This is a genomic window from Rahnella sp. PD4, from assembly GCF_049199325.1.
GTDB lineage: Bacteria > Pseudomonadota > Gammaproteobacteria > Enterobacterales > Enterobacteriaceae > Rahnella > Rahnella perminowiae.
The window spans coordinates 1-57,671 of record NZ_JBLZQF010000003.1; the positions used below are offsets into that span (position 1 = coordinate 1).

Consider the following 57,671-nt stretch of genomic DNA (forward strand, 5'->3'; position numbering starts at 1 on the left):
GGGCAAACCGGAAATCCAGCCGGTCCATGTAGTAACGCAGGAAGGTGTTTTCGGTCATGCTGATGACGCTGTCGTTCTGGTAAATCGCGTTATTGCTGCCCTGATTTAACCGGGTGACGCGGTGTTCGAGCGTGGCGACGTAGCGGGTTTCATCGGCGGAGGTGCCGCACTGGCGGAACTGGGTGATGACGCCGGGGATAATGCGTGGTTTAACCGGCTCCCACGGCTTACCGTCGGGGTACATCAGGAGCAGGGCGGAATAGTTGATGATGTGCTGAGCGGGAATGTCTTTCACCGAGCTGGTAAACGCAATCTCATAGCGCAGGATATCGCTGATGGCCTCGCTGCCGCTGAACCTGAGCACCGAAATATCAACGCCGGGCTGCCGGGATTCCAGCCGTTTAAGTCTTAACTGGTAATGGTTGTGGACCGGTAATTTACTGCCAGCAAGAATGTATTCCTGAATGCTCATCGTTTAAGTCCTTTTAACGCTCATGGGCGTGAATACCCCAAAACCGATATGTGCTGACTGGGCTAATTAATAATATATTGATGGTGTGAATATATTAATGTACTGACTTTCGCTGGAAAAATAGCAGTCCAACAGTATGTCGGCGAGTTCCGCTCCGGAAATGAAAGTTAGCATAAATCAGTAGATCACTAAAACAAACTATGTCACGGAAAAATACATCTCAGTTATTAAATAAAGAAAGTTGCCAGTTAATCAGGATGTTTTCCGAAAACTTACGGACGTTTTTGCGAAAGCGCCAGGTGATGAGATGCTGAATAATGATTAATGAGAAGGCATTAATGTCACTAAATCCAATTCCCCCGCTATCTTAATATCACTAAAGCCATTAACTGTTTCAAATAAAAAGTACAACGCAATATGAGATGTAAATGTGCTTTTCAATCCTGCCTTATAGAAAGGCAAGGATAACCAGAGTGTAAGGAGGAAAGATAATCGATTGCATAGATCAGTAACTAAGAACAAATCGTTAATACCGATCGACTTGATGTAGTTAATTATCGTAGCCTGTCATCATCCTGGCGACACCTAAATACGCAAATAAGGAAAAAATCCTCATGGCACTGGAACCCGCAATTGCTGAACTTGTTAACGACTTCATTACTGCAGGCCGTCCCTCTTCCCGCAGTCAGACGTTCGCTGAGCGCCGTGCCGGCTATATTGCCAGCACGGTGTTAGCGGGCGATCTTGAGCAACGTGTAAATGTTGATGATGTGGTCATCGACGGTATGTTGTTACGCGTCTACTCTCCGCTGGAAGCGCATGGCGCATTACCTGCCGTTATCTATTATCACGGCGGCTGTTTTGTCAGTGGCGGTTTTGCGACTCATGATAATCAGCTACGTCAGCTTGCCTTTTACAGCGGTTGCCGGGTGATTGCGGTGCAATATCGTTTAGCACCTGAACACACCTATCCCGCCGCACATGACGATGCAGAACAGGCGTCAAACCTCATCTGGCAGCATGCTGAAAGGCTTGGCATAGAGCGCGGCCGGATAACACTGATGGGGGACAGCGCAGGCGGACATCTTGCCCTTATCACGGCTCTGCGCCTGCGAAATACCGGACACTGGCTGCCGCACCTGCTGGTGCTGATTTACCCGATGCTGGATGCAACAGCGTCCTCTGAAAGCCATAGGCGCAATGGCGATGATTTTGTGCTGACCAGCGATACGTTGCTCAGTGGATTCGAAGCTTATTTCCCGCAAATTGATTTCATGCACCCTGAAGTCAGTCCGTTATGGCGTGATGATTTTTCAGGGCTGCCGCCGGTTCATATCATTACGGCGGAATACGATCCGTTATGCGATGAAGGCGAGGCGCTGTTCTCCCGCATGACAGAGCAGGGCGTGAACTGCACGGCCCAGCGCTATCTGGGAGTCATACACGGTTTCTTCCAGCTTGGCGGAATCAGCCAGAGTGCGCGCAATGTGATGCGGGATATTGCTGTACGTGTCAGTTCATCGGATACACCGTAAACTTTTTGTTTTTTGCGAGCTCGCTGCTGGCCTGTTCGCATAATTCAAAAAGAACAGGGATCAGGTGAGCGGAAGCTTTCAGATAATCGCTGACCTGTGCAATCCCCTCCGGGAGCAATATCTCGCTGTTCTCAAGTCCTTCGCTTAAGCACAACAGCCCCTGACATAACCCGCTGGCAGATTCTGACGCCAGCGCATTAAGATCATATAACTGTGCATCATCAAAGTGACTGAAATCCAGCCCGGCGATAAGCGAGCGAAAAACGGAGATAGAGTTAGTCGTAAACGCGGTGTGGTTATCAGAATCAGTCATACAAGTCATTCCATTGTCAGTGAGTCGAGGCCTCCGGTACTGGCGAGGTGATTGCCGCTGCCAGAGAACTGTATGCCTGTTGGTGCACCAAAGAAATAGACTGGTTATATTTACAGTGGTTTGTTGTCAAATCTGGAAGATGCCTCGCAAAATCCTCTCAGTGAATCAGGAATATTAACCACCAGTGTGATTTTTATGAGATAAAAATTGAAATTGGTTAATTAATAACAGCCTCTTCCGAATATTATCCTGATGGAACTGAAAATAACGCAAATTAAAGATAATGAAAATGGGTGGTTGTCACGGAATGTTATTATCACACTGGCGTAATTTGCTGATTAATGCTAATTTGCCGGTATAATTGTTATTAAATATTTCCAATCAAAAGTTTTGATAATTTACAGGTGATGTATTTTTAATCATATTGATAATTATTTAACCCATAATACAGATATTGTTTCTTTTATTTACATTTAAACATTTTATTGCTTAGTATCTGTGCTAAACATATTTTTATCTTATAGGGAACTTTCTGAATTTTCACTTTGACCCCCGTCATACCTATGTTAATTATTTATACGCGGCGCAAGACCGCACACACATCACATAAATAATAAAGACAGGGTAATAATGAGCAAATTAAAAACGTCAATGCTAATTGGCGGCGTCGTGCTGTCGGCATTATCTGCCAGCGCGCAAGCCGAGATTACTGTTTTAGATAAAAATCCTCAAAGTAATGCTTTGCTGGCACCGCTGAGTTTGCAGGTTGGCGGGAGTATTCGTCCTGAGTGGATTTTCAATAACGGCCCGGAGCCGGGTTATTATAAAAATGGTCACGATGGCGGTACCCGCTTCCGCTTCCGCGGCGATTATAAACTGACGCAGGATACCTCTGTCATTGCTTACTATGAGCTGGGCGTGGACATGGCGCACCTGCTGGGTATGGATGATCACTATGCCGAAGGCTCACGCCGTGACACTCAGCGTCAGTTATATGCGGGTTTTAAAGATGACCGTTACGGGACATTAACCTACGGCCACCAGTACGGCATTTATTATTCCGTCGTCGGGATTAAAAGTGATGTCTGGGATAACGATGGTCATGCAGGCGGCACGGGTATTGGGATTAACGGTAGCTACGATGGTGCGAATAAGCCAAAAAGCAGCCTGAAATATACCAACGACTTTGGTCCTGTGACGTTATATGCCAACTACTTATTGCCGGAAGATGAAATTCAGGCGGGCGAGAATCAGCATTATCGCCGTAATAATGGTGGCGGTTTAGGTTTCGATTACAAACTCACCAAAGATTTAGTCTGGAGTGCGGCTTACAGCCTGACTGATGCGACGGTCAAAGATAATCAATATAACGAAAAAGATTATCATCAGCAGCTGTCTGGTACGGCATTAACCTGGCAGCCTAATAACTGGTATATCGTCGGGACCGGCAGCTATTACAAAGATTTCGTGCCAAGCACCCGTGAAAATCCTGTCGATCATTACTTTGCAGGCAGCGGTTACGGCGTGGAAGGCTTTGTCGGTTATACCTTTAATATCGACAAACCGTTCCTGAAATCTATCCAGCCATACGTTGCAGCGGATTCTCTGCAACTGAAAGGCGGCGAAGAATATCACGCGAACCACGTTTATCTGGGCGCGGGTACCACTATCGGTTACGGCTTGTCTGTCTATGTGGAACGCACACTGGCGCACTCTACCGACAACGAACCGGATCAGACCTGGGTGACCGTTTTCTACGATTTCTAATCCGCACGCCTCGTGGATCATCAGGCCAGCGCATATGCGCTGGCTTTTTTACGTCTGCAGATCGGCTTAGTGCGGCAGTGCTTCCGCGATGTCTGTCACCACTATATCATCCTCGCTAAATGGCATTTCCAGCGTCTGATACAGCACTTCCAGCCGTTCACAAAGAATATAGCTCAGCAGATCTTTCGCCTGCGGATTATCCAGCGACACAATGGCATAAGATAACGCACGGCAATGATCGACGATCTCTTCCAGTTCCAGCGGGGTATTGTCGTAAAGGTTAGGCATTTTGAGTGCTCCAGAAAATAGTGAATTTACTACCACTGGAGACGCTAACCTCGTGGTGGTAGCTCAAACAGCGTTAGCGTTACCGGTTTTCTGGATCCGGTGCTTCGTGAGAAGCCACTGTCTGAGCCACCATAATTTGGGTGAGGACAGACCGTACCACATTCCCCATTTTTTCATAGGGTTGTCGGTACCAGAAAATGACAGAACGCTAATTCTGACTACGGATTTTGCCGCAGCGAAGAGAGTCTAATACGTGGGGATTTGTACAGTAAGAGGTATTTTTAAGCAGTTTTCGTTTTTGGGAGATGTCTTGGAAAAGGGATGACATTGAGATGAAAACCTCCTGCTCAATGCACTTATTGGTCTATAAAAGGGGGCGAAACATTCAAAAATTCAATGCATCAGTTGTATGCAATTAAGAACGGCTTATACTTCCAACTTATTGATTCAACTTACAGGTATCGATAGATGTTGGATGAAGAGATGTGCGTTGTACTTGCCGAAAATGATGTGTCTAATTGGGATGATAAGACTGGGGAAAGATATCACTTCCCTAAACAGTACCAGAAGTCACTCAATTCGGGCATGCGTTTTGTATATTATAAGGGCAGGTTAAAGCCAGAGAATAAGCAGTATTCCTCACAGCGTTTATCAAATGAACCACACTATTTTGGTGTTGGGCGCATAAGCGAAATTAAACCCGATGAAGCCGGCCATCTTTATGCTGTGCTGACAGATTTTCAGCCGTTTGAGCATGCCGTTCTGGCTAAAAAAGACGGCCATTATTACGAAGATATCCCTGACCAGCAGAAGTCTAATTATTGGCGTTTTAGTGTCCGTCCAATTACAAAAGAAGTTTTTGCTGATATAGCCGTAGCCGCTGCACTAACTGAACCTCACCATATTTTCGGTGATATAAAAAATGAAGTTGTGCATATTGAAAATGAAGCTGATGAAGAGTCTTTGGTTTCTTACCAAGAAGGGAAAAAGTCTTCTAAGTTTGTGACTATTTATGAGAGGGATCAAAGGCTAAAGAAACTCGCTAAAAGTTATCATGGCACTACTTGTTATGCCTGTGGCTTTAATTTCGAGGATTTCTATGGGGAATATGCGAAAGACTTTATCCATATTCATCATGTGGTGCCAGTATCAGAGTTTGGCCAATCGAAAGCCGTGGATTATAAAACCGAACTTGTTCCCGTCTGTGCCAACTGCCACGGGATCATTCATCGAAAAAAAGACCGTACACTCTCGATTGATGAACTAAAAGATATGATCGCTGCGAGTAAGAAAACGCCCTAATTAGGGCGTTTAACTCCTTGCAATCCACCCCCCTCAAAAAATCCTTCCCATCTCCAGTTGTCCCATCAATAACGCATTATCACTGTAATCCACCGGGACGGCGACGACGGCGGGGCCTTGTACGTCCATGGCGGCGCGCAGGGTGCTTTCCAGGGTTTCGGCGGAGGTGACGGCAAAACCTTTGGCGCCGAAGGCGTCGGCGTAGGCTTTGAAATCAATCGGGCCGAACTGGATACCGGAGGTGCGCTGGTATTTTTTCTGTTCCTGGATTGCCACCATGTTATAGGCCTCATCAACCCAGATGATGTGCAGCAGATTGACGCCGAGGCGGACGGCGGTTTCCAGTTCCATGCTTGACTGCATAAAGCCGCCGTCGCCGGAAACAGACACCACTTTGCGACCAGGATCGACCAGCGCGGCGCCTATCGCCCACGGCAGCGCGACGCCCATGGTTTGCTGGCCGTTGGAAATCAGCACCTGACGCGCGCGGAAGCTGTAAAGATAACGGGCGATCCAGATATGGAAACTCCCCATGTCGACGCACAGCGTGACGTCGCTGTTGACGATATCCTGCATCGCGCGTACCAGACGCAGCGGATGGATCGCAAACTGATGCAGGCTGCGGCCTTTTTGATCCAGCAGTGCACGTTGCTGGCGGCGATCTTCGAGAATGGCGACGGAAGAGGCGCTCAGGTTGATGCGTTGCTGAATCTGTTCTGTCAGCAGATCCAGCGTGTCGGCAATATCGCCCACCAGTTCGACGTCCGGCAGATAGTCGCTGTCGGTTTCGGCGGGTATCACGTCGATATGCACCAGTTCAGCGTTGCCGTTGCTCCATTGCGCCGGTTCATACTCGACCGGACTGTAACCGATGGTGATGACCAGATCCGCGTTGCGCAGCAGGCGGTCCCCGGCCTGATTGTTGAACAAACCGACGCGACCAGCGAAGCGGTGGAACGAAGCCTGATCGATAACGCCTGCCGCCTGATAGGTGCTGGTCACCGGCAGATCGCTTTTATGCAGCAGACGGCGGATCGCCTCAGCGTTGCGTGGCTGGCTGGCCATCAGGCCGAGCAGCAGCACCGGATTTTTGGCCTGTTTCAGTAATCGCGCGACCTGCAATATTGCGTCGTGCGGTGCGCTGCCGAGCACCGGCGGTTGCGAGGTCAGGAGTTTACCGCTGGCCGGTTCGTTGACGATATCCATTGGCAGACTGATAAATGCTGCGCCCGGACGCCCGAACTCGGCGGCGCGAAAACCGTTTGCCAGCACTTCGGCCAGGGCGGAAGACGAGGTGACTTCGGCGGAATACTTGGTGACCGGACGGAACATCGCGACGGTGTCCATGGTCTGGTGCACCTGCTTGACATGATCGGCGCGTTTCACCGCACCGCCAAGCGCCACCAGCGGATCGCCTTCGGAGGTTGCGGTGGCCACACCGGTGATCAGATTCGAGCAGCCGGGGCCGGAAGTGACCAGTGCAACGCCTGCTTTACCGGTCAGACGGCCCACGGCACCGGCCATAAAGGCGGCATTGGCCTCGTGGCGTACCGGAATCGTTTTGATAGGGGAATCGACCAGCGAATCGAATACCCGGTCGATTTTTGCGCCGGGAATACCGAATATGTGTTTTACGCCCTGTGCTTCAAGCTGTGCGACGACCAGATCTGCACCGCATTTCCATTCGCTTTGGCTGTCTGAATTTTTCATGGTTTTGTTCCTTCTTTCTGCGGGCTGTTAACTTTCAACGGACTGAATCGCATCATTTAAATCGTCAGGACATAAGTTGGCATGCAGGAAATCGCTGTCCTGCGGGAAGTCGATCAATAGCTTTTCGACCGTGCCGAAGGTCAGCACGCCGCACTCCACCTGATAATCCAGTACATGGCCGCCACTGCTGCGTGTCTGATTGATGAAATGTTCGTGATAGCCCGCGACGTTAATGCCTTGCATATACGCAGGTGTCAGAAAGCCAATCAGCACACCCTGGCTGTTTTCGATATGAAACGTTGGCTGCGCTTCGATGGCTTCCAGCATCGGTTTATAAGGGCGGTGTTGTTCCGGCACGGTGCGGGTCTCGACGCGGCTGAACTCGCCATCAATGCGCAATGCACAAAAGGTGTTCTGACTGGCAACGGCGTTGTCGATAACCGCGTGAATTTGTTCGCGGCTGTGCGGGCGATCAATGACGTATTCATTCGTAGGATTAAAGAATGTCATGACGGCGAAGGGTGTTTTTTGTTCCGGTTTTGCCCGTCGGGCGCTGCCGTCGCCACGTAACTGGAAGATATTGCTGTTGAATGCAATCAGTTCACCGTCGAGACGATTAAAGGTACCGAGGCCAAAATCGCCGTGTTTCAACAGCTCTGCCATTGTGGTATCGCCTTCATAAACGCCGCTCAGCAAGGCGCTCATCAGTGATGACTGATAGAGCACGCGGTCAGGATGCTGCTGTTTAAACGCCGTCGCCGTGCGGGCAATATCGGCGACGCAGGAACAGGACTCAGAATGGCTTTTCATGCAGGAACTCCGTTCGAATAGTTAACTTTGCTAACTAAAGGTTGACGCCATTCCGTTCTGAGTTCCAATATGAGGAGGTGTTTACTTTGAGACGTTTTTGATATGGAACTTCGTCATCTGCGCTATTTTGTCGCGGTAGCAGAGACGGGCCACTTCACCCGTGCTGCCGAACTCCTGGGAATATCCCAGCCTCCTCTGAGCCAGCAAATTCAGCGGCTCGAACATGAAATCGGAACCCCTTTACTCAAACGTCTTACCCGTGGCGTCGAACTGACCGAAGCCGGAAAAGTGCTGTACGACGATGCACAAACCATTATCAAGCTGACCGATGCTGCCTTTGAACGTACCCGTGCAGTGGCGCGTGGCTTGAATGGTACGCTGCGCATCGGCTTTGCCACTTCAACGGCTTTCAACCCGCAGGTATTTGAACTACTGCACCGTTTTCGCGACAAATATCCGGGCATGGTGCTGGAGCCTCAGGAAAAAGATATGGCCGGGCTGATGACGGCGATGGGCGAGGGCGCACTGGATGCAGCGTTTATTCGTCTGCCTTGTGAACGCAGCAAGGAGTTTAGTTTTAAGGTGCTGGATATCGAGGAAATGGTGGTGGCGCTACCGAAGAAGCATCCGCTCAGTCAGGGGAAAGAAGTCCGGCTGGCGGCGCTGCGCCACGATATGCTGATCACCTTTCCCCGCGATTTATCGCCTGGGCTTTATGATGCCGTGACTCAGGCGTGCAAAGAGGCGGGATTTTCGCCGCGCTACGGGCAACAATGTCCGCAAATTACCTCAGCGCTGAGTATGGTGGCGACAGGTTTTGGTTACGCGCTGGTGCCGGCGTCGCTGAGTAAAATTGATGAAACCAATGTGCGCTGTCTGCCCCTGGCAGGGCAGACATTAACGACGCAAATCGCGCTCGCCTGGCGCAGAACGGATAACTGCAAGGCGGCGCTGCATATGGTGGGGTTATTGTAATTTACACCACAATAATGACAGACACGCGGCGGTTCTGGGCACGTCCGGCCTGGGTTTTATTGCTGGCAACGGGCTGGCTCTGACCTAATCCGCGGGTATGGATATTGGTACGCGGCATTCCCGCATCGGCAAAGGCGGCGGCTACCGTGTTGGCGCGATGCAGTGACAGATCGTTATTGTAACCGGCGTCACCGTAGTTGTCGGTATGGCCGTCGAGATTGACTTTATTCAGGCCGACATGCAGCAGTTCACCGGCCAGTTTTTCTACCGACTGCTTACTTTCTGGCGAAAGCGTCGCCTGATTATTGCCAAACAGCACTTTGGCATCCAGCCCCAGTTCCCAGCCATCTGCCGTCTGTGAGAAACCATTTTTTTGCAGTACGGCGATTTGTTCTGGCGTTAATCCCGCCGGTTTGCTCTGACAGGCGACCAGCAGCAAAATGCACAGCCCCGTAGCGGCGAAATGACACCAGGTCTTGAAAGTATTGCAGATCTTCATATTCAGTAATTCCTTTTAGTCTTTCATCACGGCAGGAAGCGGCATACCAGAAGAGACATGCCAGCAATTGCCGGAAATTTTTTTCGAGCGGTACATGGCCTCATCGGCCTTATCCAGTAACTCTTTCGCGCTGGTGGCCTGAGAAGGCGACAGCGCAATACCGATACTGAGAGAAACATCCAGCGTCTTGTTATTGAGCAGGATGACGGGGGTTTTCATGATTTCAACAATCCGTTCGGCAAAAGCCACGGCCTCTGCGGTGGAAACCATCGGTTCAAGCAAAATGGCAAATTCATCGCCGCCCAGACGCGCCAGCACATCGCCTTTACGCAGTGTTTTCGCCATCCGTTCGCCTATCACCATCAGCACGCGGTCTCCGGCGGCATGACCGAGTGAGTCATTGATCTCTTTAAAGTTATCGACATCAATAAACAACAAGGCCAGTGAAAGCGCCGGGCGCATCGGGTTAAAGCATTGGTTGAGCGTATCAATGAAAAACGCGCGATTATGCAGACCGGTCAGTCCGTCATGCAATGCTTTTTGGGTCAGTGAGACGTTCTCGTTGCGCATATGGTTTTCCCAGGCTTCCAGCTCAGTCAGCAGGCTGTTGAAGTCCTGGCTCAGGGTGTGTAGCTCGACAATCGGCGCGGAAGGTACGCGCAAATTGAACGACCGGTTGGCCGTGACGTCATGAGTGACGCGCGTAATGTGACCGAGGGCATCGACAATGCCTTTTTGCATCCTGCGGGAAAAATACAGCGCGACCAGTGCCGTCAGTACCAGACAGCCGATCAGGCTAAGCACCGTTTCCAGCAGGAAGCCCGTCAGGCTGCCGCCGTTACCGGCGAGCCAGACGGTACCGATGAGCGAACCTGAATGATTCACTGGCATCGTGATGGGTTCCGGGAAAGCCAGGTGGCCGACGAACTGGCCGAGCTTGTCCCAGTTGCTGTTTACCGGTCTTTGCCATTCGGTGAACGTCGCACCGGCAGGCGTCAGAATTTTAGCCTGGGTGAAATCGCCTCTTTTGGCGATGAACTCCAGCGAATCATGCGCGGCAGCAGGGTCGTTAAACACCAGCGCAGCTTCGGTGGTGTAGCTGATGGCACGCGCGGTCAGTTGCAGATTATTTTCGGCATGCGAACGCAGGGCGATCAGGGCCAGCAAAATCAGTAAAAAACCGGCAAGGCCAATCGCGGTCAGAATCACAATCATATGGATTCTGTTCAGTGCGGCGCTTAGCGTCGGGCGCTGGCGCGGCTGTTCTTTGTCAGGAACAGGAATTTGATTTTCCATAGTTACTCCTTTTCCCTGGCAAGTTGTAATACGGCGGGATTAACCCGCACACCGCTGCGGGACAGCGTGTCCAGATTCAGTTTGAATCCGGTATGAAGGGGCGTGATCACCAGACAAAATGCGTTCAGTAATGCGCAGGCATCGTCCTGCTCACTGAGGGTCAAAATGGCGTGGCCTTCCAGACGCAGATGCAAATCGTTTTGCTGCTCTGCCGTTGTACTGCCGGAATAAATCGCATCGCATTGCGTCGTCAGCAGCGGACTCTCAAAAGGCAACGTCATCACTTTGAGCGGCCTGCCGGTAAAAGCGCTGCCATCGGGCGTGAGTAATGCGGCGTATTTGACTGGCGGAATGATGCACAGCGTTAAAGAAGAAGAGGCCGTTTTGTCGGGCCAGCGCGAATAACTGAGGATTCCGTTAACGGTCTGGGCGACGGCGGCATCAGGTGACGTCTCGCTGGTTTCGGCGATAACCGGTTTTAACGGCGCGATCAGAAGCACCGTCAGTAGCGCAAAGCCATACGCGGCCTTAAACAAATGGCCGGCAGGTATCCTCCCTGACAGGTAAAAAGGTGATCGGGCTTTTTCCATTGCGTCGCTCTGCGTTTCTTCCGGTTGAAAGTGTTTCACCGGAATAAGAATAACTTTATCGGCATAACTTCGGAAAGCGTCAATAAAAAATTTTCGCCCTGAAAACGCATGCCTTTTGTGTCGATTTTTTTACAGGAAACAGAAAAGTTGCGAATACTAAAGGAAAACTAATGGATTGTGTAATTTCTGCGAGATTTTTTTTGAGCAGAGGCAGGCGAGGGGCGCTGATAAATAACCCACATTGTCGGTATTTCAACCGTTATATAAATAATAGTCACGGTGATAACAAAATATGACAAAAAATAAATGTTATCGTAATCACTATTTGATGAATTTAAATTACAGGAAATGTTAATAGATTGGAATTTAAAGGAATAATAGTCGCCATTTTATCAATATTCGTGACCATGATCTCAAAGCCACACCGTTAGGCAGATTTTTATGCTGCTGATAGGTATCATGCCCGCATTAATGGTATGTTTTAACCGTCAGGATGGTTTTTTCGATGACGGGTGCAGTAAAAAAACATCAACCATTCCTGGGGAAAACGGAATTATTTTTATAATTAGGTACTGAGGAATCATGGATAATACAACAATCGGGACACTGTCTAAAAAATCAGTAAGTTCCTGGCGTAAAACTGACACCATGTGGATGTTAGGTTTATATGGAACGGCAATTGGTGCAGGCGTTCTTTTTCTTCCTATTAATGCGGGGATTGGCGGATTAATACCGTTAATTATTATGGCCATCCTCGCTTTCCCAATGACTTTCTTCGCTCACCGCGGCTTAACCCGTTTTGTTTTATCGGGTAAAAATGCCGGTGAAGATATTACGGAAGTGGTGGAAGAACATTTTGGTATTACAGCCGGTAAATTAATTACACTGTTATATTTCTTCGCCATTTATCCTATTTTACTGGTTTACAGCGTGGCGATCACGAATACGGTTGAGAGTTTTATTACTCATCAGATGCATATGAATGCGCCGCCGCGTGCGTTGCTGTCTCTGATCCTGATCCTCGGATTAATGACGCTGGTGCATTTTGGTCAGGATATCATTGTGAAGGCGATGAGCATTCTGGTGTTCCCGTTTGTGGCGGTGTTGATGGCGCTGGCGCTTTACCTTATTCCTAACTGGAATACGTCAGTGTTTGAAAACGTCTCGCTGTCCGGGAACGGCGTGGGTCACGGTATGCTGATGACGCTGTGGCTGGTGATCCCGGTCATGGTGTTCTCGTTCAACCACTCGCCAATTATCTCCTCTTTTGCTGTAGCAAAACGCAAAGAATATGGTGATGACGCGGAGAAGAAATGCTCGCGCATTCTGGCCTTTAGCCACATCATGATGGTACTCACGGTGATGTTCTTTGTCTTCAGCTGTGTCCTGAGCCTGTCTCCGGCCAACCTGATGGAAGCCAAAGCGCAAAACGTGTCTATTCTGTCTTATTTAGCTAATCACTTCTCTAATCCGGTGATTGAATATATCGCGCCGTTTATTGCCTTTATCGCCATTACCAAATCTTTCCTCGGCCATTATCTGGGGGCGCGTGAAGGTTTTAATGGCATGGTGATTAAATCTCTGCGCGGCAAAGGCAAAACAATTTCCCTGCCAACGCTGAACCGTTATACCGGTATCTTTATGTTATTAACCACCTGGTTAGTCGCAACCCTGAATCCAAGTATTCTGGGTATGATCGAAACGCTGGGTGGTCCGATTATTGCGATGCTGTTATTCCTGATGCCAATGTATGCCATCCGTAAAGTCCCTGCGATGAAAAAATACAGCGGCCATATCAGCAACGTCTTCATTGTTATTATGGGTTTGATTGCGATGTCAGCCATTGTATTCAGCCTGATGGGCTAATTATTAACGTTATCTGAAATAAAGTGAGCGGGAATATCCCGCTCCTTTCTCTCCCGTTTCCCTTTTTATTCTGCCCGTAAATAATTTCACATGGAGTGCCCACCGTGATCAGCGTCTTCGATATTTTCAAAATTGGTATTGGTCCATCCAGTTCGCATACTGTTGGTCCGATGAAAGCCGGGAAAATATTCACTGATGAGCTTATCTCTTCAGGTTATATAACCCAAACGACCCGCGTAGCGGTTGATGTTTACGGGTCATTATCATTGACCGGTAAAGGACACCATACTGATCTGGCTATCATTATGGGGCTGGCGGGTAATATGCCGGATGACGTAGACATCGATGCGATCCCGACGTTTATCCGTCAGGTAGAAAATACCGGGCGTCTGATGCTGGGCAAGGGCGCGAAAGAAGTGGATTTTCCGGCCGGTTCAGGCATGAATTTCCATTCCGGCAATCTGCCGTTGCATGAAAATGGTATGACAATCAGCGCATTCAGCGGTGATGAACTGCTGTATACGCAAACTTATTATTCTGTCGGCGGTGGCTTTATTGTCGAAGCCAGCAAGTTTGGTGTGCAGGATGAAAATCCGGTGCTGCGTCCGTATCCGTTCCGCTCGGCCAGCGATTTGCAGAAACATTGCACGGACACCGGTCTGTCATTGTCGGCACTGATGCTGCAAAACGAACTGGCGGAGCATACACGCACAGAAATCAGCGATCACTTTGCGGCCATCTGGAATGTGATGAGCGAAGGCATTACGCGCGGTATCCATACAGAAGGTTTGCTGCCGGGGCCGATGAAAATCAACCGCCGTGCTGCCGCGCTGCGCCGCATCCTGGTAACGCAGGATAAAAACAATGTCGATCCGATGGGCGTCGTGGACTGGATCAATATGTACGCGATGGCGGTTAACGAAGAAAATGCGGCGGGCGGCCGTGTGGTTACTGCTCCCACCAACGGCGCGTGCGGCATCATCCCTGCCGTGCTGACATATTATGATCAGTTTATCCGCCCGGTCAGTCCTGACTCTTACAGCCGTTTCTTCCTGGCTTCCGGCGCGGTCGGCATTCTGTTCAAAATGAATGCGTCGATTTCCGGTGCGGAGGTGGGCTGTCAGGGTGAGGTCGGCGTGGCCTGTTCGATGGCGGCGGCAGGCCTGACAGAACTGCTGGGCGGCAGCACCGCGCAGGTATTTATGGCGGCAGAAATCGCGATGGAACATCACCTCGGGCTGACCTGCGATCCGCTGGCCGGGCAGGTTCAGGTGCCATGCATCGAGCGCAACGCCATTTCGGCCGTGAAAGCGGTCAATGCATCACGTATGGCATTACGCCGCACCAGCGAACCGCGTGTGTGTCTCGATAAAGTCATCGAAACCATGTACGAAACCGGCAAGGACATGAACTCGAAATACCGTGAAACCTCGACAGGAGGTCTGGCGATTAAAGTTCTCGCCTGCAATTGATTTCTTTTCTCATCCTTTCCTAAAAGGCGGGAAACCGCCTTTCTCGTCTCCTTCCTGATTTTTGTCCTGTGCTATGTTTTCAGATACCTGCATTACGCAGAGGTATGTTTTTTCTGCCTCACAACACCTGGAAAACAGTTAAAAGGAAAGGCTCGGTATGTCTAAATTCTTCATGAATGACCGCAAGACTCTGATTAACGATGTTATCGAAGGGGTGATCCTGACCTCTCCCTATAAAAACCTGGCAAAACTGGATATCGATCCGGCCATCCGTGTGGTCGTACGGCGTGACTGGGATAAGAAAAAGGTTGCACTGATTTCAGGGGGTGGCTCGGGTCATGAACCGGCGCATGTGGGGTTTGTTGGCAAAGGCATGCTCACGGCGGCAGTGTGCGGCGAAGTGTTTGCTTCCCCGAGCGTGGACGCCGTGCTGAATGCGATTGTGGCGGTCACCGGTAAAGCCGGCTGTTTGCTGATCGTCAAAAATTATACCGGCGACCGTCTGAACTTTGGTCTGGCTGCTGAGAAAGCGAAAGGCATGGGCTATGACGTTGAGCTGGTGATGGTCTCCGACGACATTTCCCTGCCGGACAACAAGCAGCCGCGCGGCATCGCCGGGACGGCGCTGGTGCATAAAATTGCCGGTTACGCGGCTGAGCAGGGCAAATCTCTGAAAGAGGTCGCCAAAATTGCTCAGCAGGCGATTGATGCCACTGCCAGTATCGGTGTTGCGGCGGCGGGGTGCAGCCTGCCGGCTGGCGGTGAAGATGAAGAAGAACAACGTATCGAATCCGGCCACGTTGAGCTGGGCTTAGGCATTCACGGCGAACCGGGTGTGTCGACCCTGAAAACCCAGAACAGCAAAAAAGTGGTGGATACGCTGGTTGGTAAGCTTGCGGAACACGTGAAAAAAAGCGACAAGCTGGCGGTACTGATCAATAACCTCGGTGGCGTTTCTCCGCTCGAGATGAATCAGATCACCAAAGAACTGGTGCATTCGGCGCTGGGCAGTTCGATCCGTTATCTTATTGGCCCGGCATCGCTGGTCAGTGCGCTGGATATGAAAGGTTTCTCGCTGTCGGTAATTGCCCTTAAAGGCGGTATTGAAGAAGCCCTGCTGGCAGAAGTGGAAGCGTCAGGCTGGCAGCCTCTGGTGAAGCTGGAAAAACTGGCGACCAAAAAAGGCAAGAAAATCAGCGATAAGAAAGCGGTGAAAGCGTCTTCGAACGCGCAGGTCGGCAAAATCGTTGAAACCATTACTCAGACACTGTCTGATCTGGAAGATGAGCTGAATAAACTTGATGCCAAAGTCGGTGACGGTGATACCGGTTCGACCTTTGCCACCGGCGCGCGTGATATTCAGAAAGAAAACAAAAGCAAAAAATTACCGCTGAACAATGTGGCCGATCTTCTGAGCGTAGTCGGTGATCGTCTGGCGACCGTGATGGGAGGATCCAGCGGTGTGCTGATGTCGATCTTCTTTACCGCCGCCGGTAAGAAAGTCGGCGAGGGTGAAAAATTACCGAAAGCGCTGTTGTTCGGCCTCGAACGCATGAAGCATTACGGCGGGGCTGATCTCGGCGATCGCACGATGATCGACGCACTGCAACCGGCGCTGGAAGCCCTTGGCAAAAAAGATGCGCTGAAAGGGGCGGCTAAAGCGGCAGCCAAAGGGGCCAAAGACACGGCCAGCATGAAGAAAGCCAATGCCGGGCGTTCTTCTTATCTCAGCAGCAACAGCCTGAAAGGGGTGAAAGATCCCGGCGCGGTGGCCGTTGAAAAAGTGTTTGAGGCGCTGGCGAAGAAATAAGATTTACGCCAGCAAAAGAAGAAAGGCCTGCGGGAAACCGGCAGGCCTTTTTATTATTCTCAGCCCTTTGAAATCAATGTCCGACCGGCCAGCGATCCAGCGTGATATTGCGCTCCGGTGCTTTCGCCACGAAATCTGACAGCACCGCTTTCACATCGGGGTCGATATAACCGACATTCTCACGTTCGACACGGACCACGCTGTTATCGGGGATTTCCGCCAGCAGGCTCTGTAAACGCGGGTTATGCAGGAACGTCAGGTTTTGGTGAAAACGCATCACATAATGATTTTCGTCGCGTGTAAGCTGCATCGCATTGTGATGGCTTTTGTAGGTGCTCGACAGCAACTGCGCGAGCAACCCGATGCCGATCCCGGCCAGCATACCGAAGAGCAAAATACCCGCCAGCGTGGCGATAAACGGCAAAAACTGCGGCAGGCCAAGCCGCCACTGGGTCAGGAAAAGTGCCGGTGAGGCCAGTTTATAGCCGGTATACAGCAGCACCGCTGCCAGACAGGCCAGCGGAATGGTGTTAAGCATATCGCTGAAAAACATGCCGCACAAAAGCAATAACACACCGTGAAGCAGGATCGATACCTTACTGCGCGCGCCGGTATTCACATTCACCGAACTGCGTACGATCACAGCGGTGATCGGCATGCCGCCGAGAAATCCGCTGATCAGATTCCCGATCCCTTGCGCACGCATTTCTTTATCGGGCGAAGGCGCGGGTGTTTGCTCTTTCAGCTTCTTCAGCGCTTCCTGGCTAAGCAGCGTTTCCAGGCTGGCGACCAGCGCCAATGTCGCGGCAATCACATAAATCTGCGGATTGTTCCACGCGCTCCAGTTCGGTTTTTCCAGCTGCGAGGTCACTTCATCTACGCTGTCGAATTTCGGCAGCGCAATACGCGGCATGGCCTGTATCGAATCCGGTACGATACGGTCACCGAAAATCACCGCCAGGCTTCCCCACAATACCGCCACCAGCGGGCCGGGCACATAAGTCATCAGCTTGATGCGCTTAAACGGCGGCGTCGTCCATAGCCACAAAATCAGCAATGCCACAGCCGGGACGATCAACGCTGTGGGCGACAAACTGAAGGCCGGATCGCTGAAAATGCCGCGTAATCCCTCTTCTCCCTGATAGCCCAGTGCGACCGGGATCTGCTGCATGATCAGTAAAATACCGATCGCTGCCAGCATGCCCTGGATCACCGAACCAGGGATCAGCGAGACAAAGCGTCCGGCTTTAATGATCCCAAAGACGATTTGCAGAACGCCCGCCAGCATCAGCGCCAGCAACAGAGAGGAAAAGGATCCGAGTGTTTCCATCGCGCCAACCACAATCGTCACCAGCCCGGCAGCCGGTCCGCTGACTGCAAAACGCGACGGACTGAGCAGGGTGACGATCACGCCGCCGATAACGCCGGTCAGCAGGCCGACAAAAGGTGGCAATCCGCTGGCCTGAGCAATGCCAAGACTCAGCGGCAGCGCAACCAGAAACACGACAATCCCGGCCGGGATATCGTAACGCAGAAAATTCATGTTCAGATTTTCAGGGGATTTCATCGTCATGAAGCGGTCTCCACTGCGTATGAGGGGGTGAGGACGGGGCGTGGGAATAATGCGGTCACAATAGGCTTCTCTCTGTCAGGGGGCGGCGAAAATGCGCGATGGCCCGGTGGCGGTCAACGTCTAAAGTTAGAAATTCTTTAGTTACGATTTGAAGCTTTCTGATGCACTTTCTAACATGGTAGTCGGCAATTCCGCATAAGGAAAATCTTAGAGTGTTGCGGTGGTGATCACGGAAAATGGGATTTACGGCCTGAAAAGCTTGATCTGACGCATGACAAACCCACTTGTCGCAGCAGCCGTTTTTTCGCCCAAGTATAATCTCCGGCCTTGATTTTCTGGCTGCGAAATCACGATGTATTAGCCGTGCTTAAGCAAAATTCCTCTTTTTTCAGCGAAAACTCTTTATGCCAATCAGCCTGATCCAACCCGAACGCACCCTGTTTTCTTATCCGCGCTACTGGGCCGAATGCTACGGCACGGCACCGTTTTTCCCGATGAGCCGGGCGGAAATGGATGAACTTGGCTGGGACAGCTGTGACGTGATCGTGGTAACCGGCGATGCGTATGTCGATCATCCGAGTTTCGGCATGGCGATCATTGGCCGCATGCTGGAAGCGCAAGGTTTTCGTGTCGGGATCATTGCGCAGCCGGACTGGAGCAACAAAGAGGATTTCATGCGGCTCGGGAAGCCGAATCTGTTTTACGGCGTGACCGCCGGCAATATGGATTCGATGATCAACCGCTATACCGCCGACCGGAAATTGCGTCATGACGATGCCTATACGCCAGGTAACGTGGGCGGTAAACGTCCCGATCGCGCAACGCTGGTCTACACCCAGCGCTGTAAAGAAGCCTACAGCGATGTCCCGGTTTTACTCGGCGGTATCGAAGCCAGCCTGCGTCGTATCGCACATTACGATTACTGGTCCGATACCGTGCGCCGCTCGGTGCTGGTGGATTCCAAAGCGGACATGCTGATTTACGGCAATGGTGAAAGGCCGCTGGTGGAAGTGGCGCACCGCCTGGCGGCGGGGGAATCCATCAGTGACATTCATGATGTGCGTAACACCGCCGTGATGCGCAAAACGGCGCTGACCGGCTGGAGCGGTGTCGATTCCACACGCCTTGATAAACCGGGGCGCATTGAGCCGATCATGAACCCGTACGGTGAGGATCTGCCGTGTTCAGAAGGGGAATTACCTGCGCCGGATGCCCCGCAGCCGGTAACGGTGCGCGCGCCAAAGCCGAAACCGTGGGAGAAAACCTACGTTCTGCTGCCGTCATTTGAAAAAGTGAAGGGCGATAAAGTGTTGTACGCGCATACTTCGCGCATTCTGCATCACGAAACCAACCCCGGCTGTGCGCGTGCGCTGATGCAAAAACACGGCGACCGCTATGTGTGGATCAATCCACCGGCTATCCCGCTGTCTACCGAAGAAATGGACGATGTATTTGGCCTGCCGTTCCAGCGCGTACCCCATCCGTCTTACGGCAAGGCGAAAATTCCGGCATATGACATGATCCGTTTCTCGATCAATATTATGCGTGGCTGTTACGGCGGTTGTGCGTTTTGTTCGATCACCGAACATGAAGGGCGGATCATTCAGAGCCGCTCTGAAGCGTCGATCGTCCGGGAAATAGAAGAGATCCGCGACAATGTTCCGGGATTCACCGGTGTGATTTCCGATCTGGGTGGCCCGACCGCCAACATGTATATGCTGCGCTGTCAGTCGCCGAAAGCGGAGCAAAGTTGTCGCCGCGCGTCCTGTGTGTATCCGGAAATTTGTACACACATGGACACTAACCATGAGCCGACGATCAACCTTTACCGCCGTACGCGCAGTCTGAAGGGGATCAAGAAAATCCTGATCGCGTCAGGCGTACGTTATGATCTGGCGGTGGAAGATCCGCGCTATATCAAAGAACTGGCCGAGCATCACGTGGGCGGGTATCTGAAGATCGCGCCGGAACATACCGAAACCGGGCCGTTGTCCAAAATGATGAAACCGGGGATGGGCAGTTATTACCGGTTCAAAGAGCTGTTCGACAGTTATTCGAAACAGGCCGGGAAAGAGCAGTATCTGATCCCGTATTTCATTTCTGCGCATCCGGGCACACGCACTGAAGACATGATCAATCTGGCGCTGTGGCTGAAGAAAAATCGTTTCCGGCTGGATCAGGTGCAGAATTTTTATCCGTCGCCGCTCGCCAGTGCCACCACTATGTATTACAGCGGTAAGAATCCGCTCGGCAAAGTGGATTATAAAAGTGAAGATGTGGTCGTGCCGAAAGGCGATCGTCAGCGGCGGTTGCATAAAGCCTTACTGCGCTATCACGATCCGGTGAACTGGCCGGTGATCCGTGAGGCACTGACTGCGATGGGTATGCGCCGCCTGATAGGGATTCGCCCTGATTGTCTGGTGCCCCCGGGCGGTTTTGATCCGCAATTTGCGGCCTCACGTTCAGGCAAAGCGAAACCGGCTGCTACGCGTTTTACCCCCGCAAAAACGCAAAATCCGGCGGCCGCAAAAGCAAAACCCGCCGGACAGAGGATTAATCGAGGTAAAAGACCGGTTTAAGGTCGTTGCTGACCGGACTGTTATCGGCATTGGCAGGCATTACGTCTGCCATATGCTTCCACCATTTCTGGCATATTTCCGTTTTTGCCACCGCGTTCCATCTTTCTTCTGATTCAATTTCCACATAGCCAAACAGCAGATTACGTTTTTCATCGAGGAAAATGCTGTAGTGATGCGCCCCGTGGGCTTTCAGGGTTTCCGCCAGTTCCGGCCAGATTGGCGAGTGTCGGCGCTGATATTCATCGTGTGCATTCGCATTAACCTGCATCACGAAGGATTTACGGATCATATTTTTCTCCGGTTAGATTTACTCCCTCCCCTGCGAAGGGGAGGGAGTAAAGAAATGACAACTGCTTTCTTCCCCTTCACAGAGGCAGAAGCTAAAAACTACATGGCTTTCAGATACAACTCGCGCACTTCTTCACGGGTTGCGGTGCGCGGATTGCACGGCGCACATGGGTCAGCGAGAGCCTTGTCGAGCCAGCCTTCGATATCCGCTTCACAAATGCCCAGTTCTTTGAAACCGGAAGGGATCCCCACACGGGTGGACAATTGGCGAATAGCGTCAATGGCCGCAATACTGGCCTGCGTTTCGCTGATACCTTGAGTCTGTACGCCCATCGCGCGGGCAATGTCGGCAAAGCGGTGAGGCGCACTCGCGCGGTTAAACGCTTCGACGACCGGCAGCAGGATCGCATTACAGACGCCGTGCGGCAGATTATGTGTCGCGCCAGGCTGATGCGCCAGTGCGTGAACCAGCCCCAAACCTGCGCTGTTAAATGCCATACCGGCCAGATATTGCCCCTGCGCCATTTTCTCGCGGGCTTCGATATCATCGCCGTGATCGACGGCTTTTGGCAGCCATTGCGTGATCGTTGAAATCGCGGCAAGTGCTGTCGGGTCAGTCAGCGGATGCGCGCCGACGGAAACATAGGCTTCGATGGCGTGGGTCAGCGCATCCATGCCAGTCGCGGCGGTGACACTGGCCGGAATTTTGAGCATCACTGCCGGATCGTCCACGGCGATATCCGGGATCAGACTGGTGTCGATGATCACTTCTTTCACCTGACGCTGGCTGTCGATGATCACCGCATTACTGGTGAGTTCTGCCGCTGTGCCTGCCGTAGTATTAATCGCCACCAGAAAGACACCCGGTTTACTGACTTTGCCGATACCGGAATACAGGGTGGCAGGGCCCGGATTGGCGGTCAGAATTTTGATGCCTTTTGCGGTATCAATCGGGCTGCCGCCACCGAAAGCAATCAGATAATCGCACTGGTTTTCCTGATACAGACGGAAGCCTTCATCAACATGGGCGGAGGTTGGATTCGGCACTACGCCGCCGTAAATGGCATAAGGCAGTCCGGCCTGTTTGAGTGCGGAGAATAAATTGTCGAGCAGACCCAATTCGATTAACTGACCATCGGTCACGATAAGGGCTTTACCCTGTGGTTTAGTCGCCAGCATTGCAACCATATCTTCGATTGCGCCCTGACCGTGGAGGCTGATTTTAGGTAAGGCCAACATGAAACTCATAAAAATTCCCTCTATAGAGTAAGTAAAATAGGTGTTCTGCTGCCTGCTGCTCCGGGGTCTTTGCCATTTCCTGCTACGGGGAACATCCGCTGTCCCCCGTGCATGATTTATGATGTCAGGAGCATAAAGTGCCTGATCAGGCTTTTAATGCGGCCTCGAAAGGTGTGACTTCAAAACGTTTGCCGAGGGCAATCAGTTCTTCAGTCTGGATAGTTTGTTTCATCCCCCCCATGGAAATCACTTTCACCAGGATCTCCGCTGATTTTTCGGCGGTGTCGATCAGGCCAAAAGCGTCGTCCAGCGTCGGGCCGCAACCGAAGATACCGTGGAACGCCCACAGCACCAGGCTGTGATGTTGCATCCGGTCGGAAGTCGCTGCTCCGATACCATCGGTGCCCGGCACCATCCACGGTACAATCCCCACGCCGTCGGGGAAGACCACCAGACATTCCGTGCTGCATTCCCACAATTTGCGGGTGATCTTGGCGCTGTCGAGTTCAAGCACGTACGTCAGTGCGATCAGGTTGGTCGCATGGCAGTGCATGATGACGCGATCCTGACCGTTGGTGACACGTTTACGTACGGCATGTGATTGCAGATGGGAGGCCAGCTCCGAAGTTGGCAAGCCGCCTGCGGTCAGACCCCACAGGATTTTGTAACTGGCACCTTTATCATCGAGCTGAATAACGGTCAGCGCTTCTGACGGGGCCAGTTGCACATTACGGAAAAACTTACCGGAGCCGGTCACGATGAAATATTCGTTGGCCAGATCGGGCGCGTGCTGAGTCAGCTCAACCTGACGTGGCTGCGCGTAAAAATCATTTATATAAGGTGCGACGTCTTCCGGTAACAGACGCATGCTGACGTTGCCGCCGTTACGTTCATCCCAGCCTTTCAGCCACATATCGGTGGTCGCCTTGACCATACCTTGTACAAACCACGAGCTAAATAATGTTTTCATCGGTGCTTTCCTGCGAATAAGGTGAATGCGTTTCTGGTGTGTTCAGCGGCACTTAACGTTTTGCCAGCACGCTGGTTTCGTAATGACGAATGGTATCCAGCCACTGACCGCCAACCGGTACGTCGTGACGCTGGCAATACATGTCCCATACGGCCTGCCACGGCAGGGATTTTTGTTCTTCCAGCAGGGCCAGACGCGCGGTGTAATCGCCTTCTGCTTCCAGCTGTTTCAGTAAACTGGTTGGTTCGAGCAGGGCTTTCAGCAGGGCTTTTTTCATATTGCGGGTGCCGATAACCCAGGCTGCGATGCGGTTGATCGAAGCATCGAAGAAATCCAGGCCGATATGCACGCGGTTGAACAGATTATGGCGCACGATTTCGCTGGCGATGGCTTGTGTCTCGTCGTCCAGCAGCACCACGTGATCGCTGTCCCAGCGTACCGGACGGCTGACGTGCAGCAGCAGGCGGGGCACATATAGCATCGCCGCAGAGATTTTGTCGGAAATCACTTCGGTTGGATGGAAGTGACCGGCATCGAGGCACAGCGCAGTGCCGCGACTGGCAGCGTAACCGAGATAGAATTCGTTTGAGCCGACGGTGTAGCTTTCAGAACCGATGCCAAACAGTTTGCTTTCGACGGCATCGATGTGTTCGGTGATATCAAACTTCTCAGAAATCACTTCATCAAGTGCGCTCATCAGGCGCTGGCGCGGTGCCAGACGGTCTACGGTGATGTCTTTCATGCCATCCGGCACCCAGATATTCATCACTGACGGTGTGCCCAGTGCACGGCCAAACGAGGCGGAAATGCGGCGGCTGGCCTGGCAATGTTCAATCCAGAACTGACGAATTTCCGGGTTCGCGTGTGACAACGTGAAGCCGTCTGCGCTCATCGGGTGTGAGAAACAAGACGGGTTGAAGTCCAGACCCAGTTTGTTTTTCTTCGCCCAGTCAACCCAGCCGGTGAAGTGCTTCGGCTCGATTTCATTACGGGCTACGGGTTGATCGGACTCCAGATAAATCGCATGCAGATTCAGACGGTTAGGGCCGGGTATCATGGAAACTGCCAGTTCCAGATCAGCGCGGAGTTGCTGAGCGTTACGCGCTTTGCCGGGATAATTACCGGTCGCCTGAATGCCGCCGGTCAGGCTGCCTTCAGGGTTTTCGAAGCCAGCGACATCATCCCCCTGCCAGCAATGGATAGAAACGGGCAGGGTATCAAGTTGTCTGATTGCAGCTTCGGCATCAATACCCAGCTGTGCAAAGCGTTCTTTGGCAAGTGTCCATGCTTGATCGATAGATGAAGTCATACTGCGAGTTCCTCATTGGCGTGACAGAGCGCCTGAAAGCGGCGCCAGTGAATAGCGAAATCCGCGTGAATACGGGGAAGGTAATGGTGTTGCTCAAAATTCGTGGCAACAATGCGACGAAATTCAGCGGTATCGTTGACGGCGTTCAGCGCCATCAGCTGGCAACCGATATTGCCCAGCGTTGAGGCCTCGACCGGGCCTGCGCTGACGCGTACCTGACAGACATCAGCACAAAGCTGGTTCAGGAACTGGTTCTGGCTGCCGCCGCCAACGATATGGATATCTTCCAGCGGTGCCCCTTGTAACTGAGCAAGTTGCAATGCAATTTTGCGGTACAGCATGGCAAGGCTGTCGAAAATACAGCGAGCCAGTTCAGCCGGGGACTCCGGTACCGGATCACCCGTTTGACGGCAGGCATCACGAATGGCAGCGACCATGGAGGGAGGATTGATAAAGCGATCTTCGTTCGGGTTAATCAGATAAGTGAACGGCGTGACGTTTTTAGCCAGCGTGATGAGTGACGGTAAATCCTGGATGTTCAGTTCGCGGCAAACCCGCTGAAACAACCATAACCCCATGATATTTCTTAATACACGATAGCTGCCATCAATGCCGCCTTCGTTAGTGATATTGTCGTGAAGTGCCTCAGCATGGTTAAAGGCTTGCGGGCTTTCAATGCCCATCAGCGACCAGGTGCCGGAACTGAGGTAGGCGCTGTGTGAACGGGTCAGCGGGGCGGCAACCACCGCGCTGGCAGTATCGTGCGTCGCGACGCTGAATACCGGCACGCTGCGGCCGCGGGGGCTTTTCCACACTCCCCGGGAATGACCCGGCTGGGTGGGTTTTTGTAACCAGCGGCGTGGTACACCCGCCAGTTTCAGCAAGTCTTCGTCCCAGTCACCGGTGGCGAGATTGAGCATTTGCGTGGTGCTGGCGTTGGTGTATTCCCAGTTCAGTTTGCCGGTGAGGCGGTAAAAGAAATAATCCGGGATCATCAGCATGTGAGCCGCTTTATTGATGATGTCAGGCTGCTGTTCGCTCAATGCACGCAGTTGGTAAAGTGTATTAAACGGCATGAACTGGATGCCGGTTTTCTGGTACAAATTTTCACGGCCAAACTGCTGTTCCACCCGCGCCATCACGCCTTCCGTGCGGTTGTCACGATAAGCAACCGGCAAACCGACCCGCTGCCCCTGAGCATCAAGCAGGACGTAATCCACCCCCCAGGTATCAATCCCGATACCGTCAAGCTGAACACCGGACGCATCAAGGCGATTCAGCCCTTCAAGAATGTGTTTTTCCAGCGCATCAAGGTCCCAGGTATCGTGACCATCAACGCGGATCAGGTTATTAGGAAACCGGTGGATTTCTTTCAATGTCAGCGTTGCTGCCGGATCGGGATCCTGACGGGTAAATGTCGCCAGCATCACCCGGCCGCTGGAAGCGCCGAGGTCAATAGCGGCAAGATGGTGAGTTGTCATAGCGGCCATTCCTTATCGAAGATATGGCCAGTGTAGGGGGAGCGCCTGAAAGGCACCTTCCGGTGATTGCCACCGGTTTTGGCAGGATGGCAGCATTAAAAAGGTAGATGCGAGGCAGATCACATAATGCTCCAAAGCTGGCTGAAACAGGGCTATCCGCAGCTGAGTAATGCGGCATAAGCGATTGTGATCTTTGCCGCAGATCTGCATCAGGGCAGAGGGAATCTTTGAAATATGACCGTTTATGATGCTTTTACTGCCGTGGTTTGAAGGCAGGAAAGCAGGCCGCAGGGTAGGGTTGTTCCCCGAAGCACAGTGATTTTGAACCGGAGGTGATACATGACGTTACTGAGAGGTGATGATTATTTTGCGGCGCCTGAGCTGACCGTGACGGTTGAGCGCCGGCTCCCACAAGATGTATTCCCGGAGCACTACCATGATTTCCATGAAATTATGCTGGTGGAAAGCGGATCAGGTGTGCATATCTTTAACGACAACCCTTATACACTGACGGCCGGTGCGGTCTGTTTCGTGCGAGCCAGTGATCATCATCTGTTTGAAAATGTTGATAACTTACGTCTGACAAATGTGTTGTTCCGCTCACCGAAGGCGTTCCGTTTCATTCAGGACGTCAGCCACTTCCTTCCTCAGGAACATCACTATCAGTCTCAGATCCACTGGCAGCTCAGCCCGTGTGTACTTTCACAGGTGCTGAACTGCATTACACAACTTGAAGCACTGCCGGACAGCGTTGAAATGGAACATATCGCGACCCGTGAAAGTCTGTTTTTACAATTGCTGATCCTGCTTTATCAGGATTGTTTCCAGCCACAATTGCGAGATACCTCGGAAAACAGGGTCAATCAACTTTTGCAATGGCTCCAGTCGCATTACAGTGAGGAAGTGAACTGGACTGAAGCTGCAGAACGCTTCTCACTGGCGCTGCGAACATTACATCGTCAGATGAAGCATTACACTGGCATGACGCCGCAGCGGTATCTTAACCGGCTGAGGTTGCTGGAAGCGCGCCGTCGTTTACATCATAGCGATCAAAGCATTACCGATATCGCTTATGCCTGCGGGTTCAGTGACAGTAACCACTTCTCGACACAGTTTCGTCGGGAATTTTCGGTGTCGCCAAAACTCATGCGTGATCAGTTGCGTTAAACGGCACCTCTCGCAGTTTCCGGTATGTTTACCTGAGTACTGCCTCGTTTATTTTGTCGTCAAACGGGTGAGAGATTGCAAATATGTCGTTGAAATTGAATAAAAATGATTTCTTTCTGACCGACATGAATTCGGTGGTGGTGGCTGAACGCCATCCCCAGGCCGACTTTCCGAGTCATGACCATGATTTTGATGAACTGGTTATTGTCTGGCGCGGTAATGGTCTGCATGTCTGGAACGATATCCCTTATCCCATCACCTGCGGTGACCTGTTTTATATTAATTCACGGGACCGGCATAGCTATGAGTCAGTCAACGAACTGGCACTGGATAATGTGCTGTTTTGCCGTGAGCGTTTCGGGCTGGCGGCCGACTGGTCGCAATTATTGCCGGGCGAGAATGTCAGCCAGGAACAACGTTACTGGCGGCTGAGTACGCTTGGCATGTCAGTTTTGCGTGATAAAGTGGATGAGCTTGCTAAAGAGTGTATGAAATCGGAGCCGCTTTCGGTGCAACTGAGCGAAGCCCTGCTGATGCAGCTGGCACTCTTGTTATTACGCTTTCGCCAGCGGCCGGACAGTGGCGCGTTACCGGATGCGCATCAGCTGGATTTATTGCTGATGGCCCTGCGGGCAAATATCGCCGCTCCCTTCCACCTTGAAACGTTTTGCCTGCAACATCAGCTTAATCCGCGTGCTTTACGTTCGCTGTTCAAGCAGCACACCGGCATGAGTGTGACCCATTATTTACGTCAGCTGAGGCTTTGCCGGGCGATGAGTTTGCTGCGTTATGGCAACATGACAATCAGTGATGTGGCCGCTGAATGCGGCTTTGATGACAGTAACTATTTTTCTGTGGTGTTCAGTCGGGCAAGTGGTGTTTCGCCGCGTGACTACCGGCAACGTTTTACACAGCAGGCCGGTAAAATCCTTTTATCCTCAATGACCGCAGAATAAATTCTGCGGTCATTAAGCGATGCAGCGCTTACAGTGCCATACCCAGACCGACAATATTTGCCGCCAGAATAATCACCAGCGCACCGATGCAAAGCACACGTACCGGTTTTTTGCCTACACCGAGCCATTCTTTCAGCACCAGACCGACGATGCCCCCGCACAAGACGTAGAAACTCATGTGCAGCATCCAGCTCATGTAATCATATTCTGCCGGAATGCTGGCATGACCCCAGGCGTAGAAGAAGAACTGCAGATACCACATTACGCCGCCAATAATGGAGAAGATCGCATTCGTAAGCAGCAGGGATTTCGCCACCGACATATCGGCGCGCAAAGAGAGGGTTTTACGTGTTGCCAGACGGATAAAGCAGAAGCCGAGGTTAACTACCGCACCGCCGCCCATGATCACCACATAACTCGGCAGGGCGACATACAGCGGATCAATCCCGAGCGCGCGCGCCGCTTCGTGCATGGGCACTGCAGCGCTCATGGCGAAAGACATCCCCGCAGAGAAAATTCCGCACATTACAGCCAGAATCAGCCCTTTACGCAGATTGAACTCTTCAGCTTTAATACCTAATGCTTTTTCTTTCAGGAAGCCCGCATAGCTGACAATGGCTACACCAATGACCGCAACAAATACGCCGAGCAGGGTGAGCTGGCCACCTAATGTGCCAAACAGAATGCCAATTTTGCCCTGCAAAACAGGCGTCATTAGCGTCCCGATAATCAGGGTAATGCCAATGGCGATGCCTATCCCCATCGACATGCCGAGATAGCGCATGGTCAGACCGTAATTGATGTTACCGATCCCCCACATGGCGCCAAACAGAAAAACGGGCAACAGAGTGGCAAAACTGAATGAACCGTAATAGGCCCAGAAATCAGGCAATAGCACGTAGCTGACCGCCCAGGGCAGAATGATCCAGGAAAAAAAGCCGCCAAGCGACCACATGGTTTCCCATGACCAATGTTTCACTTGTTTGAATGGCGCATAGAAGCAAGCTGCGCTGGCTGCCCCTATCAGATGCCAGATGATCCCTAACACTATCGAACTGTTCATACACCGGACCTTTTATTATGTAGAGTAATGGGTAAGCAAAAGCGCTGCTGTTAGCTGATCCTGCAGAAATCCGGGCAGCGGGTGGCGGTAGTGTAAGAAGTGTCCGGCAGGGGAGCCTTCCGGTCAGTGCCACCGGAAAATCAGCGCTGGCACTCGCCGGAAGATGCACATGAGTCAGTTCACAAATCCGGTGGTCGAATTAATAATCACATTAAATCAACAAATTAAAGAATTTTATGAGATAGAGAGAGACCGTTTACAGAACAGGCTGAGAACATGCGGGAAGGCGACATAAAGATGTGCTTTAGGATTATTTTTATCTGTCAATATTTCGGGGCAATCGGGGGGCGTGAAGGGCTTATTTAAATAGAATTAAAAAGTTATAAAGTAACAAGGAAGAGTAACATTCATTATTTAAGTCAATTTGTTTACTTTCAGCCAGAACCCTTAATCTGGCCGAAAGTTGAATGCTTATGCAGCGAAACTGAATGGCAGGTTATTTTTATGATGAACCGGCAAAACGCTGAACATCATTCGCAAAAATTATGAACGCTAAATAAGTTGTTAATCGGACATACAAACAATCGTCAGGCTATTTTTTCTTCGACGGTTTGCTGAATCTCTCCGGGTTGATCCCAGGCATAAAATATTTTATTACGACCACTGTTTTTTGCGTTATAGAGTGAGGTATCAGCTTTACCCAGAGCCTGAATAAAGTCACCTTCCTCCAGCGCAGCCAGCCCGGCACTGACCGTGACATGTGTGGAAACTTCAGCATTAAACAAATGCGGGATATTCAGCCCGAGGACTTTATTCTGGATACGCTCAGCCATGCGAACCGCATGCTCCTGCTGAACGTTGGACATCAGCACCAGAAACTCTTCTCCGCCATAACGGACAACCACATCCCGCGAGCGCACTGCATCGCGGATAGCGGCAGAAACACGCACCAGTGCCTGATCGCCCATCGTATGGCCATAGTTATCGTTATAGGCTTTGAAATGGTCGATATCGAGCAACATGACGTAGTGCCCGGAGGCCTGATTAAACAGTGTTTCCAGCTTATTCTGCAACCCCCGGCGGTTGTACAGGCCGGTCAGGGGATCAAGCATACTCAGGTCGCTGAATTTTTCCCGTTCACTGTAGAGATTGGCCACCATCCTGCGCGTGAATTCGTCACTGCGCCTCAGCATCAGATGATGCAGCCACAGGCCAATCAGTGGTAATGAAACTGAGAAAAGGATACGGCTGACATGTTGAAACTCGTCCAAAAAAATCACACAAAGAGTGGAAGGTACTGCATGCAGACAAAAAGCCAGAAAATTATCTGATAAAGCGATGGCGCTGATAAATAATATACTGAGTAAGCTGATTAAAAGATAATTTTTATCTAAATGGCTGGTTGCTTCAAAGCGGAAGGCTATTTGCCAGGCCCATAACAGGCCGACGGCAATGGAACAGATATTCAGATGGGCAGAGTAATTTTTCTTACTGAAAAAAGAAAATATCAGCCCTGAAAAACAAAGCACAAAAATCAGCACCAACGGTAATGGCGCAGGGGCTGCATTCTCTGGCGGGTAAGCCATAGAAAATAATGCTGTTGCGCTATTTAAAAAAAAGAATAGCAACATCGCCAGACGATGTTTGCTTTTAAGCAGCTCATCATAGGAATGAGATATCATCAAATTTACTCTATTTAGCTTGTGTTGTTCTGAATAGATAAAGTGCTTTAGCGCCTTGCACCGCATAATTATCCTAAACGGGCAGGCTAATAGTACTAATATGTAATTATTAGAATGCAATAAATATCGTTTTTAAGTGACTGTCTTAATGGAGACTTTACGGGTTTGGTTTAACCGCCCCAAAACTAGCACTTTTGCTGTCAGGTGTCACCCAAACGAAGAGCGTGACCGCAAATAGGTGGTAAATGAGAAAAAATCCTATATGATATTGGTTCTCATTATCATTATTTGGAGCAGGGTTATGATTCCGGCAATTGTCATAGCATGTGGGATCTGGGCGGTTGTAGGGATGTTTGGTAAACGTCTCACCAGTGGCTGGGGGATATTATTGCCTTGCGCACTGATGCCGCTGCTTGCCCTGACACATATGTCACTCGATCAGTTGCGTATGCTGATCGTGGTTGCGATGCTGGTCACACTGGGCATGCTTTTTCACCGCACATTACGCCATTATATGTTGCTGCCATCATTCATGGCGCTGGCAGGCAGTCTGGCTGCGGTAACGTTGAATTTTACTATTTTGTAATATAAGGATTTTGAGATGAAAAACAGGAGACACAGTAAAGCTGCCGGTCTTTTTTATTTTTTGAAACTGAAAGAAGTATCGCAGGAAGGAAAAGCTGAGGAGCATAATCACGTGGTGCGAAGAGAGGGACTTGAACCCTCACGTCCGTAAGGACACTAACACCTGAAGCTAGCGCGTCTACCAATTCCGCCACCTTCGCACAGATGATTTCTGCTTACTGCTGATTTATAGTTGCCGGAGTGGTGCGAAGGGAGGGACTCGAACCCTCACATCCGAAGGACACTAACACCTGAAGCTAGCGCGTCTACCAATTCCGCCACCATCGCGTACCGTGCCGGGCAATATAAATCTTGTGATTGTATTGGTGCGAAGGGAGGGACTCGAACCCTCACATCCAAAGGACACTAACACCTGAAGCTAGCGCGTCTACCAATTCCGCCACCATCGCGTTCCAATTGATTACTGTGTTGACGCATTCATCGGAATGTCATCAGCAAGTAACACAACCACGGGGGCGAATTCTAGAGATTTTCCCACAGGCGTCAATAGTTATTTCCCCCATTCCGGACGTTTGATGTAAAAAACAGCATATTCAGGATGAATGGTTCAATGCCACAGAGAGTCATCAGGTTAATCGATGGTTTAATCAACGGTTTTTCCAATAATGCGGTTCTGGCTCAGCGGATCAGCAGGGACGGAAAACAGTGCGATCAGCCAGTCCAGCAGCACGCGGATCCTCGGTGCCAGAAAACGGCCGGGCGGATACATGATGTATAACGGCATCGGTGGCGGAAGATACTGATGCAGTACTTCCACCAGTTCTCCCTGTGCCAGTTCCTGCGTCATCGCCAGTTCCGATGCCTGAATCAGCCCAAAGCCCGCTTTTGCGGCGGCGACATACGCGTCAGCGCCGCTAACGGTCAGTTTGCTGGCGAGCTGACACTTTTCAATCTTTCCGTCAGTCACAAACTCCAGATGCGACTCTGTCCGCTGGTGGGCAAAGAAATAGCCCACGGCCTGATGCCCGGTGAGATCATCCGGCGTCTGCGGCGTACCGAATTTCGCTAAATAGCCGGGAGAGGCGCAGGTAATTTGTTTCAAATCCGCCAGATGGCGTGACTGCAAATTATCATCTTCTGCAGGCCACGCGCGCACCACACAATCTACCCCCTGATCGAGCAGATTGATGGCGTTATCATTGGCACTGACGCTCAGGGTTATCTGCGGATAGCGCTGGTAAAACGCTGGCAGCGCGGGGATCACCTTCGCACGTGCCAGTGAATGGGGCATGTCGATGCGGACAATGCCTGCGGGCTGGGTTTGGTGATGCGCAAACAGAGCGTCCGATTCTTCCAGCGCCGAAATCAATTGCAGACAGCGTTGATAATAGATTTTGCCTTCGTCAGTGATTTTGACCTGGCGTGTCGTGCGCAGAAACAGGCGGACACCCAGTCGCTGTTCCAGACGTTTCAGGGTGGTACTGACCGTGGCGCGTGGCACATTAAGATCTTCTGCCGCCCGGCTGAAACTTTCCAGTTCGGCAATGCGGATGAAGGTTTTCATCGCCTGAATGTGATCCATAACGTTCTCAGTGATTGTTTGCAATTTATGAACAGTGTTGCACGTTTTTGCTGATTTATCTTTCCTGAAAGAACAACCACACTTAATCCGATTACTTCTCACTCTGTGTCATAAGGAAAATCCGATGAAACAACGTCAGTTGGGTAAAAATGGTCCGATGGTGTCAGCGCTGGGGCTGGGTTGCATGGGCATGAGCGACTTCTACACCACCGGCCTCGACGATAAAGAATCGATGGCAACGCTTTCGCGCGCGCTGGAACTGGGCGTCACAATGCTCGATACCGCCGACATGTATGGCCCGCATACCAATGAAGAACTGTTGGGACGCTTCCTGAAAGGGCGTCGAAATCAGGTTTTTTTAGCCACCAAATTCGGCATTGTGCGTGACCCGTCCAACCCGCAGGTTCGTGGGACAAACGGCCATCCGGACTATGTCCGCCAATCCGTAGAAGGCAGCCTGAAGCGTCTGGGGACGGAGGTTATCGATCTCTATTATCAGCACCGCCCTGATCCGACGGTGCCGGTTGAAGAAACGATCGGCGCGCTGTCGGATCTGGTGCATGAAGGCAAGATCCGTTATATCGGGCTGAGTGAAGTGCCGGTGAGCATTCTGGAGCGTGCACACAAAGTGCATCCGGTCACCGCGTTGCAAACCGAATATTCGCTCTGGTCGCGTGATGTGGAAGCTGACATTTTACCGGCGTGTGAGCGCCTGGGGATTGGTTTTGTGCCTTACAGTCCGCTGGGACGGGGTTTTCTGACCGGACAAATCCGTTCAGTGGACGATCTGGATTTGGATGATTACCGTCGCGAGAGTCCGCGTTTTCAGGGAGAAAACTTCGCGAAAAATCTGCAACTGGCGGAAAAAATCAGTGAACTGGCGCAGGACAAAGGAGTGAAACCCTCGCAGCTGGCGCTGGCGTGGGTATTAGCGCAGGGCGATAACATAGTGCCGATCCCTGGCACTAAACATCGTCATTATCTTGAGGAAAACATCGCCGCGCTTGATGTCTCCCTGAGTGAAGCCGAAATCGCGGCGATCGAAGCAGTATTTCCTTTCCGCGTGGCAGCGGGTGATCGCTACAACGCAGAACTGATGCGTTTCCTCAGTGCCTGACTGATTAACGTTTTTTCTTTTTCAGATCGCGCGGCGGACGTCCACGTACGGCCCGGTACACCTTGAAGCGACCGTTTTGTGCCAGTACTTCGTGGCTGCCAAAGGTGTCATCAAGCAGGGCGGCGTAAGGCAGGAAGGCGTTCGCCACAATGCGCAGTTCGCCGCCGATATTCAGATGACTTACCGCACCACGGATCAACTGCTCCGCCGCCGTCAGGCTGGTTTGCAGACCTTCGTGGAATGGCGGGTTGGAGATGATCATATCGAAACGACCGGCAATGTCGGAATAGACGTTGCTGGCGATGACTTCGCCCGGCAAATCGTTCGCCGCCAGTGTAGCGCGGCTGGCTTCAATAGCGGCCGCGCTCACATCACTGAGTGTGATTTTCATCTTCGGCGAGTACATGGCCAGCACAGAAGCCAGCACGCCAGAACCACAGGCGACATCCAGCACTTTACCTTTAACCGGTTCTTCGAAGCTGTTGATCAGCAACAGGCTTCCGCTGTCCAGACCTTCCCGGCTGAAGACGCCCGGCAGGGTTTTAATGGTCACTTCTTCGACCATGTACTGATCCCACCAGCCATCAGCATCAAACTCAGGCTGCTTTTCCAGACGGCCATGGTACAAACCGCAACGACGCGCACTGTCGATTTTGCTCAGTTCGCACAGACCTTCGAGCGTGGTTTCCGCGCTGCGCACACCACTGCGGTTTTCACCGATGACAAACACATCAATGCCAACTGGCAAGTGTGACAGTAAGTTGAACAGCTGGAATTTTGCTTCCAGTTTGCTCTTTGGCCAGTAATAGACGAGCACATCGCACGGCGCGATGAATTCAGCGTCAGCAACTAAGCCAAACTGAACGTTTTCTCCCAGCGCTTTGCTGAGCATCTGCCAGTGGTGATACATATTGGTGTGGACGCGAACTTCTTCGGCGTCAATTTCAGCAGGCAGGCTGTCTTGTAAGTCACCGGCGAACAGGACGCGGCGGCCTTCAAATTCTTCGCTGTGGCGCAGTATGACTTCACTGGCCGGAGTTAATGCAGACATCAGGGTGTGGCTCCTCAAGGATTAGCGGGCGATTATAGAGGTTTATTGGCGCATGTTCGATGTGTTTGCTAGCATAGCCGGGCTTTTCGTACTTCAACCGGCAGGGAACAGGCATGGCATCCAGACGAGATACGCTGTTACAACAACTGGGCATTACCCAGTGGACGCTGCGCCGGCCTGCTGTATTACAAGGCGAAGTGGCGGTCAGTCTGCCTGCGGAAACCCAGTTGCTGATTGTTGCCGCCGTTCCGCCAGCGGAGGATGATCCGCTGGTCAGGGATGTTTTGCGCAGCCTGGCGCTGACAGAATCACAAGTTTACCGCCTGACACCTGAACAGGTCACTATGTTACCTGAAGATACCCGCTGCAATATCTGGCGACTGGGGTTAAGCGAACCGCTGACTCTTGCTGGCCCGCAGCTCTCCAGTCCGGCCCTGGCCGAACTCTATCAAGACGCCGGCGCCAAACGTGCGCTCTGGCAGCAGATCTGTGAAAATGAACAACATTTCTATCCTGACGCCCGCTGATCTTCCCCGTGCATTTGCCATCGAACAAGCCAGTCATGCCTTTCCGTGGACTGAAAATACGCTTGCCAGCAATCAGGGCGAACGCTACCTGAACCTTAAAATCATGCAGGGCGAGGTGATGGCGGGATTTGCGATTACCCAAATTGTTCTCGACGAAGCCACCTTGTTTAATATCGCTATCGATCCGGCTTTTCAGCGACAGGGCTTAGGTCGCAGGTTGCTGGAAGAAGTGATACAACTGCTTGAGCAGAAAGATGTTTTTACGTTATGGCTTGAAGTCCGTGCTTCCAACGCCAAAGCTATCGCGCTGTATGAAAGCCTCGGTTTTAATGAACTCTCCGTTCGCCGTAATTACTATCCCGCCGCACAAGGCCGCGAAGATGCCATCATGATGGCGTTGCCGCTGGGCTGAAAGAATGGGGGTACCCTGGTCTGCCGTTAAAGTGCATCTGGATGAAGCCATTAAAATTGCGCGTGAACGCTGGCCAGATTTGCTTACGGAGTTACCGATGCTTGAAGAACATAAAATAGTTCTGCGAGAACACTGGGCCGCACTTTTAACCGACTTCCGTTTCTAACGCGCTCTCTTAGTCACACCATACAAAAAAACCATTGATTGCCCATACCGTCTAAATCAGTGAAAATAGCCGGCTATAACTTTTATTACCGCTTTGCCTGACGTCACCTTCTGACGTGATGTGAAATCCTATGCAGGGCGGACCAACAGCAGAAACGTGAAAAACATGTCTCCAAGTGAATACGCCCTTGAAGTGGCTAAGCGCCGCACATTTGCCATCATCTCTCACCCCGATGCCGGTAAAACCACCATTACTGAAAAAGTTTTGTTATTCGGACAGGCCATTCAAACCGCCGGTACAGTAAAAGGCCGTGGCTCCAGCCATCACGCCAAATCCGACTGGATGGAAATGGAAAAACAACGTGGTATTTCCATCACCACGTCCGTGATGCAGTTCCCGTACAAGCAGTGCCTGGTTAACCTGCTCGACACCCCAGGGCACGAAGACTTCTCCGAAGATACCTACCGTACGCTGACCGCCGTTGACTGCTGTCTGATGGTGATCGATGCCGCAAAAGGTGTCGAAGATCGTACCCGTAAACTGATGGAAGTCACCCGTCTGCGCGATACGCCGATCCTGACTTTTATGAACAAACTCGACCGTGACATCCGTGACCCGATGGAAGTGATGGACGAAGTGGAGCGTGAGCTGAAAATCGCCTGCTCTCCGATTACCTGGCCAATCGGCTGCGGTAAATTGTTCAAAGGGGTTTATCACCTTTATAAAGACGAAGTGTATCTGTACCAGACCGGTAAAGGTCACACCATTCAGGAAGTTCGCGTGGTCAAAGGCCTGAACAATCCTGAGCTGGATGCTGCCGTTGGCGAAGATCTGGCCGCACAATTGCGTGATGAGCTGGAACTGGTGCAGGGCGCGTCGCATGAATTCGACCATGAGGCTTTCCTGCAGGGCGAACTGACACCGGTCTTCTTCGGTACGGCACTCGGTAACTTTGGTGTTGACCATATGCTCGACGGTCTGGTGGACTGGGCGCCTGCGCCGATGCCACGTAAAACTGACCTGCGCGAAGTGAAAGCCGATGATGAGAAATTCACCGGTTTTGTTTTCAAAATTCAGGCCAACATGGACCCGAAACACCGTGACCGCGTGGCGTTCATGCGAGTGGTGTCCGGTAAATATGAAAAAGGCATGAAACTGCGTCAGGTGCGTACCGGCAAAGATGTAGTGATTTCCGATGCGCTGACCTTTATGGCCGGAGACCGTTCGCACGTTGAAGAAGCCTATCCGGGCGACATCATTGGTCTGCATAACCACGGCACAATTCAGATTGGCGACACCTTTACTCAGGGTGAGAACATGAAATTCACCGGCATTCCTAACTTTGCCCCTGAACTGTTCCGTCGTATTCGTCTGCGTGACCCGCTGAAACAGAAACAGTTGCTGAAAGGGCTGGTACAGCTTTCAGAGGAAGGCGCGGTACAGGTCTTCCGTCCGATTGCCAACAACGATTTAATCGTCGGTGCGGTCGGGGTGTTGCAGTTTGAAGTGGTGGTGGCGCGTCTGAAAAGCGAATACAACGTGGAAGCGATTTATGAATCTGTGAACGTCTCGACTGCCCGTTGGGTTGAATGCAGTGACGTGAAGAAATTCGAAGAATTTAAACGCAAAAATGAAACCAATCTGGCGCTCGATGGTGGTGATAATTTAGCGTACATCGCACCAACAATGGTGAACCTGAATCTGGCGTCTGAGCGTTATCCGGAAGTTAAATTTCGCAAAACCCGCGAACATTAATTCTTCTCTTATCAGGTTCTGAAACAGAAAGACGGCAAATTGGCCGTCTTTTTTTTCGCCTTTCGCCTGCCCGGAACAGTTTATCCTCTTACCCTCCCTGATTATTTAATCACCGCCCTGGCTGAAAAATGGGCGCAAACCGCCCCCGGCACTAAGACTTGTCTGCATTAGAGGCCATATTCGACGATCTCCCTACTAATCTGATCATTCTTGACTATATTAAATGTGTGTTCAGGACGGGTGGCTTAAAGCACTACTTTGAAGTCACGTTGCAGAGTGTTATGTCGTATGGCGATCATAAGCCAGAATAAAACGATGTACTCTGCTACAAGGAAAGTAAAAACAGCAGCAATACAATTTGTTAGAAGGCGTCACCAAGAATGTGACGTGTAGAGCCGCAATCAAGGCTCATAAACCGAAAGGAAGAAATCGATGAAAAATTCTAAATTTGCCTATTCCATGATGGCTGTAGTTCTGGGTACCGCACTGATGAGCGGTAGCGCTTTGGCTGCAACGACGACTACAGATAGCGCAGGTGCAAAAATCGATAGTTCCATGAAGAAAGTTGATAACTACATGGGCGACAGTGCCATCACAGCAAAAGTGAAAAGTGCTCTGGTAGATGACAAAGCGATTAAAAGCAACGATATCTCCGTCACGACCAATTCCGGCGTTGTCACGCTGAGCGGTTTTGTGGGTTCACAGGCTGAAGCTGAGCAGGCTGTGGCAGTAGCCACTAAAGTTGAAGGTGTTAAATCCGTCAGCGACAAACTGCATACCAAAGACAGCAAAGATCAAAGCGTTAAAGGCTATGCCGGTGACAGCGCGACCACGGCCTCTGTAAAAGCTAAATTGCTGGCCGATGACATCGTCCCATCACGTAACGTGAAAGTTGAAACCACCGACGGCGTGGTACAGCTTTCCGGTAACGTGAAAGATCAGGCACAGTCTGACCGTGCTGAAAGCGTCGCCAAAACCGTTGATGGCGTGAAAAGCGTCAAAAATGATCTGAAAGTCGCACCGTAACGATCATCTGCTGTAGCTGTTGTCTATAGCGCCCTCCTCAGGGCAGGGCGCTTTATTTTCGGAATAACGCATAACTATATTTATTTATGTGCCTGCTGAATATTCGGGATGAACGGAATTGCCTGCAGTTGGGAAAAATATCGTGTCGGAAACGCTAACACTTTCATTTTTCGACTACCTTTATTAAGTAATTCGTTTTTTTGTTACTGGCTGTAGCCGGTTGATAAAGCGTCAGAAGGCAATATTTCACAGTGAGTCCGGCCCGAGGCGGGGCACAACCTTTTAAAATGGCAAAGTGAAAATAGGGTAAAGGAGAAGCTTATGTTTCGTTGGGGCATTATTTTTCTAATCATCGCGTTGATCGCGGCGGCTCTTGGTTTCGGTGGTTTGGCGGGTACAGCTGCCTGGGCTGCAAAAATCGTCTTCGTAGTCGGTATCATTCTGTTCCTGGTCAGCCTGTTTACGGGTCGTAAGCGACTCTGACCACATCACTTCAGTGATGCCAAAAAGCGTTAGTTAATCACATCGCCCCCTTCAGTGAAGGGGGCGATTTTTTTATGCAGGTATCCTGGCCGTTAACAGGACGTAACGATTTTGTCGCCCGATTTTGGCAAGAAATTCACCCAAAGCAGGAAGACGAGGTATGCTCAGAAATGAAGGCTAACCGGGTGGAGCCATTTGCGTGAGGACGATGCGTTGGGATACAGAATACCTGTCACGCTGGGGAATATAGAAGCGCTGGCGTACAAACCCTATACGCCGGGGAAGATTGCCCTGGTGTGCGAAGGCGGCGGACAGAGAGGCATTTTTACGGCAGGTGTGCTGGATGAGTTTCAGCGCGCGCGTTTCAACCCCTTTGATTTATATCTGGGTACCTCTGCGGGTGCGCAAAATCTCTCTGCCTTTGTCTGCGGGCAGCCCGGCTATGCCAGAAGGGTGATTACCCGTTATACCACCAGTCCTGAGTTTTTTAACCCGCTGCGATTTGTGCGGGGCGGACATCTTATCGATCTCGACTGGCTGGTTGAAGAAACGGCTAAAAACATGCCACTGGCGATGGAAAGCGCAGAAAAGTTGCTCATTGATGGCCGTGAGTTCCTGATGTGTGCCTGTCGCAGTGATGACTACACGGCTAATTATTTTTCACCGACGCGGGAAAACTGGCTGCCGGTGATCAAAGCCTCCAGCGCTATTCCGGGTTTTTACCGCCTGGGGGTGGATCTGGAAGGTATCAGCTATCAGGACGGCGGCATCAGCGATGCGATCCCTGTTGAGGAAGCTTATCGCCGTGGCGCGGATACCATTGTAGTGATCCGTACCGTTCCCTCTGCGATGTTCTATACGCCGCAGTGGATGAAACGTATGGAACAATGGCTGAGCGAAAGCAGTCTGCAACAGCTGGTGCGCATGATGCAGCATCATGAAGAGAGCTATCACCGTATCCAGCAGTTCATTGAGAATCCGCCGGATGATGTGCGTATTTTTGAAATCTTCCCGCCCAAACCGCTGGCCAGCCATGCGCTCGGTAGCCGTCTGCCTGCGCTAAATCAGGATTACCATCTCGGCCGCCGTTGCGGACGGTATTTTTTGTCTGCCGCAGCACACTGGCTGTTACCGCGTGAAAACGAGCGTCCTTATACGCTGATCGAACCGCGCGTGACACGCCGTCCGCAACGGATCGTGGTGCCGCAGGACGAGCCAGAAAATGTGATCCCGTTGGCGGCATCTGCCAGCACGGCGGAGCAAATCATTCTCGATCCCGCCGTGCTGACGGACATGGTCGCCGACGGAGGGATAGTGCGTCCGGCTGCGTTTAAAGACAGCGTAGTCAGTGTGTCTTCACCGCAACGCGCCGCATCAGACAGGCTACAACCGGAAAGCTCCGCGCCATCAGAAAATTATCCATCCAGTGAGGGCGAAAAGTTGTGAGTTACACCTTCATCGATACGCACTGCCATTTCGATTTTCCACCGTTTACAGGGGCGGAAACCGAAAGTTTGCGCCTCGCCGGACAGGCTGGTGTGCGGCAGATTATTGTTCCCGCTGTCACGTCTGATCGTTTTAACGGCATTCTCTCGCTGGCAAAAAAATTTCCGCCGTTGCATGCCGCGCTGGGGTTACATCCCCTTTATGTTGCACAACACCAGGACAGTTGCGTGGAATTACTGGATTCGCTGCTCAGTCGCCGGGATCCTCATCTGGTGGCCGTCGGGGAAGTTGGCCTGGATTTATACATGGAAGAGCCGAGATTTGAGCAACAACAACGGTTGCTGAAAGCGCAGTTTGCTCTGGCAAAACGTGAGACGCTGCCGGTGATCCTGCATTCCCGGCGCAGCCACGATCAGCTGGCAGCGATGCTGCGTCAGGCAAAACTGCCGGCGACCGGGGTGGTACACGGATTTGCAGGCAGTCTTTCTCAGGCACAGGCGTTTATTAAACTGGGTTTTGCGATAGGCGTCGGCGGCACCATCAGCTATGAGCGTGCGCAGAAAACCCGGCATGTGATGGCCGGATTACCCCTTTCCTCTTTGCTGCTCGAAACCGATGCGCCCGATATGCCGTTGCAGGGTTTTCAGGGGCAACCTAACCGCCCTGAGCGTGCGGCTAATGTATTCGACATTTTGTGCAGCCTGCGCAGTGAAACGCCCGAACAGATTGCCGGCGCATTGCTCGATAATACCCGACGCATCTTTAATCTCCCTTCGCTGTGAACCCTGAGAAAGACTAAATTGTGATTTAAATAACATTCACATTGACGCGGCTGAGCCTGCATAAAAAGGTTTTCTGGCGAGTTACGATTTAATTTCTCTTTAAAATGTTATTATTATAACATTACCTGCGTGATTGCCGCCGGGTGATTGCGGTGTAATCCCCCGAACTCCGTTTGTCATGATTCGGGTATACACTCTTATAAGGGTCGAATACTGAGCATAAAGGCTATGAAATGTGATTTATATCTCATTTCATCAAGCAACGTTGCAAACGGTTTTCATTTTGTGTGAAATACTGCACACAGGAACCTGATGTGACGTGTTCAAATAGTCACAACGTATTGGCGTCAGCCAATCCAAGCGCGGTGAGAAGGATCTCAGTTGCCACGTAAGCCACTACACGCCGCTTACGCACGCTATCTTCAAGGAACCAAGTCCGCTCGCCAACCGTGCAGAATTTTTTTCCCGAGGGTAAACGCGGGAAATAATTCATGACTGTATGCTCAGTTCTGGCCGGTCGCTGGAATTGAAAATTGTTGGAGAGTTATATGACCGATTTAACCGCCGCAGCGCAACGTGCGCTGAACCTGATGGATTTAACCACCCTGAACGAAGACGACACGGATGCGAAAGTGATCGCACTTTGTCATCAGGCGAAGAGCCCGGCAGGAAATACTGCTGCCGTCTGCATTTATCCTCGTTTTATTCCTGTTGCCCGTAAAACTCTGCGTGAGCAAGGTACGCCGGACATCCGCATTGCAACCGTGACCAACTTCCCGCACGGTAATGATGATCTTGAGATCGCGCTGGCAGAAACCCGTGCGGCAATTGCTTACGGTGCCGATGAAGTTGACGTGGTATTCCCGTACCGTGCGTTGATTGCCGGTAACGAGCAGATTGGTTTTGAGATGGTCAGACAATGCAAAGAAGCCTGTGCTGCCGCCAACGTCCTGCTGAAAGTGATCATCGAAACCGGTGAACTCAGGCAAGATGCCCTGATCCGCAAAGCGTCTGAAATTGCGATCAAAGCCGGGGCTGATTTCATCAAAACCTCCACAGGGAAAGTGCCTGAAAATGCCACGCTGCACAGCGCTGAGCTGATGATGAGCGTCATTGCAGAGATGGGCGTGGGCGAAACTGTCGGTTTCAAACCGGCTGGTGGCGTGAAAACCGCTGAAGACGCTGCGCAATATCTGGCGCTGGCTGACCGCCTGCTGGGCCGCGAATGGGCTGACGCACGTCACTTCCGTTTCGGCGCATCCAGTCTGCTGGCCAGTCTGCTCACCACGCTGGGTCACGCGGGTCAGAAAGCCACCAGCAGCTACTAATCATTGTTGTTATGCCGATGCCGTGGCGCTGTTTTACAGCGTCCGGTATTCGCATCCACATTTAGCGTTCAGCTCAGGCAGGGGGATACCTTGTTTCTCGCACAAGAAATTATTCGTAAAAAACGTGACGGTCAGCCTTTAAGCGACGAGGAAATTCGTTTCTTCATTAATGGTATTCGCGACAGCCAGGTTTCAGAAGGCCAGATTGCCGCGCTGGCAATGACTATCTATTTCAATGACATGTCTATGAAAGAACGTGTTTCGCTGACCATGGCGATGCGTGATTCAGGCACCGTGCTCAACTGGAAAAGCCTCGGCCTGAACGGTCCGGTCGTGGATAAGCATTCGACCGGCGGCGTGGGTGATGTGACCTCGCTGATGCTGGGCCCGATGGTAGCGGCATGCGGCGGTTATGTCCCGATGATTTCCGGCCGTGGTCTCGGTCATACCGGCGGTACGCTCGATAAACTCGAAGCGATTCCGGGCTTCGATATTTTCCCGGATGACAGCCGTTTTCGCAGCATCATTCAGGATGTCGGCGTGGCAATCATCGGCCAGACCAGCTCGCTGGCACCGGCAGATAAGCGTTTCTATGCAACCCGCGATATCACCGCAACCGTCGATTCCATTCCGCTGATCACGGCTTCGATCCTCGCCAAAAAACTGGCTGAAGGCCTGGATGCGTTGGTGATGGACGTCAAGGTGGGGTCCGGCGCGTTCATGCCGACTTATTCGCTGTCAGAAGATCTGGCGCAGGCGATTGTCGATGTGGCGAATGGTGCGGGTTGTAAAACCACCGCGTTGCTGACTGATATGAATCAGGTGCTGGCATCCAGCGCCGGTAATGCGGTTGAAGTGCGTGAAGCCGTGCGCTTCCTGACAGGTGAATACCGTAATCCGCGCCTGCTGGAAGTCACCATGGCGCTGTGTGTTGAAATGCTGCTGTCCGGCGGTCTGGCAAAAGATGACGCCGACGCCCGCCGCCAGTTGCAGGCTGTGCTGGATAACGGCAAAGCCGCCGAAGTCTTTGGCCGCATGATTGCTGCCCAGAAAGGCCCGGCCGATTTCATCGAGAATTACGATCGTTATCTGCAACAGGCCACGCTGAGCAAACCGGTTTATGCCGAAGGCAACGGGATTGTCAGTGCGATGGACACCCGTGCGCTGGGCATGACCGTCGTGTCACTGGGGGGCGGACGTCGCCGCGCCAGCGATGCCATCGACTACAGCGTCGGTCTGACCCATATGGCACAACTGGGCCAGCAGGTGGATACCCGTCAGCCACTGGCGATGATCCACGCCAACAGTGAAGCGGCCTGGCAGCAGGCGGCGCAGGAAGTGCGTGCGGCGATTGTCCTGAGCGACAACGCGCCGGAAAGCACGCCGGTGATTTACCGTCGGATCGGCAGTAACGCTTGATTTCAGGCCACATCGCCCCCATTTAAGATTGATCAGGTGCGCGGCAGTTCCGCGTGACCCAATGCGTAACCATTCGCAGGAGAGCAAAATGAAACGTACATTTATCATGGTGTTAGACTCATTCGGTATCGGTGCCAGTGAAGATGCCGGGCGCTTTGGTGATACCGGTTCTGACACATTGGGCCACATCGCGGCTGCCTGCGCGCGTGGCGATGCGGACAAAGGCCGTCAGGGCCCGCTGAATCTGCCTAACCTGACCCGCCTGGGGTTGGCGAAAGCCGCTGAAGAATCTACCGGTAAAATCCCTGACGGCATGGACGGAAATGCTGAAATTACCGGCGCCTATGCTTACGCCAGCGAGTTGTCTTCCGGTAAAGATACCCCGTCAGGCCACTGGGAAATCGCCGGTGTGCCTGTTTTGTTTGACTGGGGCTATTTCAGCGATACCACCAACAGTTTCCCGCAGGAACTGCTCGATAAACTGGTAGAGCGCGCTAATCTGCCGGGCTATCTCGGTAACTGCCACTCTTCCGGTACCGTTGTGCTGGATGAGTTGGGCGAAGAACACATGAAAACCGGCAAGCCGATTTTCTACACCTCTGCTGACTCCGTCTTCCAGATTGCCTGCCACGAAGAAACCTTCGGGCTGGATCGCCTGTACGAACTGTGCGAAATCGCCCGTGAAGAGCTGACCGAAGGCGGCTACAACATCGGTCGCGTGATTGCCCGTCCGTTCATCGGCGATAAAGCCGGTAACTTCGAGCGTACCGGTAATCGTCATGACTTAGCGGTTGAGCCACCGGCTCCGACCATCCTGAAAAAGCTGGTCGATGAGAAAAAGGGTCATGTGGTGTCTGTGGGTAAAATTGCAGATATTTATGCACAGGTTGGTATCACTAAAAAGGTGAAGGCCACCGGTCTGGACGCGCTGTTTGACGCCACCATCGAAGAGATGAAACAAGCCGGGGACAAAACCATCGTCTTCACCAACTTTGTTGATTTCGACTCCTCTTACGGCCATCGCCGTGATGTGCCGGGTTATGCTGCCGCGCTGGAGTTGTTCGACCGCCGCATGCCTGAACTGCTGGAGCTGGTGAAAGAAGATGACATCATCATTTTCACGGCTGATCACGGTTGTGACCCGACCTGGCGCGGTACCGATCACACCCGCGAGCACATTCCGGTCTTAATCTATGGCCCGAAAGTAAAACCGGGTTCATTAGGCCATCGTGAAACTTTCGCGGATATCGGCCAGACAGTCGCCAAATATTTCGATCTGTCGCCGATGGATTACGGTAAGTCGATGCTATAACGCTTTGTATACACGGCCAGTTCTTTATACTGGCCGCGTTTTTTATGATGAATATGACACCTCGCTGATTAAGGAATAAGAAGATGGCAACTCCACACATTAATGCTGAAATGGGCGACTTTGCTGACGTCGTGCTGATGCCGGGCGACCCGCTGCGCGCCAGGCACATCGCGGAAACCTTCCTTCAGGATGTTAAGCAGGTGAACGACGTGCGTGGCATGTTGGGGTTCACCGGCACGTATAAAGGCCGCAAAATCTCAGTGATGGGCCATGGCATGGGCATTCCTTCCTGCTCCATTTATGCCAAAGAACTGATCACTGAATTCGGCGTAAAAAAAATCATCCGCGTGGGTTCGTGTGGTGCTGTTCGTGCCGACATCAAACTGCGTGACATTGTGATCGGCATGGGTGCCTGCACCGATTCCAAAGTGAACCGTATGCGTTTCAAAGACCATGACTACGCGGCTATCGCGGACTACGACATGGTGCGTAACGCCGCTGACGCTGCGAAAGCTAAAGGCATCAATGCCCGCGTCGGTAACATCTTCTCCGCCGACCTGTTCTATACACCGGACCCGCAAATGTTCGATGTAATGGAAAAGTACGGCATTTTGGGTGTGGAAATGGAAGCGGCTGGGATCTACGGTGTGGCGGCAGAATTTGGTGCAAAAGCACTGACTATCTGTACTGTCTCCGACCATATCCGTACGCACGAACAAACCACTGCCGCTGAACGTCAGACCACCTTCAACGACATGATCGAAATCGCGCTGGAATCTGTTCTGCTGGGCGATAAAGAATAAATTCTGCTGATATAGCAGAGACGAAAACGGGCACCAAATGGTGCCCGTTTTGCTATGCGTTTTCCTGTTCATCACTGAACTGCTCATGTCTGAACTTGTAGATTTACTGCGTCAGGGCAGTCTGACGGCAAAAGAGATCACGGCGCAACTTCACGGAGCAACTCCACATCACCCCGTCAACGCTCTCAAGGCGGCTGGCCTGAATCACTTCGGCCGGCTGCGTTTCAGGCTGCGATAAGCAGCCTGTGCGGCTTCTTTGGTCTGCGCTTCGGTGGCAGGTTTAGCGGGCACCACATCGGATTCCGGCTCAGGAATATTGAGCACCGGTGGCGGGCCGAACTCATCCGGTTCGTCTTCCTGTTCATCATCTTCTTTTACCGGCTTACTGGCGGTCAGCAGGAACGGTGATTGCTGCCAGCGTGAACGGCGGCCCTGCAACAATGTGCGGGCCAGAATAATACCGACACCCAGCGCGGCGAGCATCATCAGGCGCAACAGGTTAGTGGTGTTATCCACCTGCTTGGACTCGGTTGCCAGCACATGCGTGTCGAGTGTGATGCGTAAAAATCCGCCCGGCCCGTTTTTATCTTCTATCGGTACCACAATCTGATGATTGAAGTAGCTGCCCGCACGTTTGCCATCGAGCGACAAACGGTCGCGAACCGGCACCTGTTCACCGGCATGCGCCACCAGGGAACCGTCAGACTCATAAACGCTGGCGTCAAGAATGCGACTGCTCTCGGTAAGCTGACTCAAAATAGTGGAAATTTGTGCGATATCAGCGCCATCATTATCGCTGTCCATCAGGGGTGCGAGCGAAAACGCCACCTGTCGGGCGAGCGTTTGCGCAAGCTGTTCCACCTGCGTCGAACGTGCCAGTTGATGTCCCAGACTGAAATAAGATGCGCCCTGCATCAGAATGACAAGTAATGCGAGACTTATCAATACGATAGCCGCGCGGTGCAGGCGAAATTTAAGTTTGGCCTTGGCCATTCTGTTTCCTTGCGTATTTCGATGACTTTATGTTGCCAGAAGACGCCACGATAAGGTAGCTTGATGCCTCATTTTACCCTGCATCCTTCAAGCTGCCTCTGCGTTGGCTGCCTTCATTCACTCCGGTCACTGACCTGTGTCAGTTCCCGGAGATTCATTCCGTTGCCGCCTTGATGCAACTCGAATGATTTTGGGTAAATAGTGATATTTGTTTTCCTAATACCATAACGCCCTACAGGAGCCATCATGCCAAACAGTCTGACCTATTGCGATCTTCCTGCGGAGATCCACCAATGGCCGGGACTTCCCCTTTCATTGAGCGGTGATGAAGTCATGCCGCTGGATTACCGGGCGGGACATACCGGATGGCTTCTGTATGGTAGAAAACTTGATAAAACCAGCATTACGCTGTTCCAGCGCCGGTTAGGCCGCGCTCTGGTGATTGTCAGCGCATGGTCAGTGGAAGGTTATCAGGTTGTGCGCCTCGCAGGCTCACTCACTGCCGACGCACAGTTTCTCGCCGAATCTTTTGAATTTGATGTCGCTCAGCTGGGGAAAGTGCCGTATCTGCGTGTGCCAGGCCTGCTGGTCATGGACATGGATTCTACCGCGATTGAAATTGAATGCATCGATGAAATTGCCAAACTGGCAGGCGTCGGTGAGCAGGTCGCGGAAGTCACCGAACGCGCGATGCGCGGCGAGCTGGATTTCTCCGCCAGTCTGCGTCAGCGCGTGGCGACATTGAAAGATGCGGATGCCAGTATTCTACAGCAGGTGCGTGAAACCCTGCCGCTGATGCCGGGTCTGACGGTGATGGTTCAGCGTTTACAGGAAGCGGGCTGGCACGTGGCGATTGCCTCCGGCGGCTTTACATATTATGCCGAATACCTGCGCGACCAGCTGAATCTGATCGACGTGGCCGCGAACGAACTGGAAATCCGTGACGGCAAACTGACAGGCCGTGTGATCGGGCCGATCGTTGACGCGCAATATAAAGCCGATACTCTGCTGAAACTGGCAGAAAAACTGGGTATTCCCCACGCGCAAACCGTGGCTATCGGTGATGGGGCGAATGACCTGAAAATGATGGCGGTTGCGGGCATGGGTATTGCTTATCACGCCAAACCGAAAGTTTATGAACAGGCTTCAGTCTGCATCCGACATGCCGATCTGCTTGGCGTGTTGTGTATTCTCAGCGGTAGCCAGTCTTAAATACCCGCCATACTTCAAGCCGCATCTGCGTTAGCTGCAATCACTCACCCGAATCACTGACGTATGTCAGCTCATCGGGATGAGTGCTCTGGCCGCCTTGATGCAACTCGAATTATTTAGGGTGTTCACTATTATTTTGAAGAGGTAAGTTGTGGCAAAAGCAGCAAAACGTGCATTTGTGTGTAATGAATGTGGCGCAGATTATCCGCGCTGGCAAGGGCAGTGCAGTGCCTGTCAGGCCTGGAACAGCATTACTGAAATCCGTTTGGCCGCTTCCCCTACGGTGGCGCGTAACGAACGTCTGACCGGTTATGCCGGGGATGCCGGGGTCAGCCGCGTGCAGAAACTTTCCGATATCAGCCTTGATGAACTTCCGCGTTTCAGCACCGGTTTCAAAGAGTTTGATCGCGTGCTGGGCGGCGGCGTGGTGCCCGGCAGTGCGATCCTGATTGGGGGTAACCCCGGTGCAGGTAAAAGTACGCTGCTGCTGCAAATTCTGTGTCATCTCAGCGAAAACATGAAAACCCTGTACGTCACCGGCGAAGAATCTTTGCAGCAGGTGGCGATGCGTGCGCATCGTCTGGGTTTACCGACAGCCAATATGAATATGTTGTCAGAAACCAGCATCGAACAGATTTGCGACATTGCCGATAAAGAACAGCCTAAACTCATGGTGATCGACTCCATTCAGGTGATGCACATGGCGGATATCCAGTCGTCACCGGGCACTGTTGCGCAGGTTCGTGAAACGGCGGCGTATCTGACCCGTTTCGCCAAAACGCGTGGCGTGGCGATCGTGATGGTGGGTCATGTGACCAAAGACGGTTCACTGGCCGGTCCGAAAGTGCTCGAGCACTGTATCGACTGTTCCGTGCTGCTCGATGGCGACGCCGATTCGCGTTTCCGTACGCTGCGCAGCCATAAAAACCGTTTTGGTGCCGTGAACGAACTCGGCGTGTTCGCCATGACCGAGCAGGGGCTGCGTGAAGTCAGCAACCCTTCAGCCATTTTCCTCAGCCGTGGCGATGAAATTACTTCCGGCAGTTCCGTGATGGTGCTGTGGGAAGGAACGCGTCCGCTGTTGGTTGAGGTTCAGGCGCTGGTCGATCATTCGATGATGGGCAATCCCCGTCGTGTGGCGGTCGGTCTTGAGCAGAACCGTCTGGCCATATTACTCGCGGTGCTGCACCGTCATGGCGGCTTACAGATGGCGGATCAGGATGTCTTTGTTAACGTGGTCGGTGGCGTGAAAGTCACCGAAACCAGTGCCGACCTGGCGCTGTTGCTGTCGCTGGTATCGAGCCTGCGTGACCGTCCGCTGCCGCAGGATTTGGTGGTGTTCGGTGAGGTCGGGCTGGCGGGGGAAATCCGTCCGGTGCCAAGCGGTCAGGAGCGTATAACTGAAGCGGCGAAACACGGTTTTAAACGCGCCATTGTGCCGTACGCTAACGTGCCGAAAAAAGTGCCCGCCGGTATGCAGGTATTTGGCGTCAAAAAACTGGCTGATGCGCTGGCGATCCTCGATGATTTGTAACGGTTAACCGCTGTCGCTGCTGAGGGCCTTTGTGCTATTTTTTGTTTAGTACAGAAAACCTGAGGACAAGGCATGTCACAGTTCGACTATCTAAAAACCGCGATAAAACAACAGGGACGCACGCTGCAACAGGTGGCCGAAGCCAGCGGGATGACCAAGGGTTATCTCAGCCAGTTGTTGAATGCAAAGATAAAAAGCCCCAGCGCCCAAAAACTGGAGGCATTGCACCGTTTCCTGGATCTTGAGTTTCCCCGTCGTGAGAAAAATATTGGCGTGGTGTTCGGTAAGTTTTATCCGCTGCACACCGGCCACATTTATCTGATCCAGCGCGCCTGTAGTCAGGTCGATGAGCTGCATATCATCATGGGTTATGACGAACCACGCGACCGCGAGCTGTTTGAGAACAGCTCAATGTCTCAGCAACCCACGGTCAGCGACCGCCTGCGCTGGTTATTGCAGACCTTCAAGTATCAGAAAAACATCCGCATTCATGCCTTTAACGAAGAGGGGATGGAGCCGTATCCGCACGGCTGGGATGTCTGGGGGCGTGGCATTAAAGAGTTTATGGATCAGAAAGGCATTGAACCGAACACTATTTATTCCAGCGAAGAAGCTGATGCGCCACAGTACCGGGAACATCTCGGTATTGAAACTGTGCTGATCGACCCGAAACGTTCGTTTATGAATATCAGTGGCCGTCAGATCCGTCAGGATCCGTTCCGTTACTGGGATTATATTCCGACTGAAGTTAAACCGTTTTTCGTACGCACGGTGGCGATTCTGGGCGGCGAATCCAGCGGGAAATCGACGCTGGTGAATAAATTAGCCAATATCTTCAACACGACCAGCGCGTGGGAATATGGCCGCGATTATGTATTCTCGCACCTCGGTGGCGATGAAATGGCGCTGCAATATTCCGATTATGACAAAATTGCACTCGGGCAGGCGCAGTACATTGATTTTGCAGTAAAATATGCCAATAAAGTGGCGTTTATTGATACCGACTTCCTGACCACCCAAGCCTTCTGTAAAAAATATGAAGGGCGTGAGCATCCGTTTGTGCAGGCGCTGATGGATGAATACCGGTTTGATCTGGTTATTTTGCTGGAAAACAATACACCGTGGGTTGCGGATGGTCTGCGTAGTCTGGGCAGTACGTCTGACCGGATGTCTTTTCAAAATCTGTTAATTGAAATGCTCAGGCAGAACCAGGTGGAATATGTTCACGTGGAATCATCAGATTATGATCAGCGTTTTCTCGAATGTGTGGAACTGGTGCAGAACATGCTGGCGGCGGACACCAGCCGGTTAAATGAACCCCCTGTACGCTGATCAAAAATCAGCAATCAGAGCTGCGGGCATACATATCGTTCACACGTGAACGAAAACACGTGAATGAAAAAGCCCCGTAATGAAAATGCGGGGCTTTGCATATAAGGCCACAGCGGACTTAGAAAGCGACGACCACTTTACCCTGCATATGGCCGTCGAGTACTTTGGCATGCGCGGCTTCGATGCTTTCCACGGTCAGGCCATGCAGGGTGTCGCTCAGGGTGGTCCGGACTTTCCCTTCGTCAACCAGCGCGGCGACGCGTTTGAGAATTTCGCCCTGTTCGGCAATATCCGGCGTGGTAAACATACTGCGGGTGTACATCAGCTCCCAGTGCAGGGCGGCACTTTTCAGCTTCAGTTTATTCATATCCAGCGGATGTTCGTTTTCAACGATGGTACAGATATGACCCATTGGCGCGATCAGATCAGCGATTGTCTCCCAATGGCCGTCGGTATCGTTCAGACACAGAATAAAATCTACCTGCCTGATGTCGTGTTTCGCCAGTTCACCTTTCAGATCTTTGTAATTTACGGTCAGATCGGCACCGCGATCCAGACACCATTTTGCTGATTCCGGGCGCGAAGCGGTGGCAATGACTTTCACGTTGCTGCGCAGTGACGCGAACGGGATCGCAAGCGAACCTACGCCACCGGCTCCGCCGATGATCAGCAGCGTTTTATCCGCAGATGCGTCCTGAATTTTCAGATGCTCGAACAACGCCTCCCAGGCGGTCAGTGTGGTCAGCGGCATGGCGGCGGCTTCAGCCCAGTTCAGGCTTTGCGGTTTGAGGGACACAATGCGTGAGTCGATGAGATGTTCAGCCGCGTTACTTCCGGAACGGGTGATATCTCCGGCGTACCAGACTTCATCGCCGGGTTTGAAATTTTTCACCGCGCTGCCCACGGATTTAACAATGCCGCTGGCATCCCAGCCCAGCACTTTCGGTGCATCCAGACCGCTTTTCTGCACACCTTTGTGTACTTTAGTATCGACCGGATTGACCGACACGGCTTTCACTTCCACCAGCAAGTCATAATCTTTCGCGACGGGTTGCGGTAATTCGACGGCGATGAAATGGGCCGGATCTTTCGGGTTCACTGCAATAGCGTTAATTGTCATGTTTTCTCTCTCCGTTAGGTATACGCAAAGTCTAGCCCGCATCCGTGAAGCTGATAAGATGGACAATAACTAACAAAGTGTTCGTCTTAGGTGAACAATCATGTTTAAGCAGTTACAGGATATGGCGCTGTTTGCGCTGGTGGCCGAATGCGGCAGTTTTACTCAGGCCGCCGGCCGGGCCGGTTTGCCCAAATCCAGCGTCAGTCAGCGTATCAGCCAGCTCGAGAAATCCGTCGGACTGCGCCTGCTTAACCGTACCACACGCCAGCTGAATCTGACGTTTGCCGGTGAACGTTACCTGATCCACTGTCAGGAAATGATGCAGGCCAGCGAAAGGGCGGAGCTGGCCATCCGCCGGTTACGCGATAATCCGAGCGGGCGGTTGCGGATCACCAGTCCGGCAGGGCTCGGGGCGACGTTACTGGCGCGCATGAACGTCGAGTTTCAGAAACGTTATCCGGATGTTTCGCTGGAGGTGTCGGTGTCCGATGCGATGGTCGATCTGGTGCAGGAAGGGTTTGATATCGCCTTGCGTACGGGTAAACCGCAGGATTCCTCGCTGATCGGCCGCGAACTGGGGCACAGCCCGCGTTACCTGCTGGCGTCGCCGGCGTATCTGGCACAGCAGCCATCCCTGGATTCGCCGCAGCAACTGGCGTCGCATCACTGCATCGCACACCGGGCGTGGTCTGAGTGGGTACTGCATCGCGGCGATACCTGGCACCGCTGGTTGCTGCCTTCGGCGCATACCACCGACAATCTGCTGTATGCGCGGGAGTGCGCGCTGGCAGGTGCAGGCATCACATTGCTGCCTGCATTTTTATGCCATGACGAAGTCGCGAAAGGCACGCTGGTGCGCGTGTTGCCGGAATGGGAAGCAGAAGGGAATGATTTGTATCTGGTTTATCCGGGACGAAAGCTGAATTCGCCGGCACTGGTCTGTTTTATTGAGTTTATGCTGGAAGAATATAGGTTTTCAGAAAGCTACAGCGAGGCGCTGACGGGATAGATTTGAGTGAATTGCCGCCATAAAAAAGGCCCGTTTCCGGGCCTGATATTCGGCTGAAGATGATTATTTGATCATCTTTTTGTACTTAATGCGCTTTGGTTCCAACGCATCGGCACCTAAAGTCCGTTTTTTGTATTCTTCGTATTCGGTGAAGTTACCTTCGAAGAACTCGACTTTGCCTTCATCCTGATAATCGAGGATGTGCGTCGCGATACGGTCGAGGAACCAGCGGTCATGGGAAATGACCATCGCGCAGCCCGGGAATTCCAGCAAGGCGTTTTCCAGTGCACGCAGGGTTTCGATGTCGAGGTCATTGGTCGGTTCATCGAGCAGCAACATGTTACCGCCAACCTGCAGCAGTTTTGCCAGATGCAAACGGCCACGTTCACCACCGGACAGTTCGCCAACACGTTTGCCCTGATCAACCCCTTTGAAGTTAAAGCGGCCCACGTAGGCGCGGCTTGGCATTTCAGTGGTGCCTATGCGCATGATGTCCTGACCACCGGAGACTTCTTCCCAGACGGTTTTGCTGTTATCCATTGAATCACGGAACTGATCCACAGACGCCAGTTTCACGGTATCGCCCAGCTCGATGGTGCCGCTGTTAGCGTCTTCCTGACCTGACATCATACGGAACAGCGTTGATTTACCGGCGCCGTTCGGGCCGATAATCCCGACGATCGCGCCTTTCGGTACGGAGAAGGACAGGTCGTCGATCAGAATGCGATCACCGTAAGACTTGCTCAGGTTTTTCACTTCGACAACTTTGTCGCCCAGGCGGGGACCCGGTGGAATGAACAGTTCGTTGGTTTCGTTACGTTTCTGGTATTCGGTGCTGTTCAGCTCCTCAAAGCGTGCCAGACGGGCCTTGCCTTTAGACTGACGGCCTTTCGCGCCCTGACGAACCCACTCCAGTTCCTTCTCGATAGATTTACGGCGTGCGGCTTCGGAAGAGGCTTCCTGCGCCAGACGTTCGTCTTTTTGTTCCAGCCAGGTGGAATAGTTGCCTTCCCACGGAATACCTTCACCGCGGTCAAGTTCGAGGATCCAGCCAGCCACATTATCAAGGAAGTAACGGTCGTGGGTAATTGCCACCACGGTACCTTCGAAGTCGTGCAGGAAGCGTTCCAGCCATGCCACGGATTCCGCATCCAGGTGGTTGGTCGGTTCGTCGAGCAGCAGCATGTCTGGTTTTTCGAGCAGCAGGCGGCAAAGTGCCACACGGCGGCGCTCACCACCGGACAGGTTAGCCACTTTCGCATCCCAGTCTGGCAGACGCAGCGCATCAGCAGCACGTTCCAGCTGGCTGTTGAGGTTGTGACCATCGTGTGCCTGGATGATCTCTTCCAGCTTACCCTGTTCAGCCGCCAGTTTATCGAAATCCGCTTCCGGCTCAGCGTACAGTGCATACACTTCATCGAGACGTTTTAACGCGCCAACGACTTCAGAAACAGCTTCTTCCACGGACTCACGCACGGTGTGTTCCATGTTCAGCTGAGGTTCCTGCGGCAGGTAACCGATTTTCAGATCAGGCTGCGGACGTGCTTCACCTTCGATGTCGGTATCGATACCGGCCATGATGCGCAGCAGGGTGGATTTACCCGAACCGTTCAGACCCAGAACACCGATTTTAGCGCCAGGGAAGAAACTCAGGGAGATGTTCTTAAGAATATGACGCTTCGGCGGAACAACTTTGCCGAGGCGATGCATGGAATATACGTATTGAGCCACGTTGTTTTGAGCCTCTTTCTCTGCGGGCCGCGCGCTGTCTGCGAAGGGCAGGCGCTGCGGCAAATTAAAGTCAGCCCCGCCTGACTGCGGCATGACTGATAAGGGTTCCGACTGCGAAGTTTAGCGTGTTTCAGCCGGGTTCCCAACCATCAGGTTCACAGTAAGGCAAGAATGTTGCCGGCGGGTAGCAGGTGGCGGAGAGATTAGCCAAACGGAATGTTGAATTCATCCGGTTCGCCTGACGGGCGCAGTGGCCGGTTGCGACCGACAAACATCCCGGTTGTCAGAATATCGGTGAGTTTAACAACATGATAAATGGCCTGTTTATTTTGCGTTTTTACTTTGCGCTTGATATTGCCTTTATGCGACGCCACCGTTTTTTGTTTGATATTCAGGTGCTGGGAAATATTTTCTGTGTTCAGCCCTGACATCCACATTTTCAGAATACTGGATTCAGTCCGGCTCAGGCTGACCGGTGTGAGATCCAACAATTGTTCCGCTTCTGCCGGGCGTGACAGCAGCAGGTTACGGGCAATCAGCTGATAAATGGTGGTTGTCCGGATGGATTTGGACAAAATAATGATGTTTTTACGGATCGGCACATAGCTCTGATAATTCAGGTTTTCTTTGGAAATGAAAACAAAGAACAGCGTACCGGGATGCGCGTCTATCATATCCCGCAGGGTGTGGCCTGACTGAGCATCAGACGTAAAGCAATCTTCATTCACAAAGATGATTTCAGGCGTCAGGGAATGGCATGTCGCGTGCAGTTCGTCGATATCCTTAAGCGAAAGAATGTCTTTCTGCTGTTGTCCGTTTAATTGCAATAACGAATGCAATGCCAGTTGCGTGTAATAGCATCTGTCTACAATCATCGATGACATTGTGTTCACCTGTTTGTTGGCTTCTGCTCGGCTGCAAAGCAGCCAGAGAGCTCGTTTTTTATAAAACTGGTCCTACAGCGATGGGGCATTCCTGTAAAAACTGCCGTAAAAATTGATGGTTGCCGGCAATATTCGTTTGCTGTGAAAAGGGATACCCTGGCGAGAGTAATAAGGCGGTAAAGGATTGATGTAAATCAGCAAAACGGGCATTGGGACGTTTTGTGAGATCTTTGAGACGAATTGAGCGCGGAAAATATTAAAGTTTCAGAATGATGACATTTTTTATCGTAAAACGCCGGGCTACAAAAGGTAACCCGGCATCCGGATAAATCATCAAGCTTTCTGGCGAATGAAGCGGTTAACCAGCCATTTCTCGATTTCGACAATCACGAAGATCATCGCGCCAACTACCAGCGTGATGCCCCAGAATTTCAGCGGCATCGGTACGGTGCCGAACAGCTGGTTCATGACCGGCAGATAAATCAGCGCCAGTTGCAGGAGCAGCAGGACAGCGGAAACTACCCACAAGCCTTTATTAACAAACACTTCACGCGTCAGCGGGAAACGATCCATCACGCGGCAGTTAAACATATACACCCACTGCGCGGTGACCAGTGTCTGCAGCAGTACGGTGCGGATCAAATCGCTGCTGTAACCGCGCGGTTGCATCCAGGCTTCCAGCACGAACGCACTGCAGGCAATCAGAATGCCCACGAAGGCAATACGCCAGACAGCATGCAGATCGAGTACGTGCTGACCCGGTGCGCGCGGGCGGCGGGTCATCATGCCTTTCTCGCCCGGCTCAAAGGCCAGACCGAAGGACAGCGTGGTCGATGTTGCCATGTTCATCCATAAGATCTGAACCGGCGTCAGCGGAATGACCGCACCGGCCAGAATCGCCAGGATAATCAGCAGCCCCTGCGCGAGGTTGGTCGGCAGGATAAACAGAATGGTTTTCTTCAGGTTGTCGTAAACGCGACGACCTTCTCTGACGGCGCTGGCGATGGTCGCGAAGTTATCATCGGTCAGTACCATATCAGCGGCTTCTTT

At 52.0% G+C, this 57,671-nt stretch carries 51 protein-coding genes and 3 tRNA genes (1 of these 54 running past the window's edge); 28 read left to right on the plus strand and 26 right to left on the minus strand.

All coding sequences use genetic code 11. The annotated features are described in order from the left end of the window. The coding region (locus tag ACOZIO_RS08930) for a contractile injection system protein, VgrG/Pvc8 family (RefSeq protein ID WP_421595197.1) at positions 1 to 472 on the minus strand (472 nt) is incomplete at its 3' end. 614 nt (positions 473 to 1,086) lie between these two features. Here ACOZIO_RS08930 and ACOZIO_RS08935 point away from each other — a divergent pair. Beyond that, the gene (locus ACOZIO_RS08935; RefSeq protein ID WP_129953310.1) at positions 1,087 to 2,007 is read left to right on the plus strand and encodes an alpha/beta hydrolase; all 921 of its coding nucleotides are present in this window, start codon (positions 1,087 to 1,089) and stop codon (positions 2,005 to 2,007) included. On the opposite strand, the gene ACOZIO_RS08940 is transcribed toward ACOZIO_RS08935, so the two are convergent. Then, positions 1,985 to 2,320: a hypothetical protein gene (locus ACOZIO_RS08940; RefSeq protein ID WP_129953309.1), complete on the minus strand. Its 336-nt coding sequence runs from the start codon at positions 2,318 to 2,320 to the stop codon at positions 1,985 to 1,987. The two genes, ACOZIO_RS08935 and ACOZIO_RS08940, sit on opposite strands and share 23 nt — an antisense overlap. A 630-nt stretch (positions 2,321 to 2,950) precedes the next feature. On the opposite strand from ACOZIO_RS08940, the gene ACOZIO_RS08945 reads away from it, so the two are divergent. After that, positions 2,951 to 4,087 carry a porin gene (locus ACOZIO_RS08945; RefSeq protein ID WP_129953308.1) on the plus strand — a complete coding sequence of 379 codons (1,137 nt, stop codon included), beginning with the start codon at positions 2,951 to 2,953 and terminating at the stop codon, positions 4,085 to 4,087. Positions 4,088 to 4,153: 66 nt separating this feature from the next. Here ACOZIO_RS08945 and ACOZIO_RS08950 read toward each other — a convergent pair whose 3' ends face one another. After that, positions 4,154 to 4,375, minus strand: a complete 222-nt coding sequence (locus ACOZIO_RS08950; protein WP_129953307.1) for a hypothetical protein — start codon at positions 4,373 to 4,375, stop codon at positions 4,154 to 4,156. Positions 4,376 to 4,843: 468 nt separating this feature from the next. Here ACOZIO_RS08950 and ACOZIO_RS08955 point away from each other — a divergent pair, with 468 nt between their 5' ends. After that, a complete protein-coding gene (locus ACOZIO_RS08955; protein WP_421595198.1) occupies positions 4,844 to 5,677 on the plus strand; it encodes an HNH endonuclease in 834 nt (277 codons plus the stop codon). 33 nt (positions 5,678 to 5,710) lie between these two features. Here the strand turns inward: ACOZIO_RS08955 and alsS are convergent, their stop codons facing one another. Further along, positions 5,711 to 7,387: an acetolactate synthase AlsS gene (alsS, locus tag ACOZIO_RS08960; RefSeq protein ID WP_129991280.1), complete on the minus strand. Its 1,677-nt coding sequence runs from the start codon at positions 7,385 to 7,387 to the stop codon at positions 5,711 to 5,713. A 27-nt stretch (positions 7,388 to 7,414) separates the two neighbouring features. Continuing rightward, the gene (budA, locus tag ACOZIO_RS08965; protein ID WP_217219230.1) at positions 7,415 to 8,197 is read right to left on the minus strand and encodes an acetolactate decarboxylase; all 783 of its coding nucleotides are present in this window, start codon (positions 8,195 to 8,197) and stop codon (positions 7,415 to 7,417) included. A 102-nt stretch (positions 8,198 to 8,299) separates the two neighbouring features. Between budA and ACOZIO_RS08970 the strand changes: the two genes are divergently transcribed. Beyond that, complete coding sequence (locus ACOZIO_RS08970; protein ID WP_129953302.1) at positions 8,300 to 9,172, plus strand: LysR family transcriptional regulator; 873 nt, start codon at positions 8,300 to 8,302, stop codon at positions 9,170 to 9,172. 1 nt (position 9,173) lies between these two features. Here the strand turns inward: ACOZIO_RS08970 and ACOZIO_RS08975 are convergent, their stop codons facing one another. The 3 genes from ACOZIO_RS08975 to ACOZIO_RS08985 are packed head-to-tail and all read right to left on the minus strand — an operon-like array spanning position 9,174 to position 11,557. Next, positions 9,174 to 9,671, minus strand: a complete 498-nt coding sequence (locus tag ACOZIO_RS08975; RefSeq protein WP_129953300.1) for an OmpA family protein — start codon at positions 9,669 to 9,671, stop codon at positions 9,174 to 9,176. Between the two features lie 15 nt (positions 9,672 to 9,686). Next, positions 9,687 to 10,967, minus strand: coding sequence for a diguanylate cyclase domain-containing protein (locus ACOZIO_RS08980; protein ID WP_129953299.1), 1,281 nt, complete (start codon positions 10,965 to 10,967; stop codon positions 9,687 to 9,689). Positions 10,968 to 10,969: 2 nt separating this feature from the next. Beyond that, positions 10,970 to 11,557 (minus strand): YfiR family protein, encoded by a 588-nt coding sequence (locus tag ACOZIO_RS08985; protein ID WP_235173376.1) that lies wholly within the window; start codon positions 11,555 to 11,557, stop codon positions 10,970 to 10,972. A gap of 582 nt (positions 11,558 to 12,139) precedes the next feature. On the opposite strand from ACOZIO_RS08985, the gene ACOZIO_RS08990 reads away from it, so the two are divergent. The 3 genes from ACOZIO_RS08990 (at position 12,140) to ACOZIO_RS09000 (ending at position 16,705) form a co-directional block, all read left to right on the plus strand. Continuing rightward, positions 12,140 to 13,423 (plus strand): HAAAP family serine/threonine permease, encoded by a 1,284-nt coding sequence (locus ACOZIO_RS08990; RefSeq protein ID WP_217139533.1) that lies wholly within the window; start codon positions 12,140 to 12,142, stop codon positions 13,421 to 13,423. A 104-nt stretch (positions 13,424 to 13,527) separates the two neighbouring features. Then, entirely contained in the window at positions 13,528 to 14,895 is a 1,368-nt protein-coding gene (locus ACOZIO_RS08995) for an L-serine ammonia-lyase (RefSeq protein ID WP_421595199.1), read from the plus strand. Between the two features lie 157 nt (positions 14,896 to 15,052). Further along, complete coding sequence (locus tag ACOZIO_RS09000; RefSeq protein WP_129991283.1) at positions 15,053 to 16,705, plus strand: dihydroxyacetone kinase subunit DhaK; 1,653 nt, start codon at positions 15,053 to 15,055, stop codon at positions 16,703 to 16,705. Between the two features lie 73 nt (positions 16,706 to 16,778). On the opposite strand, the gene ACOZIO_RS09005 is transcribed toward ACOZIO_RS09000, so the two are convergent. Next, positions 16,779 to 18,254 carry a SulP family inorganic anion transporter gene (locus tag ACOZIO_RS09005; RefSeq protein ID WP_129953334.1) on the minus strand — a complete coding sequence of 492 codons (1,476 nt, stop codon included), beginning with the start codon at positions 18,252 to 18,254 and terminating at the stop codon, positions 16,779 to 16,781. Between the two features lie 428 nt (positions 18,255 to 18,682). On the opposite strand from ACOZIO_RS09005, the gene ACOZIO_RS09010 reads away from it, so the two are divergent. Continuing rightward, the gene (locus ACOZIO_RS09010) at positions 18,683 to 20,857 is read left to right on the plus strand and encodes a YgiQ family radical SAM protein (protein WP_129991284.1); all 2,175 of its coding nucleotides are present in this window, start codon (positions 18,683 to 18,685) and stop codon (positions 20,855 to 20,857) included. Here the strand turns inward: ACOZIO_RS09010 and rhaM are convergent. The 5 genes from rhaM to rhaB all read right to left on the minus strand — a co-directional run bounded on the left by rhaM (position 20,832) and on the right by rhaB (position 26,144). After that, positions 20,832 to 21,146 (minus strand): L-rhamnose mutarotase, encoded by a 315-nt coding sequence (rhaM, locus tag ACOZIO_RS09015; protein ID WP_013577125.1) that lies wholly within the window; start codon positions 21,144 to 21,146, stop codon positions 20,832 to 20,834. The two genes, ACOZIO_RS09010 and rhaM, sit on opposite strands and share 26 nt — an antisense overlap. A gap of 98 nt (positions 21,147 to 21,244) precedes the next feature. After that, positions 21,245 to 22,393: a lactaldehyde reductase gene (gene fucO / locus ACOZIO_RS09020; protein WP_129953293.1), complete on the minus strand. Its 1,149-nt coding sequence runs from the start codon at positions 22,391 to 22,393 to the stop codon at positions 21,245 to 21,247. Between the two features lie 136 nt (positions 22,394 to 22,529). Beyond that, the gene (rhaD, locus tag ACOZIO_RS09025) at positions 22,530 to 23,354 is read right to left on the minus strand and encodes a rhamnulose-1-phosphate aldolase (protein ID WP_129953292.1); all 825 of its coding nucleotides are present in this window, start codon (positions 23,352 to 23,354) and stop codon (positions 22,530 to 22,532) included. Between the two features lie 52 nt (positions 23,355 to 23,406). Next, the gene (locus ACOZIO_RS09030; RefSeq protein WP_129953291.1) at positions 23,407 to 24,663 is read right to left on the minus strand and encodes an L-rhamnose isomerase; all 1,257 of its coding nucleotides are present in this window, start codon (positions 24,661 to 24,663) and stop codon (positions 23,407 to 23,409) included. Then, positions 24,660 to 26,144 carry a rhamnulokinase gene (rhaB, locus tag ACOZIO_RS09035; protein WP_129991285.1) on the minus strand — a complete coding sequence of 495 codons (1,485 nt, stop codon included), beginning with the start codon at positions 26,142 to 26,144 and terminating at the stop codon, positions 24,660 to 24,662. Before rhaB ends, ACOZIO_RS09030 begins: the two co-directional genes overlap by 4 nt. Before the next feature lie 339 nt (positions 26,145 to 26,483). Here rhaB and rhaS point away from each other — a divergent pair, with 339 nt between their 5' ends. Both rhaS and rhaR read left to right on the plus strand, forming a co-directional pair. Then, positions 26,484 to 27,311 (plus strand): HTH-type transcriptional activator RhaS, encoded by an 828-nt coding sequence (gene rhaS, locus ACOZIO_RS09040; protein ID WP_129953289.1) that lies wholly within the window; start codon positions 26,484 to 26,486, stop codon positions 27,309 to 27,311. Positions 27,312 to 27,394: 83 nt separating this feature from the next. Next, positions 27,395 to 28,267, plus strand: a complete 873-nt coding sequence (gene rhaR, locus ACOZIO_RS09045) for an HTH-type transcriptional activator RhaR (RefSeq protein WP_129953288.1) — start codon at positions 27,395 to 27,397, stop codon at positions 28,265 to 28,267. A 28-nt stretch (positions 28,268 to 28,295) separates the two neighbouring features. Here the strand turns inward: rhaR and rhaT are convergent, their stop codons facing one another. Next, positions 28,296 to 29,330 (minus strand): L-rhamnose/proton symporter RhaT, encoded by a 1,035-nt coding sequence (gene rhaT, locus ACOZIO_RS09050; RefSeq protein ID WP_129991286.1) that lies wholly within the window; start codon positions 29,328 to 29,330, stop codon positions 28,296 to 28,298. 587 nt (positions 29,331 to 29,917) lie between these two features. Beyond that, positions 29,918 to 31,012, minus strand: a complete 1,095-nt coding sequence (locus tag ACOZIO_RS09055; protein ID WP_129953286.1) for a GGDEF domain-containing protein — start codon at positions 31,010 to 31,012, stop codon at positions 29,918 to 29,920. Positions 31,013 to 31,313: 301 nt separating this feature from the next. On the opposite strand from ACOZIO_RS09055, the gene ACOZIO_RS09060 reads away from it, so the two are divergent. Beyond that, positions 31,314 to 31,598: a DUF1435 domain-containing protein gene (locus tag ACOZIO_RS09060; RefSeq protein ID WP_129953285.1), complete on the plus strand. Its 285-nt coding sequence runs from the start codon at positions 31,314 to 31,316 to the stop codon at positions 31,596 to 31,598. Between the two features lie 112 nt (positions 31,599 to 31,710). On the opposite strand, the gene ACOZIO_RS09065 is transcribed toward ACOZIO_RS09060, so the two are convergent. The 4 genes from ACOZIO_RS09065 to ACOZIO_RS09080 form a co-directional block, all read right to left on the minus strand. Next, positions 31,711 to 31,797: transfer RNA gene (locus ACOZIO_RS09065), tRNA-Leu, on the minus strand. Positions 31,798 to 31,838: 41 nt separating this feature from the next. Then, positions 31,839 to 31,924 (minus strand) — tRNA-Leu (locus tag ACOZIO_RS09070). 36 nt (positions 31,925 to 31,960) lie between these two features. Next, positions 31,961 to 32,046 (minus strand) — tRNA-Leu (locus ACOZIO_RS09075). A 194-nt stretch (positions 32,047 to 32,240) separates the two neighbouring features. After that, positions 32,241 to 33,179, minus strand: a complete 939-nt coding sequence (locus ACOZIO_RS09080; RefSeq protein ID WP_129991287.1) for a LysR family transcriptional regulator — start codon at positions 33,177 to 33,179, stop codon at positions 32,241 to 32,243. Between the two features lie 124 nt (positions 33,180 to 33,303). Between ACOZIO_RS09080 and ACOZIO_RS09085 the strand changes: the two genes are divergently transcribed. Next, entirely contained in the window at positions 33,304 to 34,296 is a 993-nt protein-coding gene (locus tag ACOZIO_RS09085) for an aldo/keto reductase (protein ID WP_129991288.1), read from the plus strand. Between the two features lie 4 nt (positions 34,297 to 34,300). Here ACOZIO_RS09085 and rsmC read toward each other — a convergent pair whose 3' ends face one another. After that, positions 34,301 to 35,347, minus strand: coding sequence for a 16S rRNA (guanine(1207)-N(2))-methyltransferase RsmC (rsmC, locus tag ACOZIO_RS09090; RefSeq protein ID WP_015698767.1), 1,047 nt, complete (start codon positions 35,345 to 35,347; stop codon positions 34,301 to 34,303). A 113-nt stretch (positions 35,348 to 35,460) separates the two neighbouring features. Between rsmC and ACOZIO_RS09095 the strand changes: the two genes are divergently transcribed. The 12 genes from ACOZIO_RS09095 (at position 35,461) to deoD (ending at position 46,806) form a co-directional block, all read left to right on the plus strand. After that, positions 35,461 to 35,874, plus strand: a complete 414-nt coding sequence (locus tag ACOZIO_RS09095; protein WP_129953282.1) for a DNA polymerase III subunit psi — start codon at positions 35,461 to 35,463, stop codon at positions 35,872 to 35,874. Next, positions 35,843 to 36,286, plus strand: coding sequence for a ribosomal protein S18-alanine N-acetyltransferase (rimI, locus tag ACOZIO_RS09100; RefSeq protein WP_129953281.1), 444 nt, complete (start codon positions 35,843 to 35,845; stop codon positions 36,284 to 36,286). The genes ACOZIO_RS09095 and rimI overlap by 32 nt, the downstream gene beginning before the upstream one ends. Positions 36,287 to 36,290: 4 nt before the next feature. After that, on the plus strand, positions 36,291 to 36,452 hold the full coding sequence (locus ACOZIO_RS09105; RefSeq protein WP_421595200.1) for a hypothetical protein: 162 nt from the start codon (positions 36,291 to 36,293) through the stop codon (positions 36,450 to 36,452). Positions 36,453 to 36,617: 165 nt separating this feature from the next. Continuing rightward, complete coding sequence (gene prfC / locus ACOZIO_RS09110; RefSeq protein WP_129953280.1) at positions 36,618 to 38,207, plus strand: peptide chain release factor 3; 1,590 nt, start codon at positions 36,618 to 36,620, stop codon at positions 38,205 to 38,207. Between the two features lie 432 nt (positions 38,208 to 38,639). Then, positions 38,640 to 39,233: a molecular chaperone OsmY gene (gene osmY, locus ACOZIO_RS09115; RefSeq protein WP_129953279.1), complete on the plus strand. Its 594-nt coding sequence runs from the start codon at positions 38,640 to 38,642 to the stop codon at positions 39,231 to 39,233. Between the two features lie 321 nt (positions 39,234 to 39,554). Continuing rightward, entirely contained in the window at positions 39,555 to 39,716 is a 162-nt protein-coding gene (locus ACOZIO_RS09120; RefSeq protein ID WP_013577105.1) for a DUF1328 domain-containing protein, read from the plus strand. 213 nt (positions 39,717 to 39,929) lie between these two features. Beyond that, the gene (locus ACOZIO_RS09125; RefSeq protein ID WP_238483547.1) at positions 39,930 to 41,162 is read left to right on the plus strand and encodes a patatin-like phospholipase family protein; all 1,233 of its coding nucleotides are present in this window, start codon (positions 39,930 to 39,932) and stop codon (positions 41,160 to 41,162) included. Continuing rightward, on the plus strand, positions 41,159 to 41,944 hold the full coding sequence (locus ACOZIO_RS09130) for a TatD family hydrolase (protein ID WP_129953277.1): 786 nt from the start codon (positions 41,159 to 41,161) through the stop codon (positions 41,942 to 41,944). Before ACOZIO_RS09125 ends, ACOZIO_RS09130 begins: the two co-directional genes overlap by 4 nt. A gap of 548 nt (positions 41,945 to 42,492) precedes the next feature. Continuing rightward, entirely contained in the window at positions 42,493 to 43,272 is a 780-nt protein-coding gene (gene deoC, locus ACOZIO_RS09135; RefSeq protein WP_129953276.1) for a deoxyribose-phosphate aldolase, read from the plus strand. Between the two features lie 90 nt (positions 43,273 to 43,362). Continuing rightward, positions 43,363 to 44,691, plus strand: a complete 1,329-nt coding sequence (gene deoA / locus ACOZIO_RS09140; RefSeq protein WP_129953275.1) for a thymidine phosphorylase — start codon at positions 43,363 to 43,365, stop codon at positions 44,689 to 44,691. 88 nt (positions 44,692 to 44,779) lie between these two features. Continuing rightward, complete coding sequence (gene deoB / locus ACOZIO_RS09145) at positions 44,780 to 46,003, plus strand: phosphopentomutase (protein WP_129953274.1); 1,224 nt, start codon at positions 44,780 to 44,782, stop codon at positions 46,001 to 46,003. A gap of 83 nt (positions 46,004 to 46,086) precedes the next feature. After that, positions 46,087 to 46,806, plus strand: coding sequence for a purine-nucleoside phosphorylase (gene deoD / locus ACOZIO_RS09150; protein WP_015698752.1), 720 nt, complete (start codon positions 46,087 to 46,089; stop codon positions 46,804 to 46,806). Between the two features lie 204 nt (positions 46,807 to 47,010). Here deoD and ACOZIO_RS09155 read toward each other — a convergent pair whose 3' ends face one another. Continuing rightward, complete coding sequence (locus tag ACOZIO_RS09155; protein WP_129953273.1) at positions 47,011 to 47,799, minus strand: YtjB family periplasmic protein; 789 nt, start codon at positions 47,797 to 47,799, stop codon at positions 47,011 to 47,013. A 246-nt stretch (positions 47,800 to 48,045) separates the two neighbouring features. Between ACOZIO_RS09155 and serB the strand changes: the two genes are divergently transcribed. The 3 genes from serB to nadR all read left to right on the plus strand — a co-directional run bounded on the left by serB (position 48,046) and on the right by nadR (position 51,877). Beyond that, positions 48,046 to 49,011, plus strand: coding sequence for a phosphoserine phosphatase (serB, locus tag ACOZIO_RS09160; protein WP_129991293.1), 966 nt, complete (start codon positions 48,046 to 48,048; stop codon positions 49,009 to 49,011). A 151-nt stretch (positions 49,012 to 49,162) separates the two neighbouring features. Beyond that, on the plus strand, positions 49,163 to 50,545 hold the full coding sequence (gene radA / locus ACOZIO_RS09165) for a DNA repair protein RadA (RefSeq protein WP_421595201.1): 1,383 nt from the start codon (positions 49,163 to 49,165) through the stop codon (positions 50,543 to 50,545). Positions 50,546 to 50,617: 72 nt separating this feature from the next. Next, entirely contained in the window at positions 50,618 to 51,877 is a 1,260-nt protein-coding gene (nadR, locus tag ACOZIO_RS09170) for a multifunctional transcriptional regulator/nicotinamide-nucleotide adenylyltransferase/ribosylnicotinamide kinase NadR (protein ID WP_129953270.1), read from the plus strand. A 118-nt stretch (positions 51,878 to 51,995) separates the two neighbouring features. Here the strand turns inward: nadR and ACOZIO_RS09175 are convergent, their stop codons facing one another. Beyond that, positions 51,996 to 52,997 carry a zinc-binding alcohol dehydrogenase family protein gene (locus ACOZIO_RS09175; protein WP_129953269.1) on the minus strand — a complete coding sequence of 334 codons (1,002 nt, stop codon included), beginning with the start codon at positions 52,995 to 52,997 and terminating at the stop codon, positions 51,996 to 51,998. Between the two features lie 100 nt (positions 52,998 to 53,097). Here ACOZIO_RS09175 and ACOZIO_RS09180 point away from each other — a divergent pair, with 100 nt between their 5' ends. Then, positions 53,098 to 54,006, plus strand: coding sequence for a LysR family transcriptional regulator (locus ACOZIO_RS09180; protein WP_129953268.1), 909 nt, complete (start codon positions 53,098 to 53,100; stop codon positions 54,004 to 54,006). 63 nt (positions 54,007 to 54,069) lie between these two features. Here the strand turns inward: ACOZIO_RS09180 and ettA are convergent, their stop codons facing one another. The 3 genes from ettA to ACOZIO_RS09195 all read right to left on the minus strand — a co-directional run. Beyond that, positions 54,070 to 55,737, minus strand: coding sequence for an energy-dependent translational throttle protein EttA (gene ettA / locus ACOZIO_RS09185; RefSeq protein ID WP_129953267.1), 1,668 nt, complete (start codon positions 55,735 to 55,737; stop codon positions 54,070 to 54,072). A gap of 203 nt (positions 55,738 to 55,940) precedes the next feature. Then, entirely contained in the window at positions 55,941 to 56,621 is a 681-nt protein-coding gene (gene rcsA, locus ACOZIO_RS09190) for a transcriptional regulator RcsA (protein WP_129953266.1), read from the minus strand. Positions 56,622 to 56,954: 333 nt separating this feature from the next. Then, positions 56,955 to 57,671 carry the final stretch of a cation-transporting P-type ATPase gene (locus tag ACOZIO_RS09195; RefSeq protein WP_421595202.1) on the minus strand. It continues 2,022 nt past the right edge of the window, so only the last 717 of its 2,739 coding nucleotides appear in the window; its start codon lies off the right edge, out of view — the gene reads right to left on this strand; the stop codon is at positions 56,955 to 56,957.

Bases quoted from the DNA above. Each gene is read 5' to 3' on its own strand.
- ACOZIO_RS08935 (WP_129953310.1), top strand. From the start codon at position 1,087: ATGGCACTGGAACCCGCAATTGCTGAACTTGTTAACGACTTCATTACT.
- ACOZIO_RS08940 (WP_129953309.1), bottom strand. From the start codon at position 2,320: ATGACTGATTCTGATAACCACACCGCGTTTACGACTAACTCTATCTCC.
- ACOZIO_RS08945 (WP_129953308.1), top strand. From the start codon at position 2,951: ATGAGCAAATTAAAAACGTCAATGCTAATTGGCGGCGTCGTGCTGTCG.
- ACOZIO_RS08950 (WP_129953307.1), bottom strand. From the start codon at position 4,375: ATGCCTAACCTTTACGACAATACCCCGCTGGAACTGGAAGAGATCGTC.
- ACOZIO_RS08955 (WP_421595198.1), top strand. From the start codon at position 4,844: ATGTTGGATGAAGAGATGTGCGTTGTACTTGCCGAAAATGATGTGTCT.
- alsS (WP_129991280.1), bottom strand. From the start codon at position 7,387: ATGAAAAATTCAGACAGCCAAAGCGAATGGAAATGCGGTGCAGATCTG.
- budA (WP_217219230.1), bottom strand. From the start codon at position 8,197: ATGAAAAGCCATTCTGAGTCCTGTTCCTGCGTCGCCGATATTGCCCGC.
- ACOZIO_RS08970 (WP_129953302.1), top strand. From the start codon at position 8,300: ATGGAACTTCGTCATCTGCGCTATTTTGTCGCGGTAGCAGAGACGGGC.
- ACOZIO_RS08975 (WP_129953300.1), bottom strand. From the start codon at position 9,671: ATGAAGATCTGCAATACTTTCAAGACCTGGTGTCATTTCGCCGCTACG.
- ACOZIO_RS08980 (WP_129953299.1), bottom strand. From the start codon at position 10,967: ATGGAAAATCAAATTCCTGTTCCTGACAAAGAACAGCCGCGCCAGCGC.
- ACOZIO_RS08985 (WP_235173376.1), bottom strand. From the start codon at position 11,557: ATGGAAAAAGCCCGATCACCTTTTTACCTGTCAGGGAGGATACCTGCC.
- ACOZIO_RS08990 (WP_217139533.1), top strand. From the start codon at position 12,140: ATGGATAATACAACAATCGGGACACTGTCTAAAAAATCAGTAAGTTCC.
- ACOZIO_RS09000 (WP_129991283.1), top strand. From the start codon at position 15,053: ATGTCTAAATTCTTCATGAATGACCGCAAGACTCTGATTAACGATGTT.
- ACOZIO_RS09010 (WP_129991284.1), top strand. From the start codon at position 18,683: ATGCCAATCAGCCTGATCCAACCCGAACGCACCCTGTTTTCTTATCCG.
- rhaM (WP_013577125.1), bottom strand. From the start codon at position 21,146: ATGATCCGTAAATCCTTCGTGATGCAGGTTAATGCGAATGCACACGAT.
- fucO (WP_129953293.1), bottom strand. From the start codon at position 22,393: ATGAGTTTCATGTTGGCCTTACCTAAAATCAGCCTCCACGGTCAGGGC.
- rhaD (WP_129953292.1), bottom strand. From the start codon at position 23,354: ATGAAAACATTATTTAGCTCGTGGTTTGTACAAGGTATGGTCAAGGCG.
- ACOZIO_RS09030 (WP_129953291.1), bottom strand. From the start codon at position 24,663: ATGACTTCATCTATCGATCAAGCATGGACACTTGCCAAAGAACGCTTT.
- rhaB (WP_129991285.1), bottom strand. From the start codon at position 26,144: ATGACAACTCACCATCTTGCCGCTATTGACCTCGGCGCTTCCAGCGGC.
- rhaS (WP_129953289.1), top strand. From the start codon at position 26,484: ATGACGTTACTGAGAGGTGATGATTATTTTGCGGCGCCTGAGCTGACC.
- rhaR (WP_129953288.1), top strand. From the start codon at position 27,395: ATGTCGTTGAAATTGAATAAAAATGATTTCTTTCTGACCGACATGAAT.
- rhaT (WP_129991286.1), bottom strand. From the start codon at position 29,330: ATGAACAGTTCGATAGTGTTAGGGATCATCTGGCATCTGATAGGGGCA.
- ACOZIO_RS09055 (WP_129953286.1), bottom strand. From the start codon at position 31,012: ATGATATCTCATTCCTATGATGAGCTGCTTAAAAGCAAACATCGTCTG.
- ACOZIO_RS09060 (WP_129953285.1), top strand. From the start codon at position 31,314: ATGATTCCGGCAATTGTCATAGCATGTGGGATCTGGGCGGTTGTAGGG.
- ACOZIO_RS09080 (WP_129991287.1), bottom strand. From the start codon at position 33,179: ATGGATCACATTCAGGCGATGAAAACCTTCATCCGCATTGCCGAACTG.
- ACOZIO_RS09085 (WP_129991288.1), top strand. From the start codon at position 33,304: ATGAAACAACGTCAGTTGGGTAAAAATGGTCCGATGGTGTCAGCGCTG.
- rsmC (WP_015698767.1), bottom strand. From the start codon at position 35,347: ATGTCTGCATTAACTCCGGCCAGTGAAGTCATACTGCGCCACAGCGAA.
- ACOZIO_RS09095 (WP_129953282.1), top strand. From the start codon at position 35,461: ATGGCATCCAGACGAGATACGCTGTTACAACAACTGGGCATTACCCAG.
- rimI (WP_129953281.1), top strand. From the start codon at position 35,843: ATGAACAACATTTCTATCCTGACGCCCGCTGATCTTCCCCGTGCATTT.
- ACOZIO_RS09105 (WP_421595200.1), top strand. From the start codon at position 36,291: ATGGGGGTACCCTGGTCTGCCGTTAAAGTGCATCTGGATGAAGCCATT.
- prfC (WP_129953280.1), top strand. From the start codon at position 36,618: ATGTCTCCAAGTGAATACGCCCTTGAAGTGGCTAAGCGCCGCACATTT.
- osmY (WP_129953279.1), top strand. From the start codon at position 38,640: ATGAAAAATTCTAAATTTGCCTATTCCATGATGGCTGTAGTTCTGGGT.
- ACOZIO_RS09120 (WP_013577105.1), top strand. From the start codon at position 39,555: ATGTTTCGTTGGGGCATTATTTTTCTAATCATCGCGTTGATCGCGGCG.
- deoC (WP_129953276.1), top strand. From the start codon at position 42,493: ATGACCGATTTAACCGCCGCAGCGCAACGTGCGCTGAACCTGATGGAT.
- deoB (WP_129953274.1), top strand. From the start codon at position 44,780: ATGAAACGTACATTTATCATGGTGTTAGACTCATTCGGTATCGGTGCC.
- deoD (WP_015698752.1), top strand. From the start codon at position 46,087: ATGGCAACTCCACACATTAATGCTGAAATGGGCGACTTTGCTGACGTC.
- ACOZIO_RS09155 (WP_129953273.1), bottom strand. From the start codon at position 47,799: ATGGCCAAGGCCAAACTTAAATTTCGCCTGCACCGCGCGGCTATCGTA.
- serB (WP_129991293.1), top strand. From the start codon at position 48,046: ATGCCAAACAGTCTGACCTATTGCGATCTTCCTGCGGAGATCCACCAA.
- nadR (WP_129953270.1), top strand. From the start codon at position 50,618: ATGTCACAGTTCGACTATCTAAAAACCGCGATAAAACAACAGGGACGC.
- ACOZIO_RS09175 (WP_129953269.1), bottom strand. From the start codon at position 52,997: ATGACAATTAACGCTATTGCAGTGAACCCGAAAGATCCGGCCCATTTC.
- ACOZIO_RS09180 (WP_129953268.1), top strand. From the start codon at position 53,098: ATGTTTAAGCAGTTACAGGATATGGCGCTGTTTGCGCTGGTGGCCGAA.
- rcsA (WP_129953266.1), bottom strand. From the start codon at position 56,621: ATGTCATCGATGATTGTAGACAGATGCTATTACACGCAACTGGCATTG.